This window comes from Novosphingobium sp. EMRT-2, assembly GCF_005145025.1.
Lineage (GTDB): Bacteria > Pseudomonadota > Alphaproteobacteria > Sphingomonadales > Sphingomonadaceae > Novosphingobium.
On sequence record NZ_CP039695.1, the window covers coordinates 3,571,635 to 3,628,334 of the forward strand.

47 protein-coding genes, 1 tRNA gene and 3 pseudogenes (2 of these 51 running past the window's edge) are annotated in these 56,700 nt (G+C 65.4%); 21 read left to right on the forward strand and 30 right to left on the reverse strand.

Features of this window, described 5'->3' with window-relative positions:
* The 5 genes from rodA to FA702_RS17335 all read right to left on the reverse strand — a co-directional run.
* Window positions 1-793 carry the 5' portion of a rod shape-determining protein RodA gene (gene rodA, locus FA702_RS17315; RefSeq protein WP_136957110.1) on the reverse strand. Its footprint begins 323 nt before the window's first position, so only the first 793 of its 1,116 coding nucleotides appear in the window; its start codon is at window positions 791-793; the stop codon falls past the left edge of the window.
* Between the two features lie 11 nt (window positions 794-804).
* The gene (gene mrdA, locus FA702_RS17320; RefSeq protein WP_136957501.1) at window positions 805-2,889 is read right to left on the reverse strand and encodes a penicillin-binding protein 2; all 2,085 of its coding nucleotides are present in this window, start codon (window positions 2,887-2,889) and stop codon (window positions 805-807) included.
* A gap of 23 nt (window positions 2,890-2,912) precedes the next feature.
* Window positions 2,913-3,467 (reverse strand): rod shape-determining protein MreD, encoded by a 555-nt coding sequence (mreD, locus tag FA702_RS17325; protein ID WP_136957111.1) that lies wholly within the window; start codon window positions 3,465-3,467, stop codon window positions 2,913-2,915.
* Between the two features lie 6 nt (window positions 3,468-3,473).
* Window positions 3,474-4,382, reverse strand: coding sequence for a rod shape-determining protein MreC (mreC, locus tag FA702_RS17330; RefSeq protein ID WP_124809591.1), 909 nt, complete (start codon window positions 4,380-4,382; stop codon window positions 3,474-3,476).
* Window positions 4,383-4,464: 82 nt separating this feature from the next.
* A complete protein-coding gene (locus FA702_RS17335; RefSeq protein WP_125956198.1) occupies window positions 4,465-5,511 on the reverse strand; it encodes a rod shape-determining protein in 1,047 nt (348 codons plus the stop codon).
* 233 nt (window positions 5,512-5,744) lie between these two features.
* On the opposite strand from FA702_RS17335, the gene mutL reads away from it, so the two are divergent.
* The gene (gene mutL / locus FA702_RS17340; RefSeq protein ID WP_136957112.1) at window positions 5,745-7,583 is read left to right on the forward strand and encodes a DNA mismatch repair endonuclease MutL; all 1,839 of its coding nucleotides are present in this window, start codon (window positions 5,745-5,747) and stop codon (window positions 7,581-7,583) included.
* Window positions 7,583-8,095, forward strand: a complete 513-nt coding sequence (locus FA702_RS17345) for a hypothetical protein (RefSeq protein ID WP_136957113.1) — start codon at window positions 7,583-7,585, stop codon at window positions 8,093-8,095. The genes mutL and FA702_RS17345 overlap by 1 nt, the downstream gene beginning before the upstream one ends.
* A 25-nt stretch (window positions 8,096-8,120) precedes the next feature.
* Here FA702_RS17345 and FA702_RS17350 read toward each other — a convergent pair whose 3' ends face one another.
* Both FA702_RS17350 and ychF read right to left on the reverse strand, forming a co-directional pair.
* Complete coding sequence (locus FA702_RS17350) at window positions 8,121-8,585, reverse strand: MaoC family dehydratase (protein ID WP_136957114.1); 465 nt, start codon at window positions 8,583-8,585, stop codon at window positions 8,121-8,123.
* Window positions 8,586-8,645: 60 nt separating this feature from the next.
* Window positions 8,646-9,746 (reverse strand): redox-regulated ATPase YchF, encoded by a 1,101-nt coding sequence (ychF, locus tag FA702_RS17355; RefSeq protein WP_136957115.1) that lies wholly within the window; start codon window positions 9,744-9,746, stop codon window positions 8,646-8,648.
* A gap of 133 nt (window positions 9,747-9,879) precedes the next feature.
* On the opposite strand from ychF, the gene FA702_RS17360 reads away from it, so the two are divergent.
* A complete protein-coding gene (locus tag FA702_RS17360; RefSeq protein ID WP_136957116.1) occupies window positions 9,880-11,388 on the forward strand; it encodes a tetratricopeptide repeat protein in 1,509 nt (502 codons plus the stop codon).
* Window positions 11,389-11,418: 30 nt separating this feature from the next.
* Here FA702_RS17360 and FA702_RS17365 read toward each other — a convergent pair whose 3' ends face one another.
* From FA702_RS17365 to FA702_RS17385, 5 genes are all read right to left on the reverse strand, one after another.
* Entirely contained in the window at window positions 11,419-11,811 is a 393-nt protein-coding gene (locus tag FA702_RS17365; protein WP_136957117.1) for a PEP-CTERM sorting domain-containing protein, read from the reverse strand.
* 163 nt (window positions 11,812-11,974) lie between these two features.
* Window positions 11,975-12,544: an aminoacyl-tRNA hydrolase gene (gene pth / locus FA702_RS17370; protein ID WP_136957118.1), complete on the reverse strand. Its 570-nt coding sequence runs from the start codon at window positions 12,542-12,544 to the stop codon at window positions 11,975-11,977.
* Between the two features lie 178 nt (window positions 12,545-12,722).
* A complete protein-coding gene (locus FA702_RS17375; RefSeq protein ID WP_124809600.1) occupies window positions 12,723-13,331 on the reverse strand; it encodes a 50S ribosomal protein L25/general stress protein Ctc in 609 nt (202 codons plus the stop codon).
* Between the two features lie 156 nt (window positions 13,332-13,487).
* Window positions 13,488-14,396 carry a TraB/GumN family protein gene (locus FA702_RS17380; protein WP_136957119.1) on the reverse strand — a complete coding sequence of 303 codons (909 nt, stop codon included), beginning with the start codon at window positions 14,394-14,396 and terminating at the stop codon, window positions 13,488-13,490.
* A gap of 5 nt (window positions 14,397-14,401) precedes the next feature.
* The gene (locus FA702_RS17385; RefSeq protein WP_136957120.1) at window positions 14,402-15,370 is read right to left on the reverse strand and encodes a TraB/GumN family protein; all 969 of its coding nucleotides are present in this window, start codon (window positions 15,368-15,370) and stop codon (window positions 14,402-14,404) included.
* A 129-nt stretch (window positions 15,371-15,499) separates the two neighbouring features.
* On the opposite strand from FA702_RS17385, the gene FA702_RS17390 reads away from it, so the two are divergent.
* The 3 genes from FA702_RS17390 to ppdK all read left to right on the forward strand — a co-directional run bounded on the left by FA702_RS17390 (window position 15,500) and on the right by ppdK (window position 21,667).
* Window positions 15,500-16,417, forward strand: coding sequence for a glycine--tRNA ligase subunit alpha (locus tag FA702_RS17390; RefSeq protein ID WP_124809602.1), 918 nt, complete (start codon window positions 15,500-15,502; stop codon window positions 16,415-16,417).
* Between the two features lie 93 nt (window positions 16,418-16,510).
* Window positions 16,511-18,916, forward strand: a complete 2,406-nt coding sequence (gene glyS / locus FA702_RS17395; protein WP_136957121.1) for a glycine--tRNA ligase subunit beta — start codon at window positions 16,511-16,513, stop codon at window positions 18,914-18,916.
* Window positions 18,917-19,003: 87 nt separating this feature from the next.
* Window positions 19,004-21,667, forward strand: a complete 2,664-nt coding sequence (gene ppdK / locus FA702_RS17400; protein ID WP_136957122.1) for a pyruvate, phosphate dikinase — start codon at window positions 19,004-19,006, stop codon at window positions 21,665-21,667.
* A gap of 139 nt (window positions 21,668-21,806) precedes the next feature.
* Here the strand turns inward: ppdK and FA702_RS17405 are convergent, their stop codons facing one another.
* A complete protein-coding gene (locus tag FA702_RS17405; RefSeq protein WP_255504639.1) occupies window positions 21,807-22,613 on the reverse strand; it encodes a class I SAM-dependent methyltransferase in 807 nt (268 codons plus the stop codon).
* Between the two features lie 65 nt (window positions 22,614-22,678).
* On the opposite strand from FA702_RS17405, the gene FA702_RS17410 reads away from it, so the two are divergent.
* The 5 genes and pseudogenes from FA702_RS17410 to FA702_RS23280 form a co-directional block, all read left to right on the forward strand.
* Window positions 22,679-23,479 carry a ComF family protein gene (locus tag FA702_RS17410; RefSeq protein WP_210417565.1) on the forward strand — a complete coding sequence of 267 codons (801 nt, stop codon included), beginning with the start codon at window positions 22,679-22,681 and terminating at the stop codon, window positions 23,477-23,479.
* A gap of 404 nt (window positions 23,480-23,883) precedes the next feature.
* A complete protein-coding gene (gene hisI / locus FA702_RS17415; protein ID WP_255504640.1) occupies window positions 23,884-24,219 on the forward strand; it encodes a phosphoribosyl-AMP cyclohydrolase in 336 nt (111 codons plus the stop codon).
* A gap of 32 nt (window positions 24,220-24,251) precedes the next feature.
* Complete coding sequence (locus tag FA702_RS17420) at window positions 24,252-24,728, forward strand: MerR family DNA-binding transcriptional regulator (protein ID WP_136957124.1); 477 nt, start codon at window positions 24,252-24,254, stop codon at window positions 24,726-24,728.
* Window positions 24,729-24,738: 10 nt separating this feature from the next.
* A complete protein-coding gene (locus FA702_RS17425) occupies window positions 24,739-26,544 on the forward strand; it encodes an acyl-CoA dehydrogenase C-terminal domain-containing protein (RefSeq protein WP_136957125.1) in 1,806 nt (601 codons plus the stop codon).
* A 159-nt stretch (window positions 26,545-26,703) separates the two neighbouring features.
* A pseudogene (locus tag FA702_RS23280) lies at window positions 26,704-27,415 on the forward strand (IS5 family transposase); the annotation flags it as partial.
* Between the two features lie 60 nt (window positions 27,416-27,475).
* Here FA702_RS23280 and FA702_RS23560 read toward each other — a convergent pair.
* Both FA702_RS23560 and FA702_RS17440 read right to left on the reverse strand, forming a co-directional pair.
* A pseudogene (locus tag FA702_RS23560) lies at window positions 27,476-29,419 on the reverse strand (TonB-dependent receptor); the annotation flags it as partial.
* Window positions 29,420-29,551: 132 nt separating this feature from the next.
* Window positions 29,552-30,169 (reverse strand): TetR/AcrR family transcriptional regulator, encoded by a 618-nt coding sequence (locus FA702_RS17440; protein WP_136957126.1) that lies wholly within the window; start codon window positions 30,167-30,169, stop codon window positions 29,552-29,554.
* 51 nt (window positions 30,170-30,220) lie between these two features.
* On the opposite strand from FA702_RS17440, the gene FA702_RS17445 reads away from it, so the two are divergent.
* Window positions 30,221-31,690, forward strand: coding sequence for an MFS transporter (locus tag FA702_RS17445; protein WP_136957127.1), 1,470 nt, complete (start codon window positions 30,221-30,223; stop codon window positions 31,688-31,690).
* Between the two features lie 9 nt (window positions 31,691-31,699).
* Here the strand turns inward: FA702_RS17445 and FA702_RS17450 are convergent, their stop codons facing one another.
* A complete protein-coding gene (locus tag FA702_RS17450; protein ID WP_136957128.1) occupies window positions 31,700-32,164 on the reverse strand; it encodes an Lrp/AsnC family transcriptional regulator in 465 nt (154 codons plus the stop codon).
* A gap of 126 nt (window positions 32,165-32,290) precedes the next feature.
* Between FA702_RS17450 and FA702_RS17455 the strand changes: the two genes are divergently transcribed.
* From FA702_RS17455 to FA702_RS17465, 3 genes are all read left to right on the forward strand, one after another.
* Complete coding sequence (locus FA702_RS17455; protein WP_136957129.1) at window positions 32,291-33,343, forward strand: Glu/Leu/Phe/Val dehydrogenase dimerization domain-containing protein; 1,053 nt, start codon at window positions 32,291-32,293, stop codon at window positions 33,341-33,343.
* Window positions 33,344-33,652: 309 nt separating this feature from the next.
* Complete coding sequence (locus tag FA702_RS17460) at window positions 33,653-34,273, forward strand: OB-fold-containig protein (RefSeq protein ID WP_136957130.1); 621 nt, start codon at window positions 33,653-33,655, stop codon at window positions 34,271-34,273.
* Between the two features lie 30 nt (window positions 34,274-34,303).
* Complete coding sequence (locus FA702_RS17465; RefSeq protein ID WP_136957131.1) at window positions 34,304-35,992, forward strand: flotillin family protein; 1,689 nt, start codon at window positions 34,304-34,306, stop codon at window positions 35,990-35,992.
* Window positions 35,993-36,156: 164 nt separating this feature from the next.
* Here FA702_RS17465 and FA702_RS17470 read toward each other — a convergent pair whose 3' ends face one another.
* Window positions 36,157-36,990, reverse strand: a complete 834-nt coding sequence (locus FA702_RS17470; RefSeq protein ID WP_136957132.1) for a DUF2306 domain-containing protein — start codon at window positions 36,988-36,990, stop codon at window positions 36,157-36,159.
* Between the two features lie 80 nt (window positions 36,991-37,070).
* Between FA702_RS17470 and FA702_RS17475 the strand changes: the two genes are divergently transcribed.
* Window positions 37,071-38,156 carry an AraC family transcriptional regulator gene (locus tag FA702_RS17475; protein ID WP_210417566.1) on the forward strand — a complete coding sequence of 362 codons (1,086 nt, stop codon included), beginning with the start codon at window positions 37,071-37,073 and terminating at the stop codon, window positions 38,154-38,156.
* A 147-nt stretch (window positions 38,157-38,303) separates the two neighbouring features.
* Here FA702_RS17475 and FA702_RS23565 read toward each other — a convergent pair whose 3' ends face one another.
* From FA702_RS23565 to FA702_RS17505, 7 genes and pseudogenes are all read right to left on the reverse strand, one after another.
* Window positions 38,304-38,666 carry an SEC-C metal-binding domain-containing protein gene (locus FA702_RS23565; RefSeq protein ID WP_370385482.1) on the reverse strand — a complete coding sequence of 121 codons (363 nt, stop codon included), beginning with the start codon at window positions 38,664-38,666 and terminating at the stop codon, window positions 38,304-38,306.
* Entirely contained in the window at window positions 38,563-39,258 is a 696-nt protein-coding gene (locus FA702_RS17485; protein ID WP_255504641.1) for a phytanoyl-CoA dioxygenase family protein, read from the reverse strand. Before FA702_RS17485 ends, FA702_RS23565 begins: the two co-directional genes overlap by 104 nt.
* Window positions 39,259-39,385: 127 nt before the next feature.
* Window positions 39,386-40,319 (reverse strand): annotated as a pseudogene (locus FA702_RS17490) (IS5 family transposase).
* Between the two features lie 100 nt (window positions 40,320-40,419).
* On the reverse strand, window positions 40,420-40,752 hold the full coding sequence (locus tag FA702_RS23570) for an Arm DNA-binding domain-containing protein (RefSeq protein WP_370385483.1): 333 nt from the start codon (window positions 40,750-40,752) through the stop codon (window positions 40,420-40,422).
* Window positions 40,753-40,914: 162 nt separating this feature from the next.
* Window positions 40,915-40,989, reverse strand: a tRNA-Gln gene (locus FA702_RS17495).
* 89 nt (window positions 40,990-41,078) lie between these two features.
* On the reverse strand, window positions 41,079-41,945 hold the full coding sequence (yghU, locus tag FA702_RS17500; protein ID WP_136957134.1) for a glutathione-dependent disulfide-bond oxidoreductase: 867 nt from the start codon (window positions 41,943-41,945) through the stop codon (window positions 41,079-41,081).
* 175 nt (window positions 41,946-42,120) lie between these two features.
* Complete coding sequence (locus FA702_RS17505) at window positions 42,121-42,789, reverse strand: HAD-IA family hydrolase (protein ID WP_136957135.1); 669 nt, start codon at window positions 42,787-42,789, stop codon at window positions 42,121-42,123.
* A 60-nt stretch (window positions 42,790-42,849) separates the two neighbouring features.
* On the opposite strand from FA702_RS17505, the gene glmU reads away from it, so the two are divergent.
* The 5 genes from glmU to FA702_RS17530 all read left to right on the forward strand — a co-directional run bounded on the left by glmU (window position 42,850) and on the right by FA702_RS17530 (window position 49,200).
* Window positions 42,850-44,229 (forward strand): bifunctional UDP-N-acetylglucosamine diphosphorylase/glucosamine-1-phosphate N-acetyltransferase GlmU, encoded by a 1,380-nt coding sequence (glmU, locus tag FA702_RS17510; RefSeq protein WP_136957136.1) that lies wholly within the window; start codon window positions 42,850-42,852, stop codon window positions 44,227-44,229.
* A gap of 82 nt (window positions 44,230-44,311) precedes the next feature.
* Window positions 44,312-44,566, forward strand: a complete 255-nt coding sequence (locus FA702_RS17515; protein WP_136957137.1) for a ribbon-helix-helix protein, CopG family — start codon at window positions 44,312-44,314, stop codon at window positions 44,564-44,566.
* 3 nt (window positions 44,567-44,569) lie between these two features.
* On the forward strand, window positions 44,570-44,938 hold the full coding sequence (locus FA702_RS17520; protein WP_136957138.1) for a type II toxin-antitoxin system VapC family toxin: 369 nt from the start codon (window positions 44,570-44,572) through the stop codon (window positions 44,936-44,938).
* A gap of 12 nt (window positions 44,939-44,950) precedes the next feature.
* Complete coding sequence (gene glmS / locus FA702_RS17525) at window positions 44,951-46,774, forward strand: glutamine--fructose-6-phosphate transaminase (isomerizing) (RefSeq protein WP_136957139.1); 1,824 nt, start codon at window positions 44,951-44,953, stop codon at window positions 46,772-46,774.
* Window positions 46,775-46,839: 65 nt separating this feature from the next.
* Complete coding sequence (locus FA702_RS17530; protein ID WP_255504642.1) at window positions 46,840-49,200, forward strand: bifunctional diguanylate cyclase/phosphodiesterase; 2,361 nt, start codon at window positions 46,840-46,842, stop codon at window positions 49,198-49,200.
* Between the two features lie 18 nt (window positions 49,201-49,218).
* Here the strand turns inward: FA702_RS17530 and purQ are convergent, their stop codons facing one another.
* The 6 genes from purQ to FA702_RS17560 form a co-directional block, all read right to left on the reverse strand.
* Entirely contained in the window at window positions 49,219-49,896 is a 678-nt protein-coding gene (purQ, locus tag FA702_RS17535) for a phosphoribosylformylglycinamidine synthase subunit PurQ (protein ID WP_136957140.1), read from the reverse strand.
* A complete protein-coding gene (purS, locus tag FA702_RS17540) occupies window positions 49,896-50,129 on the reverse strand; it encodes a phosphoribosylformylglycinamidine synthase subunit PurS (protein WP_136957141.1) in 234 nt (77 codons plus the stop codon). The genes purQ and purS overlap by 1 nt, the downstream gene beginning before the upstream one ends.
* Before the next feature lie 203 nt (window positions 50,130-50,332).
* Window positions 50,333-52,633 (reverse strand): TonB-dependent receptor, encoded by a 2,301-nt coding sequence (locus FA702_RS17545; protein WP_136957142.1) that lies wholly within the window; start codon window positions 52,631-52,633, stop codon window positions 50,333-50,335.
* 2 nt (window positions 52,634-52,635) lie between these two features.
* Window positions 52,636-53,154 (reverse strand): MarR family winged helix-turn-helix transcriptional regulator, encoded by a 519-nt coding sequence (locus FA702_RS17550; protein ID WP_136957143.1) that lies wholly within the window; start codon window positions 53,152-53,154, stop codon window positions 52,636-52,638.
* 221 nt (window positions 53,155-53,375) lie between these two features.
* Window positions 53,376-54,443: a tyrosine-protein phosphatase gene (locus FA702_RS17555; RefSeq protein ID WP_136957144.1), complete on the reverse strand. Its 1,068-nt coding sequence runs from the start codon at window positions 54,441-54,443 to the stop codon at window positions 53,376-53,378.
* 96 nt (window positions 54,444-54,539) lie between these two features.
* Window positions 54,540-56,700: the 3' portion of a pitrilysin family protein gene (locus FA702_RS17560; protein ID WP_136957145.1), read on the reverse strand. Its footprint extends 692 nt past the window's final position; 2,161 of the gene's 2,853 nt are visible here — the last part of the coding sequence; its start codon lies off the right edge, out of view; the stop codon is at window positions 54,540-54,542.

The following is a 56,700-nucleotide window of genomic DNA, read 5'->3' on the forward strand; positions in this document are numbered from 1 at the left end:
AGACGAAGTCGGTCTGCGCTTCGGGCAGGTAATCGAGGTGGCTTTGCGAACCGTGGCCGAAGCCCTTGCCGAACAGGCCGCCCGATCCGATCGCGATCTTCGACTGGGTGATGTGGTAGCCCGATCCCAGCGGATCGTTTTCCGGGTCCATGAACACCAGCACGCGCTTGCGCTGGTAATCGTGCAGCAGCGTGAAGAACGCCAGCGGGGCCACGATCAGCCCGGCGCCAACGCCGCCCAGGAACAGGCGCAGCGGCAGGCCGGCAAGAAACATGGTGACGACCGCGCCGAAGCTGATCGCCAGCCCGGTGCCCAGGTCCGGCTGGAGCATGACGAGGCCGGCCGGGATGCCCAGCAGCACCGCCGCCGGCGCCACCGCGCGCCAGCCGCGCGTTTCGCCCACCGGCAGCACGCTGTAGAACCAGGCCAGCACCAGCACGATACCCGGTTTCATCAGTTCCGACGGCTGGAGCGTCATGAAGCCCAGATTCAGCCAGCGCTGGCTGCCGCCGCCGATCCCGCCGATCAGTTCCACCAGCACCAGCAGCACGCACAGGCCGGCATAGATCGGCAAGGCGGCGCGTTTGAACCAGTCCTGCGGCACCCGCGCGATCAGCATGGCGAGCGCCAGGAACACGCAGAAGCGCAGCACGTGGGTCAGTGCCCAGGGCTGGAGATGCCCACCTGCCGCCGAATAGAGCACGAAGCCGCCGAACACGACCAGCATCGCCAGCGGCAGCAGCACGCGCCAGGGCTGGCGGGCGATGGCGGCGGGAACATAGGCGCGGGGCATCGGCGGGGCCTCTATTGCGCGCCGGACGTGGCGGGAGTGGCGGGTGCCGGAGCGGTGCCCGGTGCAGGCCGCGGCGATGCGCCCGGCGCCGGCGTGCCCGGTTCGGGCGTCGTCGGCTCGGGCGGAGGCGGCGCGGCGTCGGTCTGCGCGGCGGTCGGTTCGGGCACCGGCTTGTTTTCGGCCGCGACTTCCTGCGCCACTTGCGCGTCGTCCGCCGCCTTGGGCGCGGAAGCGCCGTATTGCGCGGCATAGGCGTCGTACCGGGCCGCCATGCGCTGTTGCACGTTGCCGCCCCACTGCTTTTCGAAGCCTTCGAGCACTTCCAGCGCCTTGCCCGGATCGAACAGGAACGTCATCACGTCGCGCGCGATGGGATAGGCCGCGCCCGATCCGCCGCCGTGCTCTATGGCGACGGCGCAGGCATAGCGCGGCTTGTCGAACGGGGCGAAGCAGATGAAATGGCCGTGGTCACGGTGCTTCCACAGCCCGCCCTTGCCGTTGCCGATGTTGAGGCCGACGACTTGTGCCGTGCCGGTCTTGCCCGCCATCTGCACGTTGGGAATGGGCAGGCGCGCCTTGCCGGCGGTGCCACGCCCGTTGACGACTTCGTTCATCGCCGCGTGGATGTAATCGAGGTGTTCCTGCTTGAAGCCCATGGACTTGGGTTGAGGCGCGTGCCGGTCGAGCAGCAGGCGCGGCATGAGTTCGAGGCCGGAGGCGATGCGCGAGGCCATGACCGCCTGCTGCAGCGGGTTCACCAGCATGTACCCCTGCCCGATGGTGGCGTTCACCGTGTCATAGATCGCCCAGGGCTGCTTGTACTTGCGCAGCTTCCACGCGGGATCGGGCACCGTGCCATAGGATTGCCCGGCGACGGGCAGCGGAAATTCCTGCCCCAGCCCCAGCCGCTTCGCCATCGCCGCGATCACGTCCATGCCCATCTGTTGCGCGAAGTGATAGAAATACACGTCGCACGACTGGTAGATGCCCTTGGCCATGTTGGTAGCGCCGTGGCCCCGGTGGTTCCAGCAGTGGAACACGCGGTTGCCCACGCGCAGGCCACCGGCGCAGTTGACCGAGGCATTGGGATCGAGCCCCGCTTCGAGGAACGACAGCGCGACCATCGGCTTCACGGTCGAGCCCGGCGGATAAAGCCCGCGCAGAACCTTGTTGCGCAAGGGCACATGGTCGTCGTCCGATAGCATCTTCCATTCGATGCGCCCGATGCCGTCGGAGAAGCTGTTGGGATCGAAGCTGGGCATCGAGGCCATGGCCAGCACATCGCCGGTCAGGCAGTCGATCACCACGACCGACCCGGATTCCAGACCGATGCGGCGCGAGGCATAGTCCTGCAACGGGCCGTTGATAGTGAGCTGGATCGGCTTGCCCGGCACGTCCTCGCGCGTGCCCAGATCGCGCACCACGCGCCCGCTGGCGGTCGCTTCCACCCGCCGCGCGCCCGGCACGCCGCGCAGGCGCGTCTCGAAATACTTTTCCAGCGCGTCCTTGCCGATCTTGAAGCCCGGCGTGATCAGCAGCGGATTGCGTTCGCGTTCGTAGTCCTCGGCCGAAGCCGGGCCGACATAGCCGACCAGGTGCCCCACGGTCGCGCCCGTGGGGTAGAAGCGCGAATAGCCGCGCTGCGGCACCACGCCCGGCAGTTCGGGCAGGCGCACGCTGACGGCGGCGAATTTGTCCCAGTTGAGATTGGCGGCGACTTCGACCGGCTGGAACCCGCGCGATTTGTCCAGCTTGTCGTGGATGTCGCCCACCTTGTCGGGCGAAAGGTCGAGCAGCGAGGCGAGCGTGGCCAGCGTCTTGTCCGCGTCCACGACCCGGTCGGGAATCAGGTCGACGCGGAAGTCGGCGCGGTTCGATGCCAGCGCCGCGCCGTTGCGATCGAGAATCCAGCCGCGCCGCGGCGGAATCAGCGTCAGGTTGACGCGGTTGCTCTCCGACGCCGCCTTGTACTTCTCGTTCTGCATGATCGAGAGGTAGCCGAGCCGCACGGCCAGCAGCATGCCGATGCCGCCCATGGCGGATCCCAGCACGAAGGTGCGGCGGTTGAAGGTGTCAGTCAGCCGGGCCGAGCTCATCGGCAGTTGCTGTCGCGCCACGCTCAGATTCTCCGCAGCGGCAGCAGGCGCACGCGGTCAAGCAGGGCGACGAACCGGGTAACGACGGGGAACAGGAACACGCTCAGCAGCAATTGCGGGCCGATCGAAAGCGGCAGCGGATAGCCGGCGGCGAAGCCCGCGAAACTGGCGGCAAGAAACAGATAGCCGGCCAGCAGCGCGCTGCCCGCGAGCCAGTCCTGCAGGAAGCCCCGCCAGAGGAACCGTTCGTCGATCACTTCCATCGCCAGCATGGTCAGCGACCACAGGATTATCGCGCTGCCGAACGGCTGTCCGCTGAACAGATCGTCGATGGCGCCCAGCGGCAGGCCGACCCACACCGGCAACATGCCGGGCCGCAGCATGCGCCAGGCCAGCAGCATCATGTAGGAGAACGGCGGGAGCAGGGGCGCGGAAGCGATCACAGGCGAAAAGGTCGCCATCGAGGCCAGGATGATCGATGCCCACGGAATGCCCAGCGCAAGAACCGGCGATGGCGCGCGGTTGATGCGGTTGCGAACGATGTCCTCGGCGCGGGCGGGAAAGCGGGGCAGCATCATTCCGGCTTACTGGTCGCCCGGATCGCGCGGCGGGCCGGCCGCTTTCTCGCTTTCGCTCAGCGCGGCCTGGGCCGCCGGTTGAAAGCTTGGGAACACCAGCACGTAGTCCACGTCCGCGGGATCGCTGGCCAGGTGGCCGACGGCGCCGTCATGATGCGGATCGGTGGCGATCGCGACCGGAATGTTGGGCGGATAGAGGCCGCCCGATCCGGAGGTCACGAAAACGTCGCCCTTGTGGACGGGGTTTACGCCCGAATTGATCAGGCGGATTTCGATCCGGCCGTTGGCGGCCCCCTGCACGAAAGCCGGCAGGCCATCGGTGGCGCGGCGCACGGGCACGACGTTGTCCGGGTCTGTCACGAGCAGAACGCGCGCCGTATCGCGCCCGGTTTCGACAATCCGGCCGATCAGTCCGGTGGAAGATCGCACGGGCATCCCGGGGCGCAGCCCGGTCGAGGAGCCGATCGACAGCACGGCGAAGCGCCGTGCGCTGGCCGCGGTGGAGCCGATAAGGCGGCCGGCGGCAATCGGCCGCACCTGGGGATCGACGATGCCGAGCAGCGCTTTCAGACGCGCGTTTTCGGTTTGCACCGCGCGCATAGTCACCGCGTCGGCGCGCGCGGCTTCCACCTCGCGCCGCAGCGCGGCGTTCTGCCTTCCGGCGTTGAAATAGGCACCGACGGCGGCAAACACGCCCTGGCCGGTGGCGCGGGATTCGGCGCTAGCCTGCCCGATCGGCCGCGCTATCTCGCTCGCGCCTGATCGCGCAAAGGCAAACGCCTCGGGGTTGAACAACGATACGATGAGCAGCACGGCGCCGACCACGACGCCAAGAATGGCGACGACGTAGCCTGTGAAGATCCCGTACTGCGCCCTGCGCGAAAAGCCCGGGCGCCGGTCCTGTGACCGCGCCATGTCCGTTATTCCCTACCGTTCCCGCCGCTGTCCGCCGGCCGGTGCCGGCTTGCTTCCATGCAGCAACGGGATGAACCTGCCATTACGCGGTCATCAGCACGCCGCGATAGATCGGATCTTCCATCGCGCGACCGGTGCCCAGCGCCACGCAGGACAGCGGGTCTTCGGCGACGCTCACCGGCAGGCCGGTTTCCTCGCGCAGATGCTCGTCCAGCCCGCGGATCAGCGCGCCGCCGCCGGTCAGTACGATGCCCTGATCGACGATGTCCGCTGCGAGTTCCGGCGCGGTGTTTTCCAGCGCGATGCGCACGCCTTCGACGATCGCGCCAATCGGTTCGGACAGCGCTTCGGCCACGTTGGCCTGGGTGATCGTGATTTCCTTGGGCACACCGTTGACGAGATCGCGGCCCTTGATGTGGATCGTTTCGCCCACGCCGTCGGCCGGGATCGTGGCGATGCCGTAATCCTTCTTGATCCGTTCGGCCGTGGCTTCACCGATCAACAGGTTGTGGTGGCGGCGGACATAGCTGACGATGGCTTCGTCCATCTTGTCGCCACCCACGCGCACGCTGGTCGTATAGGCAAGGCCACGCAGCGACAGCACGGCGACTTCCGTGGTGCCGCCGCCGATATCGACCACCATCGAACCGACCGGCTCGGTCACTGGCATGTCCGCGCCGATCGCGGCCGCCATCGGTTCCAGGATCAGGAACACCTGGCTGGCGCCGGCGTTCGAAGCGGCATCGCGAATCGCGCGGCGTTCGACCGAGGTCGAGCCCGAAGGCACGCAGATCACGATTTCCGGATAGCGCAGCAGGCTCTTCTTGCCGTGCACCTTCTGGATGAAGTGCTTGATCATGGCTTCGGCCACTTCGATGTCTGCGATCACGCCATCGCGCATCGGACGGATCGCCTCGATGTTGTCCGGCGTCTTGCCCATCATCATCTTCGCGTCATCGCCGACGGCCTTCACCTTCTTGACGCCGTTGATCGTCTCGATCGCGACGACGGAAGGCTCGTTCAGCACGATCCCGCGATCCTGTACGTAGACCAGCGTATTCGCCGTTCCGAGGTCGATCGCGATGTTCTGGGAACCGAACTTGAAGAATCGGGAAAGCATCGAAGCCATCAGGAAATCCGTATGAATCTGCGGGTTGGAACGCGGGCACGCGCCAACCCCAACCAAATGAGTGCCCGGGAAGCCCGGCTCATTAGCGCATGATTTGCGCAAAACCCATAGGTTTATGCTGCGTTTGCGGGATAACTTCTCCACTTGGCTCGAAAAAGCGCGGGTCCATCGCTAGTAATGTCTGGGCGTGCCGGAATCCCGACGCTGGCACGGCCCTGAACAAAGCTTTGACGATGCCCACGATCCGCCGCCTTCCCGATACTCTGGTCAACCGCATCGCCGCTGGCGAAGTGGTGGAACGGCCGGCCAGCGCGCTCAAGGAACTGGTCGAAAACGCCATCGATGCGGGCGCCACGCAAGTCCATGTCCGGCTGGGCGAGGGCGGGCTTTCGCTGATCGAGGTGACGGACGATGGCTGCGGGATGCGCGCGGACGAGATTGCGCTGGCGCTGGAGCGCCACGCCACGTCCAAGCTGCCCGACGAATCGATCGAACTGGTCGAAACGCTGGGCTTCCGGGGAGAGGCGCTGCCTTCCATCGCCAGCGTCGCGCGCGTCACCATCGAGAGCCGCGCGCGAGAGACCGGCGAGGCGTGGAAACGCGTGGTCGATCATGGGGCGCTGGTGTCCGATGGCCCTGCCGCGCTGCCGCCCGGAACGCGCGTGCGGGTGGAAGACCTGTTCGGCAAGATTCCGGCGCGGCGCAAGTTCCTGCGCTCGGCACGGGCGGAATGGGCGGCTTCGCTCGATGTCGTGCGCCGGCTGGCCATGGCACGCCCGGAAGTGGGCTTCACGCTGGAGCACGACGGTCGCCGCGCGCTGCAGGTGCAGCCGGGCGATTCGCTCGAAGCGCGCGTCGCGCAGCTCGTCGCGCGCGAGCTGGCTGGCAACGCGGTGACGGTCGATCTGGTGCGCGGTGATTTCCACCTGACCGGCGTGGCCGGCCTGCCGACGTACAACCGCGGCGTGGCCGACCACCAGTACCTGTTCGTCAACGGCCGCCCGGTGAAGGACCGGCTGCTGATTGGCGCGGTGCGCGGCGCCTATGCCGACATGCTGGCGCGCGACCGGCACGCGGTGCTGGCGCTGTTTCTCGCCGTGCCGCCGACCGAGGTGGACGTGAACGTTCACCCGGCAAAGACCGAGGTGCGTTTTCGCGATCCCGCGCTGGTGCGGGGGATGGTCGTGACCGGCCTGCGCACAGCGCTGGCAAGCGGGGACCAGCGCTCCGCGCAGGCCCCTTCCGAAACCGCGATGCGTGCCTGGCAGGCTGAACCGATTGCCGCGCTCCCGGGGGCGCCACCAGGGCCGGGGCCGCTGTTTCCCGCACCGGCCGAACGGCAAGGCAGCATCTTCGCCTCCCCGGCATGGCGGCCGGAACCGCGGGTCAGCGATGCAGGGCAGGCGTGGCGCGGGTACGAGGCCGCGGTGATGGCCCCGCCTGTGGCCCGCGCCGAAGCTGCCGAGGATGCCGTGCCGGAGCCGGTAGAGCACCCGCTGGGTGTGGCCCGCGGGCAGGTGGCCAACACCTATATCGTGGCGGAGGCGGCCGACGGCCTCGTGATCGTGGACCAGCACGCCGCGCACGAGCGGCTGGTGCTGGAGCGCCTGCGCGCGGCCGGAGCGGGAGAGGGGAGTGCTCCTAGTCAGGCGCTGCTGATCCCGGAAGTGGTGGAGCTTGAGGAAACCGATTGCGACCGGCTGGAGGAAGCCGCGCCGAAGCTCGCCGAATATGGCCTCGCGCTCGAACGCTTCGGTCCAGGTGCCGTGCTGGTCCGCGCGGTGCCGGCGGCGCTCGCCAAGGGCAATCCCGAAGCGCTGGTGCGCGACGTGGCCGACGATCTGGCCCAGAACGGAGATGCGCTGCTGCTGGGCGAACGGCTCGACCTCGTGCTGGCGACGATGGCCTGCCATGGCTCGGTCCGCGCTGGGCGTGCCCTTTCCGTCGCCGAAATGAACGCATTGTTACGCGAAATGGAAGTGACGCCGCGCTCCGGCCAGTGCAATCATGGGCGGCCGACGTGGGTGAAGCTTGCCCATGGCGATATCGAGAAACTGTTCGGGAGAAAGTGATGCGCGGGATCGTTGCCGGAGCGGCAGTGCTCGTTCTGCTGGCTGCCTGCTCCAGCCAGACGCCGGCGGAAAAGGCGGCCGAGGATGCGCGGGCCGTTGCCCAGGTGGAAGCCGCTCAGCGCAACGGGCAGCCGCCGGTCAAGCCGATCGATCCGCAGCCGATCATGTTCTTCGACATCCGCGACGGCAAGCTGACCGGCACCGGTTGCAACTTCGTGGCCGATGGCGGCGGCATGGGCGCGATCCTGTTGGCGCAGGGCGAACGCGGGGTGATGAAGCTCGACGGCAAGCTCGTGATCTTCGCGTCCGATAAGGGCAGCACGCAATTGCCGCAGGGCGCCTGGTCGCGCTATTCGAGCAAGGAATATGCGCTCACGCTGACCCGCATCGACGATGGCAAGGCGGTGAAGAACGGCCTCGTCGATCTGTTCAGCGGGCAAGTGGTGGTGACCGATCCGTTCGACCGCGTGGTTTACAAGGCGCGGGGCAACGTGCAGTGCAAGCCGATGTAACAACATCGGCCGCTCCGGTGGGCGCTTAGTCGGTCGATGCGGTTTCCGGATCGCGCACGCGGATCAACCCGATCGACGTGAAGCTCATCACCAGATCGTCGTTCTGGTTGAACACGCGCAGGGTGGATCGGAAGCTGCCCATTTCCGGGCGCGAGCGGCTGCGCTTCTTATCGAGCAACTGGGTTTCGCAGCGCAGCGTGTCGCCGGGATAGACCGGCTTGTGCCAGCGCAGCTCGTCCACGCCGGGCGACCCCAGCCCCGCCTGCTGGCGCGCCTTCAGGTTTTCCACCACCATCGCCATCACCATGGCGCAAGTGTGCCAGCCACTGGCCGAGAGGCGGCCGAAATGGGTCTGCGCCGCCGCCTCGTCTTCGAGATGGAACGGCTGCGGATCATAGCGCGAGGCGAAGCCGATCACTTCCTCGCGCGTGACCTGGTAGTGGCCGAAACGGTCGACGGTGCCAGGCTCGAGGTCTTCGAAGTATTGCATGGGCACGCTTTCGCCCGCACCGGCAGTCCTGTCAATCGATCGGTTAACCGGCGCGCAGCCTCACACGTTGAACTTGAAGTGCATCACGTCGCCGTCGTGCACCACGTATTCCTTGCCTTCCTGGCGCAGCTTGCCGGCTTCCTTGGCGCCGTTCTCGCCGCCCAGCGCGACATAGTCGGCATAGGCGATGGTTTCGGCGCGGATGAAGCCGCGCTGCATGTCGGAGTGGATCTCGCCCGCCGCGTCGGGGGCCTTGGCGCCCTGATGGACGGTCCAGGCGCGCGCTTCCTTGGGGCCTACGGTGAAGAAGGTGATGAGGTGCAGCAGATCGTAGCCGGCGCGGATCACACGGGCGAGGCCGGTTTCGTGCAGGCCCATTTCCTCCAGGAACACCAGCCGTTCGTCCTGCTCCATGCCGACCAGTTCGGCCTCGATCGCGGCGGAGACGATCACCGCGTTCGCGCCTTCGGCCTTCGCCTTCTCGAACACGCGGGCCGAGAAAGCATTGCCTTCGGCCGCCGCGCTTTCCTCGACGTTGCACACGTAGAGCACCGGCTTGGCGGTCAGCAACTGCGCCTGCCGGAACACGCGGGCTTCTTCCTCGTCCTTCGGCTTGGTCAGGCGCGCGGGCTTGCCTTCGCTCAGCAGGTCGAGCGCCTGGCCCAGCACCGAGGCCACGAGCTTCGCTTCCTTGTCGCCCTGCGCCGCTTTCTTCTGCGCGGCGGGAACGCGCTTTTCCAGGCTTTCGAGGTCCGACAGCATCAGTTCGGTCTCGACGGTATCGGCGTCCGAGATCGGATCGACCTTGTTGTCGACATGCTGGATGTCGTCGTTCTCGAAGCAGCGCAGCACGTGGACGATGGCGTCCACCTCGCGGATGTTGCCCAGGAACTGGTTGCCCAGTCCTTCGCCCTTGGACGCGCCGCGCACCAGCCCGGCGATGTCCACGAAGCCCAGTTGTGTGGGAATGATCTTCTGGCTTCCGGCGATCTTGGCCAGTTCATCCAGCCGGGGATCGGGCACGCCCACGTTGCCCACGTTCGGCTCGATCGTGCAGAACGGATAGTTCGCCGCCTGCGCCGCCTGCGTCTCGGTCAGCGCGTTGAACAGCGTCGACTTGCCGACGTTTGGCAGACCGACGATCCCGCAACGAAAACCCATTTGATGCTCCACAAGTGATCTGGATGCGGCCCGCGCGGCTCTTGCGCCCAAGCCTTTCGCGCGGCCCATAGCGGGGGCGGGACGGTTTGGCCAGTTTCACCAAAATTTCAGGCGTTCGTGTCATCACGCGGGCATGAAGAAAGCGCTGATACTGCCCGCCCTGCTTGTCCTTGCCGCCTGCGGTTCGGAAACGCCGCAACAGCATCTGGACCGCGCGCAAGCCGCCTTCAAGGCGGAGGACTATCGCACGGCCCGCAAGGAACTGGGCGAGGCGGTTTCGGCCGCGCCCGAGGATGCCCGGATTCTCGATCTGCTGGCGCGGGTGCAATTGCGCCTGGGCGACGGCGAAGGCGCGCAGGCCACGCTGGCGCGCCTCGAAGCGGCGGGTGCCAAGGGGCCTGAGATCGCGCGGATGAAGGCGGACGCTGCCTTGCTGCGCGGGCAGACCAACGAAGCGCTTTCACTGCTGGCCAACGACGGTCATCCCGAGGCGTGGCGCATTCGGGCTTCGGCTCTGCTCGCGAACAGGGACGAGGCCGGCGCGCTCGAAGCCTACCGCAAGGGCCTTGCCGCCGGCGGGGATGCACGGCTGGTGCGCGATTATGCCCGGTTCCTGCTGGATTCGCAGGATATCGCGGGGGCCGAAGCGCAACTGGCTGATCTGCGCCGTCGTAGCCCCGATGCGCTCGATACGCTGATGCTGGCGGGCGATATCGATGCGCAGGCGAACCGTTGGGGCGGCGCTCTGGCCGCGTACAAGCGGGCGCAGTCGCTTTATCCCACGCGGCCCGAGCCTTTGCTCGCGCAGGCGGATGCGGCCGATCAGCAGGGCAAGCTGGACGAGGCCGAAGCATTGGTTGCGCGCGCCAACGATGTCGCGCCCGAAAGTGGCGACGTGCTGCGGATGCGCATTCAGATCGCGGCCGAAAGGGGCGATTGGGAAAAAGTGCGCAGCACGCTCGCCCCGCGCGAAAGCAGCCTGGAGCCGCGCTCGCCGGAAGGGCTGGCCTATGCCGAAGCGCTGCTTCGCCTCGGGCGGGCCGAGCAGGCGCGTGCGATCTACGCCAAGGCCCTGCTGCTTTCCCCGCAAAATCCGTTCGCACGACTGATGCTGGCGGAAGCCCAACTGGCGACCGGTGATGCGGCGACGGCCTATGCCACGGTCAAGCCGCTGGCGGACAGCGCCATGGCCGGGCCGCGCGAACTGGAGCTTGCGGAAAAGGCGGCGCGGGCGGCCGGCAATCCGGCGGCCGATACGCTCAAGGCGCGCCTGCAATCCGGGGACCTGCGCCGCACGCAGCAACTGGCTGCCACCGGGCAAGCGGCGATGGCGCGGGGAGACTGGGATGCGGCGATTGCCGCCTACCAGCAAGTTTCCGGCTACCAAGCCGATGCGGAGGTGTTGAAGCGGCTGGCGTTCGCGGCCTCGCAGGCCGGGCGCAACGCGGACGCGATCGGGTTCGCGGACAAGGCGCTGGCCTTGCAACCCTCCAACGCGGACATGATCCACTTGGCGGGGCTGGTGCGGTTCAGGGCCGGGACGGACCGCGACAAGGCGGTGACCTATCTCGAACAGGCGCTACGGGCCGATCCGGCCAATCGCCTGTTCCGGAACGATCTGGCCCGCGCGAAGGCAGGCTGACCGGAACAGGCCTGGCAATCGGTTATTCGATCAGGCCTTGCGGCGCTGGCGGCGCGCGAAGCCCAGGCCGATCAGGCCCATCGCCATCATGCCCAGCATGCCGGGTTCGGGAACCGCCGTGCCGCCGGACGAGGTGCTGCCACCGCCCGAGGACGTGCTGCCGCCAGTGGAGGTCGAAGACGTCGAGGTGCTGCCGCCCGACGAGGTCGAGGACGTCGAGGTGCTGCCGCCGGACGACGTGCTGCCGCCGCTGGTGGACGACGTCGACGAGGACGACGACGACCCGCCGCACGACTTGGAACCGCCGCTGTGGCCGCAATTGCAATAGTGCGTGTGACCGAACAGGCCGAACGTCGCGTGCGCCGGTGTGGCGAACGTAGCAGAGGTCGCCAGCGCGGCGAGAAGGACGGTGGAACGCTTCATGGTTTGGCCCCCTTTGAAAGCGGTACGAATGGTTCACGCCATTCTTCGCAATTGCCGTGCCAAACGGGGATTCCTGCGGGGCATGCTGGTTAACGAAGGTTGCGAAAGGTCCGATCTGTAAATTTGCCCGACAGTTCCGATGGTTAAATCGCGTTAGGAAAGATTACCCCGCCTGCCGGAGCGCCACGTCGTTCATGAAGCGCACGTCCTCGCCCTTGGCCAGCCATTCCGCTTCCGAAGCGATCGCGCCGAGCATGTCGACGAGATCGTCCTGCTCCGCCTTCGCGAAATTGCCGAGAACGTACCCGGTCACGCGGTCCTTGTGGCCGGGGTGGCCGATGCCCAGCCGCACCCGGCGGAAATCGGGGCCGAGATGCTTGTCGATGGAGCGCAGGCCGTTGTGCCCGGCGGTGCCTCCGCCGGTCTTCACCTTCACCTTGAACGGGGCGAGATCGAGCTCGTCGTGGAACACGGTCAGCGCATCGGTATCGAGCTTGTAGAAGCGCAGGGCCTCGCCCGCCGCGCGGCCGCTTTCGTTCATGAAGGTCGCCGGCTTCAGCAGCAGCACTTTCGCCCCGCCGATCCGGCCTTCCTGCACCCAGCCCTGGAACTTCTTCTGAACCGGCCCGAAGGAGTGCACTTCGGCGATGGTATCGAGCGCCATGAAGCCGACATTGTGGCGGTGCAGCGCGTATTGCGGCCCCGGATTGCCCAGCCCGACCCAGACTTGCATGGCGGTGATGCTCCTTCGCTTTGCGCCCGTTTACAACGTTCGGCACATCAGGCCAGACGGCATGTGAAAACAACCGCCAGGCAAAAAAGAACCCCTCCCGCGCGGGGCGGAAGGGGGCTTCTTTCCGGTTCCGCCATCCCTCCTTGACAGGGGGGCGGCGGAAACGCTTGCCTGAGGATCAGGCTTCGGTCTTGGTCGTATCGCCTTCTTCGCTCTTGAGCGAGGAGGGCGCGACGATCGTGGCGATCGTGAAATCGCGATCGGTGATCGCCGTCTTCACGCCGGCCGGCAGCGTTACCGAGCTGATGTGGATCGAATCGCCCACTTCGAAGCCGGTCACGTCGACCACGATGTCATCGGGGATCGAATCCGGCGCGCAGACCAGTTCGAGTTCGTGACGGACCACGTTGAGGACGCCGCCCTTCTTGAGGCCGGGCGACTTTTCCTCGTTGGCGAAGACCACCGGCACGTTCACGTGAACGGCGTGGTCGGCCGAAAGGCGCAGGAAGTCGGCATGCAGCGGACGGTCCGAAACCGGGTGGAACGCTACGTCCTTGGGCAGCGTGCGGACGGTCTTGCCGCCGACGGTGAGTTCGACGATCGAGTTGAAGAAGTGGCCGGTGCCAAGCGCCTTGACCAGTTCCTTTTCCCCGACGTGGATCGCGGCCGGATCCTCGTTGCCGCCATAGATCACGGCGGGGGTGCGGCCTTCGCGACGCAGTGCACGGGAGGCTCCCTTGCCAGCCCGATCGCGCGTCTCGGCCGACAGCGTAAGCGTCTCGCTCATTGTCTGTACCTTCCGAAAATGCTGTGTTGAACACGTTTCCGCCCGCACGCCTCCAGGGATGACCATGCCGGGGAAGCGGCGGCCCTTAGCGGATCGGACGGAAAAAGCAAGCGCTGCCGGGCTTTCTGGCCAGACTTTCTGGCCTGGCCCCATGCACTATTGCACGCGCCGCACTGTCCAGCCGCGCTCGGCCAGCATCCGGGGCAGACTATCGGAGCCCGAAACGTGGGCCGCGCCCACCGCCACGAAGGGATGTGCGCCGGCTTTGAGCATGGCGTCGATCTGTCCGGTCCAGTTGCGGTTGCGCGCGGCCAGTAGCGCTTCGTGAAGGCCCGGATCGGCGAGGAAGCCGGTCTCGCTTTCCCTGGCGATGCCCAGATCGTCGCCGCGCAGCCATAGAGCCAGGATGTCCTGCTCGTCCGCCTTGCCGCTCGATGCTTCCTCGGCCACCTGTTCCAGCAGCACTTTCTGCTCGCGATCGCCCAGCCGGTCGAAGATGCCGAACTGGCTGTCGATGGTTTCCAGGCCCGTGACGAGCTTGCCCTTCGCCATCCGGCGCAGTTCCGGTTCCACGCCGTTGTCCGGGTCCATCCCGTGCTTCTGCCCGGCAATGGCGGAGATCTGGAGCGCTACGGCCCACGATTCCTCATCGCGGAACTGCGCGTCGGTCAGCGACAGGTCCTTGTATACGGCGGCCAGCTTGCCGCGATAGGCGGGGTCGATCCGTTCGGACGGCGGCGGCAGCCCCTGGGTGAACGCCAGCCGGCCCAGCGCCTCGCCCGCGATCTTCGCGTCGAGCGGTTCGCCGATCTCGAACACAAGTCGGTCCGCCGCGCCCAGCGCCTGCGCGATCGCGGGGCGGGTCCAGCGCGTGCCTTCGGGCAGGGCGTGAACGGTGCCGAACAGCCAGCCCCGCGCGCCGCCGGGGCCGGTCACTTCCCACAGCGCCACATGCGATTCCGTGGCCGGGGCAGGGGGCTGCGGCTCGTTGCGGCACGCGCCCAGCAGCAGCCCCGCCGCCAGCGCGATGCCCGCACAGGCCTTCTTCCAGGTCCCGGTCTTCATTCGGTTCATTGCACCCGTTGCGCGGTGAGGCCGAGCGCGGCGAGTTGATCCTGCACGCTGCCCTTGCCGGCGAGATGCCCCGCGCCCACGGCGACGAACACCGTGCCCGGCTTGTCCAGCCGCGCCTTGATCCATTGCGCCCAGTGGCGGTTGCGGCCGACCAGCAGCGTTTCGGTCAGGCGCGGATCGTCCATGTCGGCGTTCATGATCGTCGCCAGCGCCTCGGCATCGCCCTTGCCCCAGGCGGCGATCAGGCTGTCGATCTCCGGCCCGATCTTGTCGTAATCGCGCACCACGTTGCCCAAGTAGGCAAGCTGCGCGTCAGCCGGCAGGGTATCGAACAGGCCAAGCTGATAGTCGATCGTCTCCAACCCCGCGCGCGTCCGCGCCTTGCCACCCGGATAGGCGTTGAGAGTGGCTTCGGCGCCGTCCTTGGGGCTGAGACCCTGGCTGATCATCGGCAGCGAGGAAAGCACCACGGCGGCGTACCATGGCTTGAACCGATCGAAGGCTTGCGCCTGCAATCCCACCCGGCCCAGCAGCGCTTCAAAGGCGGTCCGTTGGGGCGCGTCCATCAACCCGCGCAGCGTCTGGCCTTCGGGCAGGGTCGCGCGCGAAAGTAGCGCCGCCTGCGCCTCGCCGCCCACCGGATCTAGCACTTCGGTCACCAGGTCGTCCGATCCGTCGAGCGCCTGCTTCAGGGGGCCGTTGAGCCAGTCGTAGCCGGGCTTGAGCACGTGGACGGTGCCGAACAGGTAGATCGTGGTATCGCCGTCCGCCACTTTCCACAGCGCCGGATGGACTACCTTCGGAGCGGGCGCGGCGACGGGCGTCGCAGCGGCGACGGGCGCGGCAGGGGCAGGCGCCGCCTGTTCACGGGCCAGCGCCGGCCCGGCGAACAGGCCCGCCAGCGCCAGCGCGGCCAGCGGTTTGGTCAGCCGGCGGAGCGGCGCGGTTCGGAAAAATGCGGTCATCGACATCGCTCCTGCCTACCCCGGCGCGATGAACGAACTATTGCCGCGATGCAATCGCCCGGCAAAATCGCACCGCCCGCCGCACGGCAAAGTTGATTTGCGGGCCTCCATCGGCCAAAGGCGCGGGCCATGGCCGATCATACCCAAGCATCCCCCACGGGGCCGCTCAGCCTGCAGGATATAATCCTGCGCCTTCACGCGTTCTGGAGCGAACAGGGCTGCCTGATCCTCCAGCCTTATGACATGCGCATGGGCGCGGGCACGTTCCATCCCGCCACCACGCTGCGCGCGCTGGGTCCGCAGCCGTGGAACGCCGCGTTCGTGCAGCCCTGCCGCCGGCCCACCGACGGGCGCTATGGCGAGAACCCGAACCGGCTTCAGCACTATTACCAGTACCAGGTGATCCTGAAGCCCAGCCCGGAAAACCTGCAGGAGCTTTACCTCGAAAGTCTGCGCACGATCGGCGTCGATCCGCTGCTGCACGACATCCGCTTCGTGGAGGACGACTGGGAATCGCCGACGCTCGGCGCGTGGGGGCTGGGTTGGGAAGTCTGGTGCGACGGCATGGAAGTCACCCAGTTCACTTATTTCCAGCAGATGGGCGGGTTCGATTGCAAGCCGGTGGCGGGCGAACTGACCTACGGGCTGGAACGCCTGGCGATGTACATCCAGGGCGTCGATAACGTTTACGATCTCGCGTTCAACAATCACGGCGTCTCATATGGCGACGTGTTCCTTGAGAACGAGCGCGAGATGTCGAAGTGGAACTTCGAGGTTGCCGATACCGACAGCCTGTTCGAAGGATTCCGCCGCGCCGAGGAGGAATGCCGCCGCTCGCTCGATGCCGGCGTGCCGATCGCGGCCTACGAACAGGCGATCGAGGCCAGCCACCTGTTCAACCTGCTGCAGGCGCGCGGCGTGATCTCGGTGCAGGAACGCGCCAGCTACATGGGCCGCGTGCGCGACCTCGCGCGGGGATCGTGCGAGGCCTACATGGACAAATTCAAGGACGAATGGGCGCAGGCCTATCCGGGGTGGACGGCATGATGGATGCGTATGACCGCGTCATCCCAGCGCAAGCTGGGATCGCTTTCCCTGGGCCACGAGGCCCCCGCTTTCGCGCGGGCTGCGGAGAAAATCATGACTGAATTTCTCCTTGAACTGCGCTGCGAGGAAATTCCCGCGCGGATGCAGGCCGGCGCGCGCGCCTCGCTGGAAAAGCTGTTCCGCGATCACCTTGCCGTCGCCGGCCTCGCGGTGGGCGACCTTACCATCTGGACCACGCCGCGCCGCCTTGCGCTGATCGCGCGTGGCCTGCCCGCCGCGACCGAGGCGGTGAGCGAGGAAGTGAAGGGGCCGCGCACCTCCGCGCCCGAACAGGCGCTCGAAGGCTTCCTGCGCAAGACCGGACTGACCAAGGACCAGTTGACCGAGCGCGATGGCGTGTGGTTCGCGGTCAGCGAGAAGCCAGGCCGCGCCACCGCCGATGTGCTGGCGGAGGCGATCCCCGCCATCGTCCGCGCGTTTCCATGGCCCAAGAGCCAGCGCTGGGGTGCGGCCTCGCTCTCCACCGAAAGCCTGCGCTGGGTGCGCCCGCTCTCCGCGATCGTGGCGCTGCTCGATGGCGAAGTGGTTGATTGCGAGGTCGGCGGCATTCGCGCCGGCCGGATCACGCGCGGCCACCGCTTCCACGCGCCCGGCGAAATCACCATTGATGGCGTGGACGATTACGCGGCCAAGCTGCGCGAGGCGCATGTGCTGGTCGATCACGCGGAGCGCGAAGGCATCGTGCGCGAACAGGCGCGTGCCGTGGCCAGCGCCGCCGGGCTGACGCTGGTGGAGGATGAAGGGCTGGTGGTGGAAAACGCCGGCCTCACCGAATGGCCGGTGCCACTGTTGGGCCGCTTCGACGCGGAATTTCTTGAGGTTCCGCCAGAAGTCATCCAGCTAACCGCGCGGACCAACCAGAAATATTTCATCTGCCGCGACGCCGATGGAAAGCTCGCCAACGCCTTCGTCTGCACCGCCAACATCGTGCCGAGCGATGGCGGGGCGGAGATCGTTGCCGGCAACCGCAAGGTGCTGGCCGCCCGCCTTTCGGACGCGCGCTTCTTCTGGCAGCAGGACCGCAAGATGCCGCTTTCGGTTCACGCCGAGAAACTGGCGCGGATCACTTTCCACGAAAAGCTTGGCTCCGTCGCCGACAAGGTGGAGCGCGTGGCGAAGCTGGCGCGCTGGCTGGTGGAAGAGGGCATCGTAGGTTCCAATCCTGCCCCCGCAACCATCGTCACCCCAGCGCACGCTGGGGTCTCGGGCGGCGACGCGCAAAGACTCGGGATGCCAGCGTCCGCTGGCATGACGAAAGAGCAACTGGCGGACCAGGCTGAACTCGCCGCGCGGCTGTGCAAGGCCGATCTCGTTACCGAGATGGTCGGGGAATTCCCCGAACTCCAGGGCCTTATGGGCGGATACTACGCCCGCGCCGAAGGCCTGCCCGATGCCGTGGCCGACGCGATCCGCGATCACTACAAGCCGGTCGGGCAGGGCGACGAGGTGCCCACCGCGCCGGTAACGGTGGCCGTGGCGCTGGCGGATAAGCTGGATACGCTGGTTGCGATGTTTTCGGTGGGCGAGGCGCCAACAGGCTCCAAAGATCCGTTTGCTTTAAGGCGAGCTGCTCTCGGGGTGATCAACTTGATTCTCGCTAACTCGCTTAGATTGAGTCTCAAAAACACTCTAAAGATGCCAACTTCCCGAATGGCAGCAGTACCAATCCATTCAACAATGGAATTTACTCGCGATGCTCTCGTTGGAGCACTCCACTTAACCGATAGTGATCCAGAGTCTGTTGCAGAGGTTGTGCGGGCAAAGTTGGTTAATGAGGATAGGAATAGCGTATTCTTTAACCAGATCGTAAAGTTCATTCAGAGAGCATTCGAAGGTTCAAACAAACTCCTCGCCTTCTTCGCCGATCGCCTCAAGGTTCAGCAACGCGAAGCCGGCGTGCGCCACGATCTGATCGATGCCGTGTTCGCGCTCGGCGGCGAGGACGATCTGGTCCGCCTGCTCGCCCGCGTCCATGCGCTGCAGGCGTTCATCGGCACCGAGGACGGCGCGAACCTGCTGGCCGGGTACAAGCGCGCGGCGAACATCCTCAAGAAGGAAGGCTTCTCCGCCGCCGACATCATCCCGCCCGATGGCGAGGAAGACCCGCTGGTGATGGTGGACGATCCCGCGTTCGAAGGCATCGCCGACCAGATGGCGCATTCGCCCACCATGCTGGCCTACACGCCCGAGCCGGCCGAACAGGCGCTGATCGAGGCGCTGGCCGTTGCTAGCCCACGCGCCGAAGCCGCTGTCGCGGCGGAGGATTTCACGGGCGCGATGGCGGCTCTTGCCACGCTGCGCGCGCCGATCGATTCCTTCTTCGAGACCGTTACCGTCAACGATGCGGATGCGAACAAGCGCGCGAATCGCTTGGGTTTGCTTGACCGTTTCCGTGCTGCGGTGCACAAGGTCGCCGATTTCGGGCGCATTGAAGGATAAGGGGCGGGGGCGCCGGTTCGTCCCCCCGCGAGCAACGACAACGATAAATCCAGCTTCGTCAACTTCGTCAGGGAACGGCTTTTTACGATGAGCGCATACGTATTCCACTTCGGCGGTGGTGCCCGCAGCGACGATCCCCGTTCGCGCGACAAGACGATCACCGGCGGCAAGGGCGCCAATCTGGCGGAGATGGCGGGCATCGGCCTGCCGGTGCCGCCTGGCTTCACCATCAGCACCGAAGTCTGCGCGTTCTACAACGAAGCCGGCAAGACCTTTGACGAGGATATCAAGGCCGGCGTGGCCGCCGGCGTCGCGCATATCGAGGCGGCGACGGGCCGCGTGTTCGGCGATCCTGCCAACCCGCTGCTCGTCTCGGTCCGTTCGGGCGCGCGCGTTTCGATGCCGGGCATGATGGACACCGTGCTCAACCTGGGCCTCAACGATGCCACGGTCGAAGGGCTGGCGGCGGGATCGGGCGACGCCCGTTTCGCCTGGGACAGCTACCGCCGGTTCATCCAGATGTATTCCGACGTGGTGATGGGCCTCGACCATCACCGGTTCGAGGATGCGCTGGAAATCGCCAAGGAAGACAACGGCTTCTACGCCGATGTCGAGATGGGCGCCGAACACTGGCAAGGCCTGGTCAAGGAATACAAGGCGATCGTCGAGGAAGAACTCGGCCGCCCGTTCCCGCAGGACGTGCACGAACAGCTGTGGGGCGCGGTGGGCGCGGTGTTCGATTCCTGGGAATCGGATCGCGCCAAGGTCTATCGCCGCCTGAACGACATCCCTCAAGGCTGGGGCACCGCCGTCAACGTACAGGCGATGGTCTTCGGCAACATGGGCGATACCTCGGCCACGGGCGTGGCCTTCACCCGCGATCCGGCGACCGGCGAGAAGGCCTATTACGGCGAATGGCTGGTCAACGCGCAGGGCGAGGACGTCGTCGCCGGCATCCGCACGCCGCAGTACCTGACCCGGCGCGCGCGCGAGGCGGCGGGGGCCAAGCCGCTGTCGATGGAAGAGGCGATGCCGCAGGCCTACGGCGAACTCGCCGCTGTCTTTGAACTGCTCGAAAAGCACTACAAGGACATGCAGGACATCGAGTTCACCGTCGAAAAGAACAAGCTGTGGATGCTCCAGACCCGTTCGGGCAAGCGCACCGCCAAGGCTGCGCTGAAGATGGCGGTCGACATGGTGGGCGAAGGGCTGATCGACGAGGCCACCGCCATCCGCCGCATCGATCCCATGGCGCTGGACCAGTTGCTGCACCCCACGCTCGATCCCAAGGCGCCGCGCGACGTGCTGACGCGCGGGTTGCCGGCCAGCCCCGGCGCGGCTTCGGGCGCGGTGGTGTTCGACGCCGATACCGCGCAGACGCTGGCCGAACGCGGCGATGCGGTGATCCTCGTGCGCGTGGAAACCAGCCCCGAGGACATTCACGGGATGCACGCGGCCAAGGGCATCCTCACCGCGCGCGGCGGCATGACCAGCCACGCCGCCGTGGTGGCGCGCGGCATGGGCCGCCCCTGCGTTTCGGGCGCGTCCGCCCTGTCGATCGACATGGCCACGCGCACCGCGAAGATCGGCAACCGCGACATTCGCGAGGGCGATGTCATCACGCTCGACGGATCGAACGGCGATGTCATGGCGGGCAAGGTGCCCACCGTTGAGCCCGAGCTCGTCGGCGATTTCGGCACGCTGATGGCCTGGGCGGACAAGCACCGCCGCATGAAGGTGCGCACCAACGCCGAAACGCCGCTCGATTGCCAGGTCGCGCGCCAGTTCGGCGCGGAAGGCATCGGCCTGTGCCGCACCGAGCACATGTTCTTCGACGCCGGCCGCATCTCGGCCGTGCGCCAGATGATCCTGGCCGAGGACGAAGCCGGCCGCCGCGCCGCGCTGGCCAAGCTGCTGCCGGAACAGCGCGCTGATTTCACCTCGATCTTCGAGGTGATGGCCGGCCTGCCGGTCACGATCCGCCTGCTCGATCCCCCGCTCCATGAATTCCTGCCCCACGGCGATGCGGAATTCGCCGAACTGGCGGAAGTCACCGGCCTGGGCGTCGATCACCTGAAGCGCCGCGCGGGCGAACTGCACGAGTTCAACCCGATGCTCGGCCACCGTGGCTGCCGCCTTGGCATCACCTTCCCCGAGATCTACGAAATGCAGGCCCGCGCCATTTTCGAGGCCGCCTGCGACGTGGCGGCGAAATCGGGCGAGGCGGTCGTGCCCGAAGTGATGATCCCGTTGGTGGCGACGAGGAAGGAACTCGAAATCCTCAAGGCGCTGGTCGATCGCGTGGCGACGGAGGTGTTCGCCGAAAAGGGCCGCACCCTCGATTACCTGGTCGGCACGATGATCGAACTGCCGCGCGCCGCGCTGATGGCGGGCGAGATCGCGCAAGAGGCCAAGTTCTTCTCGTTCGGCACCAACGACCTGACCCAGACGACGCTGGGCGTCAGCCGCGACGACGCCGCGCGCTTCCTCAACCCCTATGTCGATCAGGGCATCTATCCGCGCGATCCGTTCGTCAGCCTCGACATCGAGGGCGTGGGCCAGCTGGTCGAACTGGCGGCGGAACGCGGGCGCAAGACCCGGCCCGACATCAAGCTGGGCATCTGCGGTGAACACGGTGGCGATCCGGGCTCGATCGCGTTCTGCGAGAAGACCGGCCTCGATTACGTGTCCGCCAGCCCCTATCGCGTACCGATCGCGCGGCTGGCGGCGGCGCAGGCCGCGCGGGGATAAAGACAACGAACCAGCTTATCGCACCGTCGTCCCAGCGCAGGCTGGGACCTCGGGCGACTGGGCTCAACCTGTCATAGGTCCTCTGCAACCTCTCGAGGTCCCAGCTTGCGCTGGGACGACGGACGCATTTTTCCGGTGTTTAGGTCCGCCATCCGCTGAGCGTCAGGATTTCGAACGTCTCGGTCACGCGGCCGTCCGCGTCGGCGCTCCCGGCGAAAGCGGCCCGCGCCCTTGCCAGCGCCGCCTTGCCCAATGGCGGGCCGGAGCGGGCGAGGCAGTTGCCAAGGCCCTGCGCCCGCACGTCGCCCACCAGCCGTTCCAGGCTGCCGAAGCGCACGGGTAGCGAGCGGCTGTCGATCACCGGGGCGGCAAAGCCGCAGCGCTGGAGGAGCTGCCCCCCGGCGCGCACGTTCACTTGCGGATGGATGCGCGGGGCGGGGCGGTCGCCGTCCGCCGCCAGCATGATCGCGCGCAGGGCAGGGAGGCTGCCCGCGCCGCTGAAGCTCATGATCGCGAGGCCATCGGGCGCTAGCGCCCGGCGCAGGTGCAGCAGCGCGCCGGGCAGGTCGTTTACGGTATCGAGCGTGCCGAGGCTGGCGACGAGGTCGAAGCCTTCGCCCGCCGGGATGGGGCTTTCCTCGTCGATTGGCCTTTCGCCGGGGCCGGGGACGGGATCGGCGCGGGTGACGGCGCAGCCCTGCGCGGCCAGTGCTGTGGCGAGCGTGCCGGTCCAGTCGCCGATCACCAGCGCGCGGGCGGGTGCGTGGCGCAGGAACGACAGGCGGTCGAGCACGTCCTCCACCATGTCATCCATGATATAGCGCGCCGCGTCGGGGCGCTGCTGCAGCCGGCGCATCCGCGCGCGGAGCGCGGCGCGGCGGGCGGGCGAGAAGATGGTCGGCGGTGACGCGGGCGGGGAGGGAGCGGGGGGAAGCGCGGAAGCCATGCGCGGCTGCCTGCCCGTTCGGGATGCTCTTGCCAAGCCCCCGTTCCAGACGGACAACACGGTTCATGCTCCGGTCCGCTTCCCTTGCCGCCATGACGGCCCCGGTGATCGACCTGGTCTTTCCGCCGCGCTGCCCGCTGTGCGGCGATCCGCTGGCGCGGCAGGGAGGGCTATGCGTCGCCTGCTGGGGCAAGCTCGCCATTCCGGGCGAGCCGGCGTGCACGCTCTGCCAGAGGCCGCTGGGCGAGGATCACGGTGACGAAGAGCACCTCGTCTGCGCGCCCTGCCTCGCCAGTCCGCCGAAGCACGCGGGGATCACGGCGGCGACGCTCTACAACGATGCCGCGCGCGATCTGGTGCTGGCGTTCAAGCACGGGCGCCGCGTCGGCCTTGCCGGCTTGCTCGCGCAGTTGATCGTGCCACGGTTGCCGGATTTGGAGGGGCCGTGGCTGGTCGTGCCCGTGCCACTCCATCGCTGGCGGTTGTGGCGGCGCGGGTTCAACCAGTCCGCGCTGCTGGCGGCGCGGATAGCGCGGGCGAGGGGGCAGGCGCTTGCCGTCGATGCCCTGGTCCGCGTTCGGCAGACCCCGTCGTTGGGGGGATTGAACCGCCGCGCGCGGGCAATGGCGCTTTCGGGCGCGATTGTGGCTTCGCCGCGCTGGGCAAGCCGTTTGAAGGGCGCGAACGTGCTGCTGGTTGATGACGTCATGACGAGCGGCGCGACGACGGACGCCTGCCTGCGTGCGTTGCGAAAGGCGGGTGTGGGCCAGGTTCGTATAGCCTGCTTCGCGCGGGTGCTGGACGAAGCGCTGGATGCAGCCGGCCGATCGGGACCAGTCCCGGACGGCACGGCGGCCGGGGCATAAAAGAAACGCCCGGAATCTCGCGATTCCGGGCGTCCTCGTGACGAATTTGGAAGCGTTACAGCGACAGCCCCCTGTTGCCGCTTCGCCCTAAGTCCCTCATCAACGGGCTCTGATACCGATCCAGCCTCCGCTGTCTCCGGTACCTGAAGCCGCCCCTCTTTTTCCCTGAACTTTGGCGCTTTTGCGCCGCCTTTCGGCGGTCCAGACTGCGGTTCCCTCAAACCGCGCATTCTTCATCCGCGATTGGCCGCCCCGACGGAAGTCCATTGTTGCGTTTGGATGGATTTTGCCACCCATCTGTGGTTATCCTGCAACAAATCCCCATTTGACACGGGTTGCAGAGAAAGGTCCTTACTATTCCACAGTCCGATTCCTCCGCATTGCGCGAACAGGGCCGGGTGTTCATGCCCCGGTTCGATGCCGCCGGACTGGTCACGGCGGTGGCGGTAGATCATCGCACCGGCGAGTTGCTGATGCTGGCGCATATGGACGCCGAGGCGATCGCGAAGACGCGCGAGACGGGATTCGCCCATTTCCATTCCCGGTCGCGCGGGCGCCTGTGGATGAAGGGTGAAAGCTCCGGCCATACGCTCAAGGTCATCGAGATCCGGGTGGATTGCGATCAGGACGCGCTGGAACTGAGAGTCGAGGCAGCGGGGCCAGCCTGCCACACGCTGGCGCGAACCTGTTTCTACCGGCGGGTCGACGATAACGGCGAACTTGTGCGGATCGTGGATTGACGCTTACGTAAAGGGTAGGTAGCTCTGTGTGCATGCCCGCACAGCCCGCCGCCGCGAATCGTGGCCACACCGGCCATCTCGACCATCCCGACGCCAGCGCGCGCGATCAGTACACGATTTCCGATCTCTCCAGCGAGTTCGACGTTACCGCTCGCGCCTTGCGCTTCTATGAAGACGAAGGCCTGATCGCGCCGACGCGGCTCGGCCTGTCGCGCATCTACAGCAAGCGCGACCGGGCGCGGCTGGCGTGGATCATGCGCGCGAAGAACGTGGGTTTCAGCCTCGCCGAAATCCGCGACATGATCGACCTTTACGATCTGGGCGACGGGCGTGCCGAACAGCGTCGCGTCACCATCGCCAAGTGCCGCGAACGGATCGACAACTTGCGCCGCCAGCAGGCGGACATCACCGATACCATCGATGAACTGACCAGCTTCGTCGACCTTATGGTCAAGCGGGAGCGTCTGGAAGGGCGTGATCCTGAAACCGGCGCGTCGCACCACTCCTGAGGACCAAGCTATGCCGATCTACAAGGCTCCGACGCGGGACACGCGTTTCATCGTCAATGAAGTCGTCCGTGTAGGCGACTATACCCATCTGGCCGGGTTCGAGAATGCGACCCAGGACATGACCGACGCGGTGATCGAGGAAGCGGGGCGCTTCGTTTCCGAAGTGGTCGCGCCGCTCAACCGCGTGGGCGATATCGAGGGCTGCACCCGCCACCCCGACGCTTCGGTGACGACGCCGACCGGGTTCAAGGAAGCCTATCGCCAGTACGTCGAGGGCGGCTGGCCCACGCTCGTCGGGCCGGAGGCGTTCGGCGGACAGGGTTTGCCGCACGTGATCGGCTTCGTCATGGAAGAATACATGTGCAGCGCGAACCACGCCTTCGCGATGTATCCAGGCCTTGCCAATGGCGCGATTTCCGCGATCCTTGCGAAGGGATCGCCCGAACAGCAGGCCAAGTATCTGCCCAAGATGGTGTCGGGCGAATGGCTCGGCACGATGAACCTGACTGAGCCGCACTGCGGCACCGATCTGGGCCTGATCCGTACCCGCGCCGAACCGCAGGCCGATGGCTCCTATGCCATCACCGGCACCAAGATCTTCATTTCGGCGGGCGACCATGACCTGACCGAGAACATCATCCATCTGGTGCTGGCCAAGACGCCGGGCGCCCCGGAATCGAGCAAGGGCATCTCGCTGTTCATCGTGCCGAAGTTCCTGGTGAACGATGATGGTTCGCTGGGGGTGAAGAACGCTGTTTCAGTCGGGTCGATCGAACACAAGATGGGCATCCACGGCAACGCCACCTGCGTGATGAACTACGAGGACGCGAAGGGCTGGATCGTCGGCGAGGAGAACAAGGGCCTTGCCGCGATGTTCGTGATGATGAACGCGGCCCGCCTGGGCGTGGGCATCCAGGGGCTGGGGCAGGCGGAAGCCGCGTACCAGAACTCGGTGCTCTATGCGCAGGAGCGCCGGCAGGGCCGCGCGCTGACCGGCCCCGCCGAACCGGACCAGAAGGCCGATCCGCTGTTCGTCCACCCTGATGTGCGCCGGATGCTGATGGATGCCAAGGCCTTCACCGAAGGGATGCGCGCCTTCTCCGGCTGGGGTGGACTGCTGGTCGATCTTTCGCACAAGGCGGCGACGGCGGAAGAGCGGCAGGAAGCCGACGACCTGATCAGCCTGCTCACGCCGGTGATCAAGGGCTACGGCACCGACAGGGGCTACCAGACCGCCACCGACATGCAGCAGATCTGGGGCGGCCACGGCTATATCGCCGAAAGCGGCATGGAGCAGTTCGTGCGCGATGCGCGCATCGCCATGATCTATGAAGGCGCTAACGGCGTGCAGGCGATGGACCTTGTTGGCCGCAAGCTGCCGATGAACGGCGGCCGCGCGGTGCAGGCCTTCTTCAAGCTGGTCGATGACGAATGCGCTTCCGCTGTCGGTGCCGGCGATGCGGTAGCGCTGGTGGCGGAGCGGCTGGCCAAGGCCAATGGCGAGTTGAAGGCCGCGACGATGTGGTTCCTCCAGCATGGCATGGCCGACCGCAACGCGCTCGGCGCGGGCGCCTATGCCTACATGACCCTGATGGGCATCGTTTCGCTGGGCCTGATGTGGCTGAAGATGGCCAAGGTGGCGGCCGCGGCGCTGGCGGCGGGAACGGACGATACGCTGTTCTATGAGGCCAAGCTGGTCACCGCGAACCATTTCGCGCTGCGCTCCATGCCCCAGGCAGGCTCGCTGCGGCGCGAGATCGAGGCGGGTGGCGAAACCGTGATGGCACTGCCGGTGGAAGCCTTCGCCACGGCCTGATGGCCGGTCCGATCTGGATTGCCGGCTCCGTATGCTCTGGGATGTGGGTCGGCGCTGGTCTGGCGCCATCCACGATTTCGGTTTTCCGTAAACATTAGGCATTGTTGCATAGCAAGGTAGTGGATTCTGTTGAGGATTCGGATGTCATAGATGGTCTGGATGCCCAGGCCGACGCCGCCGAAGCATCGCACGACCAATTGGCCCGAGTATAATGCAGCGCTCAAGCGGCGAGGCTCACTGGATGTGTGGATCGATCCTGGAATAGACTGGTTTGCAGCGCCCGATGGCCGACCTGGGCGGCCACTGCGGTTTTCGGACCGAGCGATCGAGTTCTGCCTGACGCTGAAAGGGCTGTTTCAACTTCCGCTGCGGCAGGTTGACGGGTCTGACCCAGAGCCTGCTCAGGATGGCGGGCCTGGACTGGCCGGCCCCGGATCATACGACGCTGTGCCGGCGCCAGAAGAACCTGTCGGTCGATCTGGGCGGCAGGCTCAGTGCTGGCGGTCTGCACCTGCTGGTCGACAGCACCGGGGTCAAGATGATCGGTGAGGGTGAATGGAAGGCCAGGAAACACGGCGTTTCTTACCGCCGCCAGTGGCGCAAAGTGCATATCGGCATCGACGCGGAAACCTTCGATATCCGGGCGATCGAGGTCACGAGCAATGCCGTCGGCGATGGCTAGGTGCTGCCGGATCTGTTGGCGCAGATCCCCGAGGATGAGACCATTGTCACTGTTGGCGGCGACGGCGCCTATGACACCAGAGGTTGCCACGCGGCCATCGATGCGCGCGGTGCCGATCCGGTCATCCCGGTTCGCCGCAACGGCAAGGCATGGACCGAGTACGGGCCTGGCGTCGAGGTCGCGCGAGAGCGGCGCGCGATAATCCTGCTGGAGCGAGATGGTCCAGGCGGGGACGTATTGCAGTTCCTCACCCTTGTCGCCGCCACTGAACGGATCTCCCTGAGTAAGGCGAGCATCGGTGTAGCCGACATTGATCGCGAAGCTCAGCGCCTTGCTCGGCGCGATGCGCGTCTCGATTTCGAAACCCTTGCTGGTCGCGCGGCCGGCGTTGACGTCGAACTGGCTGGCGCAGGTCGGCAGCACCAGGCTCTGCTGGATGTCGCGATATTTGATCACGAAGCCGGTGACCCCGATCGAGAAGCGGCCATCGCGCGTCGACTGCCGCACACCCGCCTCATAGCTGTCGAGCTTCTCGGGCCTGGTGAAGGCCGGGATGGTCGATGGATCGATGCCAAGCGTCGCGAAATCCGGATTGCAGACCGGCCCGGGCAGCACACGGCCTACGCCCGGACGGAAGCCACCGGCATAACGGGCATAGGCGAAGGTCGTCGGCGTCACCTTGTAGGAAGCACTCGCCGAGAAGATCGCGCCATGGTCCTTGGCGGTAGCATCCACGCCCACCGGGAAGAGCGCCCCGGGCGTGTCGGTCACGACGCGCGGGTTGCGGCGGTCATAATAGCGCACGCCCGCCTTCAACTCGCCGCGCTTGCCGGCGAATTCCCAGCGGACATTGGCGAAGCCCGCAATCTCGCGGACCTTATCCTTACCGGTGAAGCCCGCATCGACCAGCGCATCGGGATCGCCGCCATAGAGGCCGACCGAATATTCCGGGATCGGCGCGTCGAAGCCCAGCCGCTGAAAGCTGTCGGTGGTGCTGCGCAGATAAGAACCGCCGACCAGTAACTGCACCGGAAAGGCCCAGTCCGAGCTGAACCGGACTTCCTGGGTGAATTGCTTGAGGTGGTTCGACGAGACCAGCGGCGACAGCAGCGCGGTGTTGGGGTTGCCCACGAAAGGCCCGTTCGCCGTCGGGTCGAAGCCGGGATAGCTGAACCCGACCACATTGGGGTCGAGATTGTAGATGTCGCGCGTGTCGAGCTTGCGGTGGATCTTCTGATCCACATAGCCGGTCGCGGAGGTCAGGGTGCCCGCGCCCGTATCGTAATTGGCGGTGAGGCTGAAGACCCAGGACTTGTCCGAGCCATTCTCCGGGAAGAAGCGGCTGGTAAGGAGCGCACCGGGCGTGCCACCCGGCAACCGATCATTGAGGTCGGACTCGCTGAACGCGCCGTTGACGCGCGAATTGTACATGGCCGACGCGCGGATCTCGAGCGCGGGCGCGGGCGTCCAGAGGCCCGCGAGGCGGCCGGTGAATTTCTCAAGGTCGTTGACGTTCGTCCGCCGCGCGCCCGTATAAGGATCGATATTGTCGATGAAACCGCCGCGCTTGTCATAAACGGCTGATCCCCTGACGGCCGCATTCGCGGCGAGCGGCACGTTCACGACAAGCGCGCCGCCATAATTGGCAGCGCCCCCTTCGGTGCCCGACCCCCTCGCTTCCGCGGTCACGCCGAACCGTTTGGGGTCCGGCCGGTTCTCGACATAATGGAGAAGGCCGCCGGCGGCAGACGCACCGTAAAGATCGCCTTGTGGGCCTTTGAGCACCTCGACCCGGGCAAGATCGTAAAGCTCCGGGTCGATCGTATTGGGTATCAGGATATCGTCGAGGTAGGTGACGACGGTCGGCTGGGTACCGCCCGAGGGTGCGATACCGCGGATAACGATGTTACGGTCCCCGATGCCGGTCTCGGGCGTCACCGACAAGGCCGGCACGAGGCGGGTCAGGTCATCGACCGAGCGAATGGAACGCGCCTCGATATTGATGCCACTCACCGCCTGGACGCTGAGCGGGATGGTCTGGATCGATTCCGACCGCTTCTGCGCGGTGACGACAATGTCCTGGTTCGGATTGTCGGGGGGCGGCGCATCCTGCGCCTGGGAGGGGGAGGCGAGCACCGCCGAAAAGAGCAGCGGAAACCCCGCCCAGAGCCTTGCACCCAGTCGCTTCGTCATGCGTCACCCCCATATGTCCACCCGCAAGGGAATAAAAACAGACTAGTCGGTCATTTTTATTGTGCAAGCCCTATTGCGACTTGTTCGATATCGCGGGGGACACTTGTTGGCAGCGCCAACTCGGCGCGGGCGTTAGGTCGCCGCACGTACAAGGCCGTGGACGGTCATACGCAGTCCGCGCCTTGCCTCGGCATCAAGGTTCGCGGTTTCGTATATCTGCCGCGAGAGGCGGCCCAGCACATAGGTGTGAATGAGGACCGACGTCTCGGCGGCGTCGGTATCGCCCTGGAACGCCACCTTGCCCGCCGCACTTAACTCCTCGAGCAATATCCTGATCCGGTCCTCGCAGCGCCGGGAATTGGCAATGAGCGCCGCCCGGATCAGTTCATTCGACGCCCCGATCGTGACGGCCTCCATTTCCAGCCGGCTGTCAGCATAGCTCAGGCCGCGCAGGAAGAGATCGAAGATCAGCTCCTCCAGTTCCTCGAGCGAGCCCGCGCGGATCGCTTCGTAGACGAGGCCGCGCTGCCGGATGATCTCCAGCATGATCGCCTCCTTGCTTTCGAAATGCGTGTAGAGCGCGCCCTTGCTGATCCGGGCCTCGGCGCAAATGTCGTCGACCGACGCGGCACCAAAGCCGGTCTTCTCGAACTGCCGGATCGCGGCATCCAGGATGTTTTGCCGGCGCTTCTGCATCGTCTTGGGATCAAGCTTGGGCATTTTCAATTCCGTCCAGGTCCGGGCCGCCAATTGCGCACGCTGCGACTCGCGCTATGATTCGTCGCGCCAGCCATCACCAGTATGGCAGCCGCTCTTATACGGAACCGACCAGTCAGTCTCAATGATGTGCAGCACTTCGCCTCCGCCGAGCCAGACTTGCCCGGGCCGTGGTGTGCCGAGCAGCCGGTCGTCGGGCGCCTGCCCGAGATGCGGATAACCATGGCGACGGCTCCCCTTGGCGGGTTGCGGACGCGCTCGTCGGCGGTTGCCAGGCTTGCCTATCTCTCCACCATCCTGGGGTCCGCCTGGGCGGCGCGCTCGATCTTCAATCCGTTTCAGGAACTCGTCCGTACCGATCTCGGGCTGGGCGATGTCGAGATGAGCCTGGTTCAGGGCGCGGCGATGTCGGTGCCGTCGATCCTGCTCTCGATCGTAATCGGCCGATTGATCGATACGCGCAAGCGCGTGATGCTGCTCGCGTTGCTGAACGCCGTCACCATGCTCGGCGTGATAGGGACCGCCTTCTCGCAAGGCTTTGTAAGCCTCGCAGGATATCGCGCTCTCTCAGGTCTCGGCATGCTCGAGGAGGTCGTCGTTTTCTCGCTGGTCGCTGACCTGTTTCCACCTGAGCAGCGCGGACGCGCCAATATCATGATCGTGGTCGGCGATTATGCCGGCTCCTCGCTCGGATTTGCACTCGCAGGCTGGCTGCTGCGATTTGTTCAGGTTATTCCATTTCACGGCAACAGCGTTGGCTGGCGCGGAGTCCAATGCCTGTTCGGCATGATCGGACTGCTCGCTACCTTGCCATTGCTCACCATGCGGGAGCCTGATCGTCGGGAGTGCAGCGATGTCGCTGGTCTTGCCTTTCGTGACAGCCTGAAGAGACTGTGGCGCGAGCGCACCGTGCTTGGGCCGCTCCTGGCCGGACAGGTTGCGATGGCCGCGGTCGGCAATATCGTCTGGATCTGGGCGCTTCCCTCGCTTTACCGGACTTTCGGTTTCTCACCGGCGGAACTTGGCAACATTGCCGCCGGGATAATGGCAGCAGCAGCACTGATCGGCGCGTTCGGCGCGGGGCTGCTCGTCGATCATCTCGCTGCGATGAAGGGTACTTCCTTGGCGGTCGCCGCCTTTTCCTGCGCGCTCGCCATTCCCGCCTCGCTGTTTCCTTTCTCGCATTCGTTGCCGGTGGGGGCGGCCCTCTTGTTCCTCCTTGTCCTCGCCAACACGGCCACCGCGCTGAGCTGCAACACCTTCGGCGTCATCGCCATTCCCAATGACCTGCGCGGACTCTGGTTCGGGATATCGGGCGTGGCGGCACTGGTGGTGGGCTACGCGATCGCACCGACGCTGGTCGCCTGTCTCAGCGATCTGCTCGGCGGCGAAAGGGCGATGGCGACGGCACTGGCGATAGCGCTGATTGGCGCCAATGCGATCGCGCTGGCCGCTTATGTCGAGGCCTATCGCGTCGCGATATCCAGACCCGCTGACCTGCTCGCGCCGGACGACGCTGCCCTGCTTTCAGCATCGCAATACGGTCAGCGTTGATGGCCGCCGTCAGAAGATCGGCAGTTCGTTCGTCGATTTGATTTCGGAGAGCGCCACCGTCGAATTGATCTCCTGGACGCCCGGAAGCTTGCTCAGCCGCTCGAAGAACAGGCTCTCATACGCGTCGATATCGCGCGCTACGATGGGCAGCATGAAGTCCATGCTGCCCATCAGCACATAAGCGTCGAGCACCTCCGGAAAGGATCGGATCGCTTCGCTGAACTCGTCGAGATTGGCGCGGCCGTGCGCGTTGAGCTTCACGTGGGCGAAGATATGCGCATTCAGGCCGACCTTGCGTCGATCGACCAGCGCGACCCGGGCGCGGATATATCCTTCGCGGTGCAGCCGGTCGATCCGGCGCCAGCATGGCGAGGCTGACAAGCCGACGCGCTCCGCGACTTCGGCCGTTGTCAGCGTCGCATCGCGCTGCAGTTCGCGGATGATTCGTTTCTCGTAATCGTCGAGATCGGTCATATTATCCTTTAATAGATGAAAAGTGGAATAGATTCACCTGATTTCCGGCAATCAGCCACTGATCCGAGAAAGCTTCTCCTCGAACGTCAGGCGATAGTTATCGCCGACATGCAAGGAGAGCTGAATATGGTCGTCCGATTGGGGCCGCAGACACTCGCGGAGCAGATGATCCGCCTCGATGACAGGGAAGCCGGACTTGAAGGCGTGATCGTCATCCATTCGACCGCGCTCGGTCCCGGCGCGGGCGGCTGCCGGCTATGGACCTATCCAGCCTTCGCCGATGCAGCCGAGGATGCCACCCGCTTGGCGCGCGGCATGAGCTACAAGAATGCGCTGGCGGGCCTGCCCTTCGGCGGCGCCAAAGCCGTGCTGCGCCGGCCATCCGGCACGTTCGACCGCAAAGCCTTGTTCCGCGCCTTCGGGCGCGCGGTGGCAAACCTCGGCGGCTGCTATGTGACGGCGGAGGATGTGGGCACGAGCGTCGCGGACATGACCGAGGTGGCCACTGTCACACGTTATGTCGCAGGTCTCAACGCAGCGCCAGGACGGGCAGGGGGAGACCCATCGCCTTGGACCGCGCAAGGCGTGTTTGACGCCATGGCTGCAGCGGCGAGCCTCACCCTCGGCAGCGACCTTGGGGAATTGAGGATTGCCATCCAGGGGGTCGGCAGTGTGGGTGCCGATCTGTGCCGGCGTCTTTCCCGGTCCGGCGCCCGGCTGTTCATCGCCGATGTCGATCGCGAAGCCTGCCTGCGACTGGCTCGCCAATGCGGCGCGACTATCGTCGAGCCCGATCACATCCTCGGTCTCGACGTCGATGTGGTCGCGCCCTGTGCATTGGGCGGCGTGCTGAACGAACGCAGCGTCGACGGGCTGAGGGCAAGGGTGGTTTGCGGTGCGGCCAATAACCAGCTCGAAAAGCCGGAGATCGCCCGGCACCTGCAGGATCGAAACATCGCCTATGTGCCCGATTTCGTCGCCAATGCTGGTGGGATCATCAGCGTCGCCGGCGAATACATGGGCGAAGCTGAAAGCGGGGTCGCAACCCGCGTCGCGCTGATTGGTCCGCGCGTCACGACGATCCTCGAGGAAAGCCGGAACCGCCAGGTCTCGCCGGCCTTCGTTGCCGACCGGATGGCCGAAGAGATCATCGCCGGTGTCGATCGGGAAGCTGCGTGAGCCGTGTCTTCCGGGGCGAGACACTGGCAGGCGCCCGAACGCCGGCTATTGCAGCGGCATTTTCCATCACAGCGGACCGGCGGCAGGCGACGAAAAGCTCTGATACAAGCACAGAGGTCGAACGGCAGCTAAGTCCCAGCCCCGGACACTCCCATGCGCTGCAATGGCCGGTGAACCAACGACTGGTTCCGACGTCGCAACCTGGGGCCGCAAATGTCAGGAATGCAGGCGGCAGCGCAGATCAAAATGGATAGAAAATAGCCGCTAACACGCCTGACACAGGCCAAGCGACATGTTAGCACTTGCCCAATGCTCGCGGAGTTCCTCACGACGCCCTATCTGCCGTTCGCGCTGGGGTTTGTTGTAATGATTGGCATCGGGCTGATCGAAGCCTTGGGTCTTGGCCTCGGGCATCTCGATCTCGACACCCATGTGGATGGCGATGCCTCGGGCGGCTTTCTGGATTGGCTGGGGCTGGGCGAGGAGATGCCGATCCTCATCTGGCTCACATCGCTGCTGGCCTGCTTCACGTTGGCAGGCTTTGCAATCCAGCAAACCGCCGCAGCCATTGGCGGGGCACCCTTCCCTTGGTGGATCGCCTCACCCACTGCCTTCGCCGTCGCGATTCCGCTTAACACCGTGGTGGCCAATGGCCTTGCGCGGATCATGCCAGGGTTCGAAACCACGGTGGTCTCGGCCGATGATCTCGTCCGCCTGCGCGGCACTGTGCTTGAAGGTACCGCGCGCCGGGCCTCTCCTGCACGAACCAAGGTTATCGATGCACACGGGCAGGCCCACTTCATCCTCGTCGAGCCGCATGATGCCTCACAAGCCATCGCTGCGGGCGAGACGGTTCTGATCGTCCGCCGCGAAGGACCTGTTTATTACGTCCTGGCTGACGGCGATACGCTGTTGCGTCCCATCTGTTGAATTCACATTCGTTCTTTCAGGGAGTTCACCGTGCCTGCATCACTGCTCAACATCCTGATCTATGCGGGCATCATCCTGCTAGCTTTCGTGGTGATCGGCATCATCCTCACCCGGCTCTATCGGCGCGCCACTAAGGATGTCGCGCTGATCCGCACAGGCTTCGGCGGCGAGAAAGTCGTGCTCAACGGCGGGATTATGGTGATCCCCGTGCTGCACGAACTGATGCAGGTGCGCCTGACCACGGTGAAGCTCGAAGTCTCACGGCTCAACAAGGATGCGCTCATCACGCTCGACAAGCTGCGCGTCGATGTCGTCGGGCTGTTCCACATCAAAGTAAAGCCTGATGCGCAATCAATTGCTGCCGCGGCGCAGACACTCGGCGACTCGGTCAACAATCCCGATGCCGTGAAATCGCTCCTCGATGGCAAGCTTGTCTCAGCGCTGCGCTCCGTCGCCGCGACCATGACGATGGAGCACCTCCACGCCAATCGCGCCGACTTCATTCAGAAGGTGCAGGAAGCGCTGGTAACCGATCTGGACACGAACGGCTTCCAGCTGGAATCGGTCAGCATTACCCACTTCGATCAGACCGCGTTCGAACATTTCAATGAAAACAACGCCTTCGACGCTGAGGGTCTGACAGTGCTGACCCGCACCATCGAAGAACGCAAGAAGATCCGGAACGATATCGTCGCAACCAACCGCGTCGAGATCGAGCAGCGCAATCTCGAGGCAAACAACCAGTCCCTCGAAATCGCCCAAGCGGCCGAGCAGGCCCGCCTCACCCAGGAACAGACGCTCGCCGCGCTGCGGGCGGAGCAGGCCACCGCAATTGCGACCGCCGAGGCAGAGCAGACCCGGCTTGCCGAAATCGCACGCATCACGGCGCAGCAGGCGCAGACCGTAGCGCAGACCGAGGCGGACAAGGTCGTCGAGACCGCAACGATCGCCCGCGATGGCGCCATCCAGACAGCCACCATCGAACGCGACCGCACGATCGAGATCGCCCGTATCACTACCGCCGTTCAGACCGCGCAGAAGTCGGAAGAAGAGTCCACCGCCACGGCCGCCGCGAACGAAGCGCGCGCGCTTGCTGTGCGTGCGGAAGAAAGCGTCGCGACGGCCAAGGCCACCGAAATCGCGAACCGCAACAAGAACGTCGCCGTGATCGCCGCCACCCAGCGCGCGCAAGAAGAAGCGGTCGCGATCACCGTCGCCGCCACTGCCGAGAAGGAAGCCGCCGAGGCCCGCGCCAGCGCACTACGCACCGAAGCCATGGCGGAGGCGGAAGCCGAAAAGGTGCGAGCAGAGGGCCGCGAAGCTGCGTTCCGCGTCGACGCTGCGGGGCAGGCCTCGCTTAACGAAGCGACCAATATCCTCAGTGAAGCCCAAACCAACCTGCTTGTGCGCAAGGCGATCCTTGATGCGCTACCAGCGATTATCGCCGCAGCCAGCAAGCCCATGGAAAACATCGACAAGATCAGCATAGTCGATGCACGTGGCCTCCACGGCAACGCAGGAGTGTCCGATGGCGCCGCTGTCGAACCCGGCAACCTGGCCGACGCCGCCGTCGCCGCTGCCCTGCGCTACCGTGTCGGCGGCCCGCTGATCGACCAACTCCTTGGCGAACTCGGCATGAGCGGCGCATCCTTCAATGGAATGCTCGCCGGCACCGCTTCCCCCCCGGCAAAGCCCGCCGAGCAGGACAAGCCCGATTAACAGGGCGTTTCTTCGCAGATGGGGAACGGTCCCCGAGGCCCCTGGTCGCCTTTCAACAGTACCGCGATCGAGATAAATGGACGGCGGGTCTCGATGCCCTGATTCAGGACCGGGAATGTACGGATTGAAGGCGTTCTGTGTCGCTGGGCTGGGTGTCGACGGTCTTATCTCATATACGGCCACCACATGAACGCCACAGCACCGCAAACTCCGAGCACCGTAATAGGGGTCGCCAGAAATATCAGCGCTGCGGTCATGCGCTTGGCGTGGAGCGTGCGGCTGGCTGACGCCCGTAGATAGGCCTCGAGGACTATCAACGGAACCAGATAGGCACCGAACTGAATGACAACGTCGGCGGGGCCAGACAGGCTATCATTCATACCGACGCCGCCACCCGACAGCAGCACCCAGGCCATCATGCCGATGCGAAGGAACCACACCCCATTCACGACCATGAACGCGCGTAAAGCCCAGCGACGGTGCGCAGCGAAATCGCGCTTCACCGCATGGCGCCATGCAATTGCGGTGAAGGATAAGATCAACGCGCCATCGAGCGAGACTGCGAGCCCGGAAACCAGCGAAAGATAGGTATGACGCGCCCAGGTAAGCCATAGGCCGCTTGTGGCCATTACAACGGCGACCGAGAAAAACATGCGACCGACCCAGCGGTGGAGCATCGGGGTGCGTGTGCGGATCGCCGGAACGAGTTGCAGCAAGCCGCCCGTCGTCACGAGTGCGGCGAGCAGAACATGTACGGCAAAGATGATATTACCTGTCGTGTCGCCCGAGACGAATCCCTTGATCAACGGCTTGTCGTTCCAACCGGAGAAATTGCCCGCCAGCCCCTTGACGCCGTAATGCGCAAGAATCATCCACACGAATGCCAGCTGTCCCAGCGCGGCGACGACGAACCAGGTGACAGCCGATCGACGCAAAGGGGGATAGCCCGCCGATGTCATTGTTGTCTTCGCCAAGCCGGAAGATGTGATTGCGTCCATAATGCGCCCCGTTAATCTGAATAACCAAAGGGCTTATGGGGTGGTTTGTCGGGGCGATCTCGCCGATTTGGAAATCGGCCATGAAATTCGGGGCGTTCGATGCACATCGATCGCCAGAAGCAATTGAGGTCATGCACGTAATGGGGCGCGTCATAATGACAGTCGACGATGGCAGGGCGAACCATGCCAAGCTCTACGGCGTGTTGTTCGCAGGCGCTGCGGCGGCTTTCTGCCTTCACACGCTCATGGGGACGCGGCTGGGTGCGGCTTCCCAGATGCTGGCGATCATCGGAGGTGCGACCTGCGGCTGGTCGTGGTTGGTCGTGCGCGCGTTGTTTCGGCAGCCTGGGTCCCAACGCCAATGGTGGCCGCTGATCTTGGTGATCACAATGGTGGCGCTTGGGGCCGCATTACGACTTGGCGACGACACCGCCTCGCCGCTGTCACGTATGGCCTATAACGCCGAAGGACTGACCAGTTCCGCGCTTCTACTGCTTGCGGCTATCGAGCCGTTGAGAGGCATGGGCCGCGCGCTGCCGCGACAGGAAAGGCGCTTCCGGTTTGGTTTCGCCGCCACTTACGTGGTGATGCTGGCGATCGCTGTCCTTTGGGTCGACGGAGCGCCGGCGGACAGTGAAACAGCGCGGTTGGGGGGTGTGGTCAAAGCACTGTGTGCGCTCGCGTCCTTGATGGGCATGGCATTCGCGATCTGGTATCGCTCGACCCATCCGATCGCCGACTTTGCGAAAGCCAAAGAGAAGGGGCGAATACAGGCTGACGACCATGAACTTGGGGAGCGTATCCTGCACGTCATACGCGGTGAGAAGGCTTTCGCTCAGCCCGACCTGAAGGTCGCTGATCTCGCGCGCCAGCTTGGGGAACCCGAATACAAGGTTTCCCGATGTATCACAGGCGCGCTCGGTTTCAGAAACTTCAACCAGATGACCAATGCTTTCCGCTTGGAAGAAGCGAAGCGGAAGCTCGCCGACCCGGCGTTGGATCATTTGCCGATCCTGACAATCGCGCTTGACTGTGGCTTTGGTTCGATTGGTCCGTTTAACCGCTTCTTCAAATTGGAGACCGGCATAACACCCAAACACTTTCGGCGTTCAATGCGGTTAGCTGCGCCGAATTCTGATCGTTGCGTACCTCGTTCAGGCCGGTGAAGGTAGGGCGGGTTTCGAAGAGGCAATTTGGAGCCCTGAATGGCGAATATTGCGGCGGCCCCAGATACGGGGCTGGCATTCGCCCGCCCCGCCAGGATCAGTCTCGCCAGTAATCATGGCGTTCGGCGCCGTCGAAAGCACCCCGTTTCAAGACAGCACCGCTTGAAATCTGAGGCCCGAGTTGCACGGGCAGGGATCGTTGCGCCCGAGCTTTTCAACCAGTTCCTTGTCGCCATGGACAAAGCGCAGGCCGCGCTTCACGCGGGTTTCGGAGGGGTAACCTTTGCGGCGCTTAGACGTGCGCTCGAAAGCAGGGTAGGTCGAACGGGTCGCGATTGATTGCCATCGTGGCCTCCTGTCGTTGTGGGGCGTGGCCAATAGCATGAGAGTCCGCGTCGATCGAGGATCAAGTAACTCCCAGCCAGGCGAGGCCCTCGGGTAATTCTTCAGCGCTGAAATCGATCTGCAGCACACGCCGCCGCCGGGGCTTAATCGCAGCTTCGGAAGCATGGAGGATCGGCGTGGAATAGGCCCAGACGTCGCCAGCCAAGGCGGTGCAGGCAATCGGGCCGCAGCGAAGCGCCGTTTCTTCGACCTGATCCGCTGACACGCGCCCGATCTTATGCGAACCCGGAGCGATCAGCAGCGGCGCATTCGTGAGAGGCACATCGTCGAGATGGACGCGCAGCGTGACCATGCGCGCCAAGAGGTCGAATGGCGGCGCGACATGAAGCAGGCCGGCCTTCATCGACCATGGGCCATACCCTGGCGCATCTCCCCGATGCCGCACGCAAATCGTCCGATCCTGATGCCATGCAAGGGACCAGTTCGTTTTTTCGGTCTTGTCGAACAGAATTGCGCGGACCGCTTGGCCCGTGGCTCCCAAGGCCCGCTGTGCCGCCAGCCCTATTGACCCAACAGGGGCAACGTAGGTTTCGAGCGCCCTAAATCCGCTTATCCGCACGCCTGCTTGCTCTGCCGGGAGTAAAGCCACCGTGGCCTCCAGCGATTTCAAATGGGAAAGAATCGCGCCCCTGAACAAGGCCGCGCCATGTTCCTCGAGGGTAAGATGATCGAGCTCGCTGTCCATCTGCATGGCCATGGCTAGGCCGGGGAAGTCGCATTTGCAATGACGGTTTCTCGGATTTCGTAGATGAGCAAATGGGCAGTTTTGACGGGCTTTTTTGCATAACGTCAGACGGGCGTAAACGCATGATTAATTGCGAGTATTATGAGACACGCACGGAGTTCGGCGTTCCGATTTGCGAGAAGCGATTGAGGATTACAGCGCGGACTTTGATCTCGGTTACCTGACGCTCGAAGGTGCGCGCGGCGACGCGCGGGCCGAGCAGCTTGAAGCAGTGCATCTTGGTCTCGGCCAGGCTGCGTCGATGGTAGCCGCTCCACTTCTTCCAGATGGCCCTACCCAGTCGTTTCATCGCGCGCAGCGTCTCGTTGCGAGCCTCGACGCCAGGCCCGTACTCGGTCCATGCCTTGCCGTTGCGGCGAACCGGGATGACCGGATCGGCACCGCGCGCATCGATGGCCGCGTGGCAACCTCTGGTGTCATAGGCACCGTCGCCGCCAACAGTGACAATGGTCTCATCCTCGGGGATCTGCGCCAACAGATCCGGCAGAGTCTGGCCATCGCCGACGGCATTGCTCGTGACCTCGATCGCCCGGATATCGAAGGTTTCCGCGTCGATGCCGATATGCACTTTGCGCCACTGGCGGCGGTAAGAAACGCCGCGTTTCCTGGCCTTCCATTCACCCTCACCGATCATCTTGACCCCGGTGCTGTCGACCAGCAGGTGCAGACCGCCAGCACTGAGCCTGCCGCCCAGATCGACCGGCAGGTTCTTCTGGCGCCGGCACAGCATCGTATGATCCGGGGCCGGCCAGTCCAGGCCCGTCATCCTGAGCAGGCTCTGGGTCAGACCCGTCAACCTGCCGCAGCGGAAGTTGAAACAGCCCTTTCAGCGTCAGGCAAAACTCGATCGCTCGGTCCGAAAACCGCAGTCGCCGCCCAGGTCGGCCATAGGGCGCTGCAAACCAGTTCATTCCAGGATCGAACCACACATCCAGTGAGCCTCGCCGCTTGAGCGCTGCATTATACTCGGGCCAATTGGTCGTGCGATGCTTCGGCGGCGTCGGCTTGGGCATCCAGACCATCTATGACATCCGATTCCTCAACAGAATCCATTACCTTGTTATGCAACAATGCCTCGGGCTGGGTGTCGTCGTGCCGACCGAGGACGATCTCTTACGGGTCGCTGTGCTTCCCGGAGCGTCTGCGATCGCACCCGCGACCGGGTGGCCCGATGGAAGGCAGGTGCGCTTGACCGACCCGTCCGGCAACGCGGTGTGGGTCGTTTGCGTGAGCCCACTCACGCGCTCCAGCCATCGTTTGAGCCGGAAAAAGCCCGCCAAACAAGGTGGCCACCTTCTTTGTACCTGCAACGAGGCGGCGGTAGCGCCAACGCTTCTTGCCGCTTGGCAAAGCCTCCAAAACGAGGCCTGGGGTCTGCGGATCGGCTAGCAACCCCTTTCGCAGCGCATTGATCGCTGCGGGTGAAAACGTAGACTTCTTTGCCATAGTCCCGACTCCGGTCGGCCGTTGGCACAGATAAAATCATGGCAAAAATCCTGGCAAAATAGCCGTCAAACCCGGTCTGACGCAGGCCAGCCGAGTCTAGCTAAATTGCTTTGAGAATGTGCCGTAACCCACTGGAAAAAAGCCGAATCATGATGACTCGACTGGCTGGGGCGGCAGGATTCGAACCTGCGAATGCCGGTACCAAAAACCGGTGCCTTACCACTTGGCGACGCCCCAGCGGGTCGCGCGCTTATAGCGGGGCGTTTGCGTAAGGGAAGGGGGCGCGTGAACTTCTTCGCGCGCCCCGCATCCGGGCGGGTTTCGGGTCAGAAACCCTTGACGATGCCTTGCAGTTTCTCGGGCGGCAGCGTGTCGAAATCGCTGGCGTCGTGCCGTTCGGCCAGCCCCTTGGCCGAATTGACCAGACGGCCGCGCAGCACGCCGGGGCGCGCGTCGATCTCGCCCACCCAGCGGCCGACGTGTTCGTATTCGTGCATCGACAGGAACGTCGCCGCTTCGCCATAGGCTTCGCCGCGATAGAGGTTGCCGAACCAGGTGTAGGTGGCGATGTCGGCGATGGTGTAATCGTCGCCGGCCAGGAAGCGCGTCTTGGCCAACTGGCGGTTGGCGACGTCGAACAGGCGCTTGGTTTCCATCGCGTAGCGGTTGATCGCGTATTCGATCTTGATCGGCGCGTAGTTGTAGAAATGGCCAAAGCCGCCACCGATGAACGGGGCGGAGCCGACCTGCCAGAACAGCCACGAGAGAGTTTCCGCGCGCGCCTTGCCAGACGTGGGCAGCAGTACGCCGAACTTTTCGGCCAGATGCATCAGGATCGCGCCGGATTCGAACACGCGGATCGGCTCGGCGCCGCTGCGGTCGACCAGGGCAGGGATCTTGGAGTTGGGGTTGATATCGACGAAGCCGGAGGAGAACTGGTCACCCTCGAAGATCTTGATCAGCCAGGCATCGTATTCCGCGTCGCTGAAGCCCAGCGCCAGCAGTTCCTCCAGCATGATCGTGGCCTTCTGGCCGTTGGGCGTGCCCAGCGAATAGACCTGGAAGGGATGCTTGCCGATCGGCAGCTCCTTGTTGTGCGTTGCACCGGCGATCGGGCGGTTCACGCTGGCGAAGGCGCCGCCGTTCTCCTTGTCCCAGGTCCAGACTTTCGGCGGAACGTACTCTTCAGACATGGCCGGCTCCTTCGCGGATATTGTTAGTCTTGCTATCATTTGCCCTGCGCCAGCCCCGTCCGCAAGCGCGGATGCACGGAGGGCGATCGGGCTGCCGCTGAATATGGCGGCGCGGCGCCGCGACACCAGACCCGAAAGTCCGATGTTTGTCATTGTCGCGCTGAAACGAGAACTTTCAGAGTCGCTCGAGCGTGGGCACCAGTTCGTCGAAATGCCCGATCACCGCGTCGGCGCCGAGCTCATGCGGCGGCAGGTCGTGGTAGCCGAAGCCGACCGCGACCACCAGGATTCCTGCTGCGCGCGCCGCGCCGATGTCGAAGGTGGTATCCCCCACGAAAGCGGCGCGGCCGCCGCCGCAGCGTTCGATCATGGCGCGCAGCATGTCTGGCGCGGGCTTGGCGCTTCCGGGGCCGAGTGTGTCGCCGCCGATCACAGTGGCGAAGCGATCGAGCATCCCGAGTTCCTCGAACAGCCGGACCGCCATCGATTCCTTCTTATTGGTGGCCACGGCGATCCGGACGCCGCGCGCATCCAGCGCGTCCAGCATCGCCGCGCCGCCGGGGAACAGGCGCGAATGGCGGGCGATGTTCTCGGCGTAGAAGGCATAGAGCTGGTCTTGCAGCGCGGGTAGAGTCGCCTCGTCCACCCCGCCGCTGGCAGCGAGCGCGCCGCGCAGCATCTGGCCTGCGCCACCGCCGACGAAGCGGCGCACTTCTTCCACCGGAATGGTCGGCCGCCCCGCGATGGCAAGCGTATGGTTGAGCGCTTGGCCGAGATCGCCCAGCGTATCCAGCAGCGTGCCGTCTAGATCGAAGCCGACGATGTCGAAGGGAAATGGTGCCATGGGCAGGGCACGTGGCGGACCGTTCTGGAAAGCGCAAGCATTTGCTGGCAATGACCCGGTATGACCGAACCGAATCCTGCCGCCCCCGACTCTCCCCTTGCCATCATCGTCCTTGCCGCAGGCAAGGGCACGCGCATGAAGAGCGATCTGCACAAGGTGCTGCACCCTATCGCCGGCCGGCCGATGCTGCTGCACCTGCTTGCCAGTGCCGATGCGCTAGCGCCGGAACGTTGCGTCGTCGTGGCGGGGCATGGGCGCGAGCAGCTGGAGCAGGCGCTGGGCGAGCGCGCGGCCATCGCCGTGCAGGACCCGCAGCTTGGCACCGCCCACGCCGTGCAGCAGGCGGAAGCGGCGCTCTCCGGCTTTTCCGGTGACGTACTGATCCTTTACGGCGACGTGCCTTTCGTCAGCGCGGAAACCATGCGTGCGATGATCGACCGGTTGCATGGGGGCGATGCGCCGGCGGTGGTCGTGCTGGGGTTCGAGCCGGCCGACACGCTCCAGTACGGGCGCGTGATCGCGCAGGACGGACGCATCGTGAAGATGGTCGAGCACAAGGACGCGAGCGAGGCGGAGCGTGCTAGCCGCGTGTGCAATTCGGGCCTGATGGCGGTGCGCGCGGCGGATCTGTTCGGCCTGCTGGCGCGCGTGGGCAATAATAACGCGCAGGGCGAATACTACCTGCCCGATATCGTCAACATCGCCATCGCCGATGGCCGCGCCTGCTCGGTGGTGATAACGGCCGACGCGGACGAGGTGGCCGGCATCAACAGCCGGGGCGAACTGGCCGAGGCCGAGGCGCGCTGGCAGCAGCGCCGCCGGGCGCGGGCGATGGCCGATGGCGCCACACTGGTCGCGCCGGAAACCGTATGGTTCGCGTGGGACACCGTGATTGGCCGCGACGTGACGATCGAACCGAACGTCTGGTTCGGCCCCGGCGTGGCGGTGGCGGACAAGGTGGTCATCCATGGCTTCAGCCACCTGGAAGGCGCGACCGTTGGCGAAGGGGCGCAGATCGGCCCGTTCGCGCGGCTGCGCCCCGGCGCGAACCTGGCGAAGAAGGTCAAGGTCGGCAATTTCGTCGAGGTGAAGAACGCCAATCTGGCCGAAGGGGCCAAGGCTAATCACTTGACCTACCTGGGCGATGCCGACGTGGGGGCGGGGGCCAACATCGGCGCGGGCACGATCACCTGCAATTACGATGGCTATTTCAAGTATCGCACGGTGATCGGCGAACGCGCCTTTGTAGGCTCCAATTCGGCGCTGATCGCGCCGGTCAAGATCGGCGCGGATGCGATCGTGGCCGCCGGCAGCGCGGTCAGCCGCGATGTTGCCGCGGGGGAACTGCGCATGGTGCGCGCGGAACAACTGATCAAGCCCGGCTGGGCGGATCGCTTCCACGATGCGATGAAGAAGAAAAAGGCGGAGAAGAAGGGATAGGCGCTGCGCACAGTGGGATCACGGCCGGAACGGTAGGAAATCCTGTTGCAATGATATCATGATATGATATCGGTATATCACGATGACTCGCATTCTTGCCGATCTTCCCGATGATGACATCCAGTGGCTCGATGCCCGCGCCGCCGAAGAGGGCAAGTCGCGCGCGTCGGTGCTGCGCGAGGCGGTGGCGAGCTTCAAGGCGCAGAACCGTGCGTCGCGCCGCAGCGACTGGATCGCGCGGGGGGCGGGGTACTGGAAGGACCGCGCCGATATCGGCGATGCGGTCGATTACCAGCGGACGATCCGCGACGATCGCACGCCCTATGATCAAGTGTGATCTGTGGCCGATCCGTTCTTCGACACCAACATCCTGGTCGATTGGCTGAAGGACCGCCCGCAGGCCGTGGCCGAACTTTCGCGCTACAAGCGGCACCGGATCAGCCGGATCGTCTGGGCCGAAATTCTCGCCGGCGAACCGCTCGAACAGCGCGATACCATGCAGCAGATCATCGCGCCGTTCGAAGTGGTGGAGATCGATGCGCGTATCGCCGCGACGGCGGCGGACATCCGCCATCGCAGCCGCATGAAGTTGCTCGACGCGCTCATCCTTGCGACCGCGCAAGTCAATGGCGCTATTCTCGTGACACGAAATACCAAGGATTTTCCGGCCAACATGCCGGGCATCCGTGTTCCTTACACCCTCTGTTGAAAGTCGCGTCCCATGTGCGGAATTATCGGAATCGTCGGGAAGGATGAAGTTGCGGACCGGCTCGTCGATGGCCTGCGGCGGATGGAATATCGCGGCTATGACAGCGCCGGCGTCTGCACGGTGCACGACGGTCAGCTCGTCCGCCGCCGCGCGGAAGGCAAGCTCAACAACCTCGTGCTCGAGCTGGCGCGCAATCCTGCGCCCGGCACGATCGGAATCGCCCACACCCGCTGGGCCACGCATGGCGCGCCGACCACCAGCAACGCGCACCCCCACGCCACGGGGGAAGTGGCGCTGGTCCACAACGGCATCATCGAGAACTTCCGTCCCTTGCGCGAGGCGCTGATCGCGCGCGGACGCCGGTTCGAGAGCGAGACCGATACCGAAGTGGTCGCGCATCTCGTGTCCGAACAGGTCGAGGCGGGGGCGTCGCCACAGGACGCGGTCCGGGCGGTGCTGCCGCAACTGCGCGGGGCGTTCGCGCTCGCCATCGCCTTCCGTCAGCATCCGGACATGCTGATCGGCGCGCGTCTCGGCTCGCCGCTGGTCGTGGGCTATGGCGAGGGCGAGACCTACCTGGGGTCCGACGCGCTGGCGCTGGCGCCGCTGACGCAGAAAGTATCCTACCTCGAAGAAGGCGATTGGGTCATCATCACGCGCGATGGCGCGCAGGTCTTCGACGTCGACAACACCCCGGTGAAACGCGCGATCGTCGCCTCCGGCGCGACGGCAGCCGCGATCGAGAAGGGCAACTACCGCCACTTCATGCAGAAGGAGATCTTCGAGCAGCCGATCGTCGTCGCCCAGACGTTGCGCAGCTATCTGCGCCGCGTGGACCAGACCGTCGCGCTGCCGCAGATCGATTTCGACCTCTCGAAGATCAACCGCGTGACGATCGTCGCCTGCGGCACCAGCTATTATGCGGGCATGGTCGCGAAATACTGGTTCGAACGCTTCGCGCGCCTGCCGGTGGATATCGATGTCGCTTCGGAATTCCGCTATCGCGATCCGGTGCTGGAGCCGGGCGGGCTGGCGCTGTTCATCTCGCAATCGGGCGAGACGGCGGATACGCTGGCCGCGCTGCGCCACTGCAAGGCGGCGGGCCAGACGATCGCGGTGGTGGTCAACGTGCCGACCAGTTCGATGGCGCGCGAGGCGGACCTGCTGCTGCCGACGCACGCCGGTCCGGAGATCGGGGTCGCCTCGACCAAGGCGTTCTCGTGCCAGCTTGCCGTGCTGGCGGCGCTGGCGGCGCACCTCGCGGCAAAGCGCGGGATGATCGACCGGGCCGAGGAAGCCGATATCGTCAACCAGCTGGCCGAAGCGCCGGCCGCGCTCAATGCCGCGCTGAGCCACGACGAGGAAATCGCGGCGATGGCGCCGCTGATCGCGCCGGCGCGCGACGTGCTCTATCTGGGGCGCGGCCCGGACTATCCGCTGGCGCTGGAGGGGGCGTTAAAACTCAAAGAAATCAGCTATATCCACGCCGAAGGCTATGCTTCGGGCGAGATGAAGCACGGCCCGATCGCGCTGATCGACGAAGCGGTGCCGGTGATCGTCCTCGCCCCCAGCGGACCGCTGTTCGAGAAGACCGTCAGCAACATGCAGGAAGTGCGGGCGCGGGGCGGCAAGATCGTGCTGATAACCGATGCCGATGGGCTGGCCGAGGCGGGCGAGGGCTGCCTCGCCACGATCGAGATGCCGCGCGTCCATCCGCTCATTGCGCCGCTCGTCTATGCGGTGCCGGTGCAGTTGCTGGCCTATCATGTCGCGGTGGCCAAGGGCACCGATGTCGACCAGCCGCGCAATCTCGCGAAGAGCGTTACCGTCGAATAGGACTGGTTTCCCAGGGCCGCGCTTACCATTGTTCAAGGTTTGCGCGGTAAGGCGAGGGCGTGCAAATGCCGTCGTCGCTCCCTATCCAGACACTGCCGCGCAGTCTGCCGGTCATGGCCGTTCTTGGCCTTGATGAACCGGTCGAAGGCGACTGGGCAAGGCTGCGCGGCTATCAGTATTTCAGCGCGTTCCGTCGTATCCATCTGAAAGTCGGCATGAATGTGCTGGCGGCCCTGTTCCTCGCCTTCGTGAGTTTCGGGGCAACGCGGCCCCTCGTGATCGTTGGCTGGATGGCGCTTCTTGCCGGTGTGCTGCTTCAGGGCATGCGCCTCGACCGGGGGCTGGCCGATGCCGATCGCCGCCGCGTGACGAGGCCGGAAATCGTCCGCCACGCGCTGTGGATCGTGGCGCTGGCATTGGTGTGGGCGCTGCCGCTGGCTGTATTTCCCCTGTTTGGGCATGTGGACAGGCTGGCGCTGTGGATGGTGATGACGGTGATTATCGCCGGCATGGCCTATGCGCTGGCCGCGGTGCCGCTGGCCCCGCTGCTTTTTGGCGGTATCGTGGGCTTTGCCGGCGCTGCCAGTTTCGTGTGGGCCGGACAGATCGTGAATGGCGGACTGGCGCTGGCTTTCGTGACTATCGTGGCCATCGGCCGGATCGAGGCGGCGCGCGCGTTCCTCAACGCGCGCATGGCCGAAGCCGGCATGGCGGAAAAGGGCGAGGTCGTCTCGCTGCTGCTGCGCGAATTCGAGGAAAGCGGGGCGGACTGGCTGTGGCAGATCGATACGGCCCGCCGGGTCCGCGCCGCATCCCCGCGTTTTGCCTTCGCGCTCGGCTGCGAGCCGGACGAGGCCGATGGCAAGCCCCTGATCCAGCTTATTGCTGGGCCTTCGTGGGATAGCGGTCAATTCCATTCCAGCCTGCACGATCTGGCGGAACGCCTGAAGCGGCGGGAGAGCTTCTCCAACCTCATCGTCCGCGTCACCATCGATGGTGGCCATCGGTGGTGGGAACTGTCGGCATCCCCCAAAGTCGACGAGAACGGCGGTTTCGCCGGTTTCCGCGGCGTGGGTTCGGACGTGACCGAACAGCGCGAAAGCTCGGAAAAGATCGCCTATCTCGCCAGCTACGATACGCTGACCGGCCTGCCCAACCGGATGATGGTGACCGACACGCTGGGCGAAGCGATGGCGGACGCCGACAAGTGGCGCACGCGTTGCGCGTTCCTGATGATCGACCTCGATCGTTTCAAGGCCGTCAACGATACGCTGGGGCATCTGGTGGGCGACCAGTTGCTCGCGCTCGTTTCCGAACGGTTGCGCAAGCTGATGACCGACAACGAACTGTGCGGCCGGCTGGGCGGCGACGAATTCGCCATCGTCCTGCGCGACGCATCGGATACGGATCGCATCGCCCATGTCGCCCAGGCGGTGATTCATGCGCTGTCGCAGCCGTATCAGGTGGACAGCCACACCCTCTATGTGGGGGCAAGCGTTGGATCCGCCATCGGGCCGCGCGACGGGGCGACCGTGGAAACGCTGATGCGCAACGCCGATCTGGCGCTCTACCGGGCCAAGGACAGCGGCGGGGGTGTGCATTGCAACTACGAACCCGCGCTTCATGCCCATGCCGAGGAACGCCGGCAGCTTGAGTTCGCGCTGCGGCGCGCGCTGGAACGCAACGAACTGCACCTGACTTATCAGCCCGTGGTCGATGCCACGAGCGAACAGCTGGTGAGCTTCGAGGCGTTGCTGCGGTGGAACAGTGCCGAACACGGCATGATCAGCCCGGCCAAGTTCATTCCGCTGGCCGAGGACACGCGGCTGATCGTGCCGATCGGCGAATGGGTGCTGCGCATGGCCTGCCTCGAAGCGGCGCGCTGGCCCGATCCGATCAAGATCGCGGTCAACGTGTCGGGCGAACAACTGCTCGATCCGGCCTTTGCGGACACGGTGGTCAGCGCGCTTTCCGCCAGCGGGCTGCCGCCGCACCGGCTGGAGATCGAAGTCACCGAAAGCATCTTCGTGCGCGATGGCACGACCGCGCAGGCGACCCTGCAGCGCATCATGGCGCTGGGCTGCGGCGTGGCGCTGGATGACTTCGGTACCGGCTATTCCTCGCTGGGGTATCTGCGGCAGATGCGGTTCTCGACAATCAAGGTCGATCGCATCTTCGTGCAGGGCGCAGCGCGGAAGAACGCGGAAAGCCTGGCCATCGTGCGCGCCGTGGTGGCCATGGCGGACAGCCTGGAAATGTCGACCACGGCCGAAGGCGTCGAGACCGAGGAGCAACTGGCGGTGATCCGCGCGCTCGGCTGCAAGAAGATCCAGGGCTACTACTTCGGCCGCCCGATGCCCGCCGAAGACGCGCGGGCACTGTTCACGCGCGAATATCCGCAGCGCAGCGGCGATGTGGCTGCCTGAGCCAGCCGGCCCGCGCCGTCAGGCGGTGACCAGCCCCCGGACAACGCTTTCGAACAGCACGCGGCCGTCGGTACCGCCCTGCGCCGCTTCAATCATGCGTTCGGGGTGGGGCATCATGCCCAGCACGTTGCCGCGATCGTTGAGCACGCCGGCGATATCGCGCTGTGAACCGTTGACCGGTTCGGCATAGCGGAACGCCACGCGGCCTTCGCCTTCCAGCCGGTCGAGCGTTTCGGCATCGGCGTAATAATTGCCGTCATGATGCGCGACCGGGATATGAATACGCTCGCCTGCATCGTAGCCGGAGGTGAACAGCGACTGGCTGGTTTCGACCTTGAGCGCCACGTCACGGCAGACGAAGCGGATGCCGGCATTGCGCATCAGCGCGCCGGGCAGCAGGCCGGCTTCGGTCAGCACCTGGAAACCGTTGCACACGCCGAGCACCGCCACGCCGCGTTCGGCGGCGCGGACCACCGCCTGCATCACCGGCGAGCGGGCAGCCATCGCGCCGGAACGCAGATAGTCGCCATAGGAGAAGCCGCCGGGCAGGGCGATGAAATCCAGGCCTTCGGGCAGATCGGCATCGCCATGCCAGACGCGGTGGACGGTGCCGCCGCTGATCTCCTCGATGGCGACCGCCATATCGCGATCGCAGTTCGATCCGGGGAAGGTGATGACGGCGGCCGTGAAGGACATCAGGCGACCCTTTCGATCCGGTAGTTCTCGATCACCATGTTGGCGAGCAGCTTGCGCGCCATGTCGTCGAGCGCCGCGTCGGTGACGGTTTCATCGACCTCGAGTTCGATCATGCGGCCGGCGCGGACATCGGTGACGCCCGAGAAGCCGAGGCCTTCCAGCGCGTGATGGATCGCGCGGCCCTGCGGATCGAGCACGCCGTTCTTCAGGCTGACAAAAACGCGGACCTTCATCGGCGGCGGGCCTTTCGCATCAAACGGGGGGATTGGGACTCGCCCGCGCCTATGCCCCCGCAAAGCGCGAAGGGCAAGGTCCGGATGGCGCAGCGTGGGCATGGAAACAGGCCATGCGCCGTCCGTGCAAAGAAAAACGGGTGCCGGCAAATATGCCGACACCCGCACCTCTGGCGTGACCGCGTAAGTCAGCCGTCAGGCTATCAGAACTTGTATCCGGCCGAGATGCCCCATTCGCGCGGGCGGCCATAGGCGCCTTCGGCCAGGCCGAAACCGGAAGAGGCGTTGCCCGACAGCAGGTAGAGCGTGTTTGTGAGGTTGGTGCCGAACGCCGAGAACGTCAGCGCATCGTTGGCGAAGGTGTAGCTGAAGCGTGCGTTCAGCAGCCCATAGCCCCCCTGCGTGATGATCGGCGTGTTGGCCACGTCGTTGTAGATGCGGCTGTACATCGTGTAGTCCACGCGCAGGCGGGCGTCGGACCCGTCGCTGAAGCCGTGGCTCACTTCGGCGCCGGCCGAGACGGTCCATTCCGGCGTCTTCACGAACTTGCTGTTGATCGTGATCGGCAGCACCTGCGTGGGGCCAAGGCCCTGGCCAACGCTGGTGTAGCGGGCGTGGGTATAGCCCACCGCCAGGTTGGCGCTGAACCAGTTCGCGGGGCGCATCACGGTTTCCAGCTCGAAACCGTCGATCTTGCCCGAAGCCGCGTTCGCCACGAAGTTCTGCGGCGTCTGGTTCACGGTCAGCTGGATGTTCTTGTACAGCGAATGGAACACCGCGAGGTTGGTGGTCAGCGCGCCGTCCAGCCACTTGGCCTTCACGCCGCCTTCATAGGTATCCAGCGTTTCCGGCGCGTACTGGGTCACTTCTGCCGCGCTGTCGAGCGGGCGACCGTTGAACCCGCCCTGCTTGAACCCGCGCGAGAACGAGGCGTAGAGCAGGATGTCGTCGGTGGCTTTGTAGTTCAGGCCGAAGCGCGGCGTGAACTTGTTGAACGTGGCTTCCTTGGTCACGTCCACGAACTTCACGTTGTCGCGCTGGCGCACGTTGATCGAGGTGAAGACCTTCTTGTCCGAGGTGTAGCGCGCGCCGACCGTGACCGACAGGCGGGGTACGATCTCGTAATCCGCCTGGCCGTAGAACGCGATGCTGCGGTTGTTGGTATAGTTCTGGATGAACACCGCCGGCGAATAGGGCGGGGTGGCGGCGAGCGGCGGCCACAGGCCGATGGCGAGGTCCGCCGTGGCGATGTCGCTGCCCTTTTCCTTGAAGTAATAGCCGCCGACGACGAAGCTCAGCTTGTCGTCCAGCACCTTGCCGCTGGCCTGAAGCTCCTGGCTGAACTGCCACTGCTTGTCGCGGTTGGTGGTCTGGCGGAACGTGAACGGAGTGTTGTCGCCATCGCGCGTGAAGTAGGCCTTCATGTCGCGGTAGGCGGTGATCGACTTCAGCGTGACCTGGCCGAGTTCCAGCGCCACGGTGCCCTGCGTGCCCCACAGGTCCAGATCGTTGCGGTTCGGGCCACCGGCCCAGGTTTCGAAGGGGCTGGCGGTGATGTAGCTCGCGTTCAGCGTCTTCTGGCCGTTCGGCGCGGTGATGCCCAGCGTGGGCGCGACGAAGCGGTTGTAGTTGGTGAGGAACGGCGTGCCGGTGATGCCAGGCACGTTAGCCACCGCCAGCAGATCCGAAGGCGCCGAGTTTTCACGCGCACGGGTGTAGTCCGCGCCGATGTCGATCGTCAGCGTTTCGGTCGGAGCGAGGCGCAGCGTGCCACGCACCATCTGGGCGTTGCGGTTGCCCTGCGTGCCGCCGTCATAGAGCCGCTTCACATAGCCATCGCGGTTGAGCGTCGCGCCCGAGAGGCGCAGCGCCACCTTGCCTTCGACCAGCGGGATGTTGACCGCGCCCTTCACGTCGATGCGATCGAAGCTGCCGTAGGTCGCTTCGAGCTTGCCTTCGAACACGTCGAGCTTCGGACGCGCGGTAGTGATGACCACGGCGCCGCCGATGGTGTTCTTGCCGAACAGCGTGCCCTGCGGGCCACGCAGCACCTGCACCGAGGCGATGTCCACCGCGTCCATCACGCCGCCGATCGAGCGGGCGTAGTAAACGTCGTCGACATAGAAACCGACGCCCGGATCGGAGAAGATGGCGAAGTCGTTCTGGCCCACGCCGCGGATGAAGACGGTGGCGTTGTAGTTGCCGCCCGAAAGCGCGGCGGCGCCATCGAAGCGGATGTTGGGTGTGAAGCGCGCGACCTGGTCGAGCGTATCCACATTGCGGGCGGCGAGCGCATCGCTGCCGAACGCCGTCACGGCGACGGGCACGTCCTGCAGGCGCTCGTTGGTGCGGCGCGCGGTGACGATGATGTCGTTGTTGCCGACATCGGATGCGGCTTCGGCCGACTGGCCTTCGCCCGATGCCTGCGCGGTTTGTGCCTGTGCGGCGAACGGCGTGGCGAGAAGCGCCGCGCCCGTCATCAGTTTCCATGCGACCTTGCGCATTGTCAGATCCCCTCTTTGGTGTTGGAGCGTGTGATGAAATCAACGGTGCTGGAGCGCACCCTTTCGAGCAGGCCGCGCAGCGTTTCCTGCTCGGCTTCGCTCAGGCAGCCGAACGAGATTTCGTCGGTGCGCAGCGATGCCTTGCGAAATTCCTCGTAGAGCGCCTCGCCTCGCAGGGTCAGGTTGATACCCGCGCGTCGAGAAACGCCTTGCTGGCGCGGCGCGACCGCGCCCAGCGCGGTGAGCGCGTTGACGACTTCCATCGCGCTGGCCCGATTGATGCTGAGCGCGCGGCCGAGGTCGGCCTGCCGGCATCCCGGATGGGCGCGAATGTAGGCGAGCGCGGTGGCGCGCGTGGCGGTCAGGCCCAGTTCGGCCAGCATTCCACGGATGACGTCCATCGCGAGAACGTCGGTCGCGTGCAATTGATAGCCGAGACGCGCGCCGATTTCGCCGAAAAGGCTGGCGGAGGAACCGTCGTTCGTGACCGTTGCGGTCTGGGCCGCGGATTTGCCTGGCATCCTTCAATCCCTCGCGGGCTGTCTCACGGCAGCCAACTTGTATGGAAGGCATACAAGTGCGGAGTGTTCGTGCCAATTGCTTTGTATGGTGGCCAGACAAAGCGCGGGGAATGTGTGGCTATTCTGCCGCACCGATCGCGGCAAGCCGGAACGCGCGATGCCCCGGCGGGCCGTGAACGTCCGCCCGGGCTCTGTCTTTCATCGAGATGATAATATTCGATCTATTCTGTATAATTGGCGCGCAGCGCGGCGATGTCGGCATCCGACAGGCCGATCTCCTGCTTCAGATAGCCATCGACAGACCCCCAGCGCTTTTCCACTTCATCCAGCGCGGCGAGGAGGAACGGCGTGCCGTCCGCTTCCACCAGCGGTTGCGGCTTCGCCAGTTCGGGTTTCGACTGGTAGTAGGAGAACAGCTTCGCCGCGTAATTGTCCGGGAAGGCGGCCGGATCGAACCGGGGCATTTCGTATTCGGGACGGCGCAGCGCGGTGGAGGCGAGATAGTCCTTCACGATCACCTCGCGCGGGGTGCCGAGCGCGGACAGCACGATCGCGGTGACGAAGCCGGTGCGGTCCTGCCCGGCGGAGCAGTTGTATTCGATCGGGCCTTCGTGGCGCTTGAGCAGGTCGAACACCAGCCGCAACTGCGGGGTAAGCAGCACTGGCATCCCGCGATAGACCGCGCTGCCGTTGGAGGGAACCGAGCCGGACGCCGCCATCAGGCGCTTCATGCTGTAGCCGACGGCGGTGTAGCGTACCCCGTCGATCCGGGTGGGAGCAAGCTGGCGCTCCTCGTCCGAGCGCAGGTCCACCATGGCGCTAAGCCGCAGCGTGCCGATCGTGGCGAGGTCTGTGTCGCTGAGCAGCGGGGTGGCGCCCGCGCGGTAGATCAGGCCCCAGCGCACCGTCTTGCCGCCGGCCGCCGGATAGCCGCCGATGTCGCGGAAGTTGGACCCCTGTTCGAGCGGGACAACGCGCTCGACCGCACGGGTGACGGTGCCCGTGGCGCGATCGCGTACCAGGAACCAGCCGCGTGCGACGGCGGGCAGGGTGATGGTCTCGTGCCCGTCGCGATCGTTGGCCGAGACCGGCGTAGCGGTGGCGATGGTGGCGTCGGGCGTTTCCGCGCGGAACAGGTCAACCGCCTTGATGCCGGTCCAGCGCACGTCGACGGTGGAGGGGGCGGTGCGGATGACTTCGATGGGCTGGCCGGTCTGCGCCGCTACGGGCAGGGCCAGCGCCATGGTGGCCAGGGCGGTTAAGCGCGTGAGCGTGCGGAAGCGGATCATGGCGGCCTTTCCTGTTGCGACATCCTGATGCGCGGGCGTTAGGCGCGGCGCATGACCGGTCAGTGACAGAAAAGGGCGACGGGATATGACGCGAGCTTACGCCGGCGGCGCTTCCACGCCTTCGGGCAGGACCAGCACCTGCACCGCCTTGTCCAGCGCCAGATAGCGGCGCGCCACGGTCAGCAGGTCCGCCGGGGTCAGCGCTTCCAGGCGGGCCTTGGCCTTGCGGAAGCGGTCGAAGCGCTCCGGCTCGCTCTGCGCGCGTTCGGCCAGTACCATCCAGCCGCTATTGGTCTTGAGCGCGTTGTCGATCCGCTCCAGCATTGGCGCGCGGGCGCGGCGGAGCACGTCGGCGTCGACCGGCGCGGTGGTGAGCTGGCGGACCGTATCGGTCAGCGCGGCGCGGGTGGCGGCGATGTCGGCCACATCGACCGACGCCTGGATCGCGAAGGTGCCATATCCGCGCCAGACGTGCGAGAGGCTGGACTGCGCGCCCGGCGAATAGGACTTGCCCAGCTTTTCGCGCACGGTGTCGAGCACCTCGATACCAGTCACCTCGTCCAGCAGATCGATAGCCATAGCCTCGTCGGGATTGCGGTCGTCGCGCGTGGGCCACACATAACGCACGATCGCCTGGTTCGCCTGCCCCTGGTGTCGGATCACGCGCAACCCGCGCGTGGTGGTGAAGGTGCGTTGGCGTTGGGCATCCCAGCCGCGGAATTCGCGTTCGCGCGGGGGCAGGGCGCCGAACGTGCGGGCGACCAGCGCGATCGCCTGCGCCTCGTCGAAATCGCCGACCAGCGCGATTTCCATCGCGCCGTTCGCCAGCCGGTCGGACACGGTGCGGCGCAGATCGGCGAAGCTGAGCTTCTGGTAGGCGGCGGGAGCTTGCAGGGTGAAGCGCGGATCGTCGTCCGAAAGCAGCCCGCCCAGCGTGTTGGCCAGCGCGGCCGACGGCGTGGCGCGGTAGCGCGCGAAGAAATTGGCGATGTTCTGCCGGTAGAGCACCTCGCCTTCGGGACGGTATCCGGGATCCGTGACTTGCGCGGCAAGGTACTGGAGTTGCGCTTCCAGATCGCGCCGCGTGGTGGTGACGCCCGAATAGAACGTGTCGCCCCCGGTGGCGATGCCGCCGCCGACCGAGCGCCCGGCCAGCAGCGTCTGGAGATCGTCCTGGCTGTGCTTGCCCAAGCCCCCGGCGGCGAACATCGCCATCATCTCGGTCGCCAGCGGATTGTCGCGGGTGTCGAGCATCTCGCCCCCGTCGATCGACAGGCGCACCTGGATGCGATCGGTTTCCAGCGTGGTGCGTTTCAGATTGAGGCGCACGCCGTTGGCGAAGCGGATCTCGCGGATGCCGAAGGCGGGCTCCGTGGTATCGGCGACGACCGCGCCCGGCGTGCCGAAATCGGTATAGGCAAAGGCGCCGGAAGGGCCGGTTTCGGGTAAGCCGGCGCGCGTGCGTGTCGCGGCGTTCCAGGCCTGCCGTACCGCCTTGTCACTGCCCGAGGGCGCGGTGCGGCCCTGGAAGCGGATCAGCGGATTGTCGAGCGGCACCGCCTCGCGCTTGAGCGCGGCCAGCACCGCCCGGGGCGTGATCTGCGGGGCGAAGGCGTTGAAGCGGGCGAGCGCACCGGCGGGATCGGTCGGCACCGTCTCATCGCGGATCAGGCCCAGCGCGGCCTGCACTAGCGTGCCGTTGCCGCGCGTACTTGCGCTGGCCGCCGCGTTCTCGATGCCAGTGCGGATATTGGCGACCTGTTCGTCGATTTCCGGCTGGGTGAAGCCCTTGTCGAGCGCCTGCCGCAGCGCCGTCGTCGCCACGGCAAGGCCGCGCTGCCAGCCGCCGTCCACGGTATCTACCACCAGATTGGTGGTGCGCCCGATCCGGAATACGTCGCTGGTGCCGAAGCCCGCGCCCCGGAACGGCGGATCGACCTTGCGGCTCATCCGCTGGAAGCGCCGGTTGATCACGCCATAGCCGACCTCGCGCAGCAGATTGACGCGGCGGCTGGCGATCGTGTCCGGCTCGTCGAGCCACGGGCCGTGGCGCGAGGCAGTCACGCGTTCGGACAGCGCCGGATCGACCCAGAGTTCGGTTCGGCCCTTCTGCGCGCGATCGACCTTGCCCTGGTCCGGCCGTGGCGGCGCCGGGTTGGGTTTCCAGCTGGCGAAGTGGGTTCGGATCGCGGCTTCTACCGCATCGGCGTCGAAATCGCCGATCACGATCAGCGTGGCGTTGGCGGGAACGTAGTGC

What these genes read in the sequence shown, in the direction of transcription:
- mrdA (WP_136957501.1), bottom strand. Translation starts at nt 2,889, where the DNA reads ATGAGCTCGGCCCGGCTGACTGACACCTTCAACCGCCGCACCTTCGTG.
- mreD (WP_136957111.1), bottom strand. Translation starts at nt 3,467, where the DNA reads ATGATGCTGCCCCGCTTTCCCGCCCGCGCCGAGGACATCGTTCGCAAC.
- mreC (WP_124809591.1), bottom strand. Translation starts at nt 4,382, where the DNA reads ATGGCGCGGTCACAGGACCGGCGCCCGGGCTTTTCGCGCAGGGCGCAG.
- FA702_RS17335 (WP_125956198.1), bottom strand. Translation starts at nt 5,511, where the DNA reads ATGGCTTCGATGCTTTCCCGATTCTTCAAGTTCGGTTCCCAGAACATC.
- mutL (WP_136957112.1), top strand. Translation starts at nt 5,745, where the DNA reads ATGCCCACGATCCGCCGCCTTCCCGATACTCTGGTCAACCGCATCGCC.
- FA702_RS17345 (WP_136957113.1), top strand. Translation starts at nt 7,583, where the DNA reads ATGCGCGGGATCGTTGCCGGAGCGGCAGTGCTCGTTCTGCTGGCTGCC.
- FA702_RS17350 (WP_136957114.1), bottom strand. Translation starts at nt 8,585, where the DNA reads ATGCAATACTTCGAAGACCTCGAGCCTGGCACCGTCGACCGTTTCGGC.
- ychF (WP_136957115.1), bottom strand. Translation starts at nt 9,746, where the DNA reads ATGGGTTTTCGTTGCGGGATCGTCGGTCTGCCAAACGTCGGCAAGTCG.
- FA702_RS17360 (WP_136957116.1), top strand. Translation starts at nt 9,880, where the DNA reads ATGAAGAAAGCGCTGATACTGCCCGCCCTGCTTGTCCTTGCCGCCTGC.
- FA702_RS17365 (WP_136957117.1), bottom strand. Translation starts at nt 11,811, where the DNA reads ATGAAGCGTTCCACCGTCCTTCTCGCCGCGCTGGCGACCTCTGCTACG.
- pth (WP_136957118.1), bottom strand. Translation starts at nt 12,544, where the DNA reads ATGCAAGTCTGGGTCGGGCTGGGCAATCCGGGGCCGCAATACGCGCTG.
- FA702_RS17375 (WP_124809600.1), bottom strand. Translation starts at nt 13,331, where the DNA reads ATGAGCGAGACGCTTACGCTGTCGGCCGAGACGCGCGATCGGGCTGGC.
- FA702_RS17380 (WP_136957119.1), bottom strand. Translation starts at nt 14,396, where the DNA reads ATGAAGACCGGGACCTGGAAGAAGGCCTGTGCGGGCATCGCGCTGGCG.
- FA702_RS17385 (WP_136957120.1), bottom strand. Translation starts at nt 15,370, where the DNA reads ATGACCGCATTTTTCCGAACCGCGCCGCTCCGCCGGCTGACCAAACCG.
- FA702_RS17390 (WP_124809602.1), top strand. Translation starts at nt 15,500, where the DNA reads ATGGCCGATCATACCCAAGCATCCCCCACGGGGCCGCTCAGCCTGCAG.
- glyS (WP_136957121.1), top strand. Translation starts at nt 16,511, where the DNA reads ATGACTGAATTTCTCCTTGAACTGCGCTGCGAGGAAATTCCCGCGCGG.
- ppdK (WP_136957122.1), top strand. Translation starts at nt 19,004, where the DNA reads ATGAGCGCATACGTATTCCACTTCGGCGGTGGTGCCCGCAGCGACGAT.
- FA702_RS17405 (WP_255504639.1), bottom strand. Translation starts at nt 22,613, where the DNA reads ATGGCTTCCGCGCTTCCCCCCGCTCCCTCCCCGCCCGCGTCACCGCCG.
- FA702_RS17410 (WP_210417565.1), top strand. Translation starts at nt 22,679, where the DNA reads ATGCTCCGGTCCGCTTCCCTTGCCGCCATGACGGCCCCGGTGATCGAC.
- hisI (WP_255504640.1), top strand. Translation starts at nt 23,884, where the DNA reads ATGCCCCGGTTCGATGCCGCCGGACTGGTCACGGCGGTGGCGGTAGAT.
- FA702_RS17420 (WP_136957124.1), top strand. Translation starts at nt 24,252, where the DNA reads ATGCCCGCACAGCCCGCCGCCGCGAATCGTGGCCACACCGGCCATCTC.
- FA702_RS17425 (WP_136957125.1), top strand. Translation starts at nt 24,739, where the DNA reads ATGCCGATCTACAAGGCTCCGACGCGGGACACGCGTTTCATCGTCAAT.
- FA702_RS17445 (WP_136957127.1), top strand. Translation starts at nt 30,221, where the DNA reads ATGGCAGCCGCTCTTATACGGAACCGACCAGTCAGTCTCAATGATGTG.
- FA702_RS17450 (WP_136957128.1), bottom strand. Translation starts at nt 32,164, where the DNA reads ATGACCGATCTCGACGATTACGAGAAACGAATCATCCGCGAACTGCAG.
- FA702_RS17455 (WP_136957129.1), top strand. Translation starts at nt 32,291, where the DNA reads ATGGTCGTCCGATTGGGGCCGCAGACACTCGCGGAGCAGATGATCCGC.
- FA702_RS17460 (WP_136957130.1), top strand. Translation starts at nt 33,653, where the DNA reads ATGCTCGCGGAGTTCCTCACGACGCCCTATCTGCCGTTCGCGCTGGGG.
- FA702_RS17470 (WP_136957132.1), bottom strand. Translation starts at nt 36,990, where the DNA reads ATGGACGCAATCACATCTTCCGGCTTGGCGAAGACAACAATGACATCG.
- FA702_RS17475 (WP_210417566.1), top strand. Translation starts at nt 37,071, where the DNA reads ATGAAATTCGGGGCGTTCGATGCACATCGATCGCCAGAAGCAATTGAG.
- FA702_RS23565 (WP_370385482.1), bottom strand. Translation starts at nt 38,666, where the DNA reads ATGCTTCCGAAGCTGCGATTAAGCCCCGGCGGCGGCGTGTGCTGCAGA.
- FA702_RS17485 (WP_255504641.1), bottom strand. Translation starts at nt 39,258, where the DNA reads ATGGCCATGCAGATGGACAGCGAGCTCGATCATCTTACCCTCGAGGAA.
- FA702_RS23570 (WP_370385483.1), bottom strand. Translation starts at nt 40,752, where the DNA reads ATGGCAAAGAAGTCTACGTTTTCACCCGCAGCGATCAATGCGCTGCGA.
- yghU (WP_136957134.1), bottom strand. Translation starts at nt 41,945, where the DNA reads ATGTCTGAAGAGTACGTTCCGCCGAAAGTCTGGACCTGGGACAAGGAG.
- FA702_RS17505 (WP_136957135.1), bottom strand. Translation starts at nt 42,789, where the DNA reads ATGGCACCATTTCCCTTCGACATCGTCGGCTTCGATCTAGACGGCACG.
- glmU (WP_136957136.1), top strand. Translation starts at nt 42,850, where the DNA reads ATGACCGAACCGAATCCTGCCGCCCCCGACTCTCCCCTTGCCATCATC.
- FA702_RS17515 (WP_136957137.1), top strand. Translation starts at nt 44,312, where the DNA reads ATGACTCGCATTCTTGCCGATCTTCCCGATGATGACATCCAGTGGCTC.
- glmS (WP_136957139.1), top strand. Translation starts at nt 44,951, where the DNA reads ATGTGCGGAATTATCGGAATCGTCGGGAAGGATGAAGTTGCGGACCGG.
- FA702_RS17530 (WP_255504642.1), top strand. Translation starts at nt 46,840, where the DNA reads ATGCCGTCGTCGCTCCCTATCCAGACACTGCCGCGCAGTCTGCCGGTC.
- purQ (WP_136957140.1), bottom strand. Translation starts at nt 49,896, where the DNA reads ATGTCCTTCACGGCCGCCGTCATCACCTTCCCCGGATCGAACTGCGAT.
- purS (WP_136957141.1), bottom strand. Translation starts at nt 50,129, where the DNA reads ATGAAGGTCCGCGTTTTTGTCAGCCTGAAGAACGGCGTGCTCGATCCG.
- FA702_RS17545 (WP_136957142.1), bottom strand. Translation starts at nt 52,633, where the DNA reads ATGCGCAAGGTCGCATGGAAACTGATGACGGGCGCGGCGCTTCTCGCC.
- FA702_RS17550 (WP_136957143.1), bottom strand. Translation starts at nt 53,154, where the DNA reads ATGCCAGGCAAATCCGCGGCCCAGACCGCAACGGTCACGAACGACGGT.
- FA702_RS17555 (WP_136957144.1), bottom strand. Translation starts at nt 54,443, where the DNA reads ATGATCCGCTTCCGCACGCTCACGCGCTTAACCGCCCTGGCCACCATG.